The sequence below is a fragment of the Agrobacterium sp. OT33 genome, assembly GCF_017313365.1.
In the GTDB taxonomy this organism is placed as follows: Bacteria; Pseudomonadota; Alphaproteobacteria; order Rhizobiales; family Rhizobiaceae; genus Agrobacterium; species Agrobacterium rhizogenes_A.
The window spans coordinates 57672-114554 of sequence record NZ_JAFLMZ010000013.1 but is presented as its reverse complement, the minus strand read 5'-3'; the positions used below and the strand labels follow the sequence as shown (position 1 = coordinate 114554).

General features: G+C 59.2%; 55 protein-coding genes and 1 pseudogene (1 of these 56 cut by a window edge). 38 read left to right on the top strand and 18 right to left on the bottom strand.

From position 1 onward, the window contains the following. Positions 1–1992, top strand: the 3' portion of a protein-coding gene (locus tag JZX88_RS25160) for an acyl-[ACP]--phospholipid O-acyltransferase (RefSeq protein WP_206915103.1). The gene continues 1404 nt to the left of window position 1, outside the view; the window shows 1992 of its 3396 coding nt (coding positions 1405–3396); its start codon lies off the left edge, out of view; it ends in the stop codon at positions 1990–1992. Positions 1993–2566: 574 nt separating this feature from the next. Next, positions 2567–2704, top strand: a complete 138-nt coding sequence (locus tag JZX88_RS25155; protein WP_162883115.1) for a hypothetical protein — start codon at positions 2567–2569, stop codon at positions 2702–2704. Between the two features lie 19 nt (positions 2705–2723). Here JZX88_RS25155 and JZX88_RS25150 read toward each other — a convergent pair whose 3' ends face one another. The 7 genes and pseudogenes from JZX88_RS25150 to JZX88_RS25120 form a co-directional block, all read right to left on the bottom strand. Further along, positions 2724–2972, bottom strand: a complete 249-nt coding sequence (locus JZX88_RS25150) for a hypothetical protein (RefSeq protein WP_206915102.1) — start codon at positions 2970–2972, stop codon at positions 2724–2726. A 13-nt stretch (positions 2973–2985) separates the two neighbouring features. Beyond that, positions 2986–3282 (bottom strand): annotated as a pseudogene (locus JZX88_RS25145) (acetyl-CoA C-acetyltransferase); the annotation flags it as partial. A 27-nt stretch (positions 3283–3309) separates the two neighbouring features. After that, positions 3310–3996: a hypothetical protein gene (locus JZX88_RS25140; protein ID WP_206915100.1), complete on the bottom strand. Its 687-nt coding sequence runs from the start codon at positions 3994–3996 to the stop codon at positions 3310–3312. A 14-nt stretch (positions 3997–4010) separates the two neighbouring features. Then, complete coding sequence (locus tag JZX88_RS25135) at positions 4011–5162, bottom strand: MFS transporter (RefSeq protein WP_206915099.1); 1152 nt, start codon at positions 5160–5162, stop codon at positions 4011–4013. Between the two features lie 92 nt (positions 5163–5254). Further along, positions 5255–5641: a MerR family transcriptional regulator gene (locus tag JZX88_RS25130; RefSeq protein ID WP_201101289.1), complete on the bottom strand. Its 387-nt coding sequence runs from the start codon at positions 5639–5641 to the stop codon at positions 5255–5257. A gap of 81 nt (positions 5642–5722) precedes the next feature. Next, positions 5723–5959: a hypothetical protein gene (locus tag JZX88_RS25125; RefSeq protein ID WP_206915098.1), complete on the bottom strand. Its 237-nt coding sequence runs from the start codon at positions 5957–5959 to the stop codon at positions 5723–5725. A gap of 60 nt (positions 5960–6019) precedes the next feature. After that, entirely contained in the window at positions 6020–7192 is a 1173-nt protein-coding gene (locus JZX88_RS25120; protein WP_246753552.1) for an esterase, read from the bottom strand. 208 nt (positions 7193–7400) lie between these two features. Between JZX88_RS25120 and JZX88_RS25115 the strand changes: the two genes are divergently transcribed. Further along, a complete protein-coding gene (locus JZX88_RS25115) occupies positions 7401–7940 on the top strand; it encodes a GNAT family N-acetyltransferase (RefSeq protein WP_206915112.1) in 540 nt (179 codons plus the stop codon). 227 nt (positions 7941–8167) lie between these two features. Continuing rightward, on the top strand, positions 8168–8671 hold the full coding sequence (locus JZX88_RS25110; protein WP_206915097.1) for a GNAT family N-acetyltransferase: 504 nt from the start codon (positions 8168–8170) through the stop codon (positions 8669–8671). A 122-nt stretch (positions 8672–8793) separates the two neighbouring features. On the opposite strand, the gene JZX88_RS25105 is transcribed toward JZX88_RS25110, so the two are convergent. Beyond that, positions 8794–9783 (bottom strand): zinc-dependent alcohol dehydrogenase family protein, encoded by a 990-nt coding sequence (locus JZX88_RS25105; protein ID WP_206915111.1) that lies wholly within the window; start codon positions 9781–9783, stop codon positions 8794–8796. A 142-nt stretch (positions 9784–9925) separates the two neighbouring features. Between JZX88_RS25105 and JZX88_RS25100 the strand changes: the two genes are divergently transcribed. Further along, the gene (locus JZX88_RS25100; RefSeq protein ID WP_065116647.1) at positions 9926–10318 is read left to right on the top strand and encodes a helix-turn-helix domain-containing protein; all 393 of its coding nucleotides are present in this window, start codon (positions 9926–9928) and stop codon (positions 10316–10318) included. A 143-nt stretch (positions 10319–10461) separates the two neighbouring features. Here the strand turns inward: JZX88_RS25100 and JZX88_RS25095 are convergent, their stop codons facing one another. Then, the gene (locus JZX88_RS25095; RefSeq protein ID WP_065116646.1) at positions 10462–10920 is read right to left on the bottom strand and encodes an Lrp/AsnC family transcriptional regulator; all 459 of its coding nucleotides are present in this window, start codon (positions 10918–10920) and stop codon (positions 10462–10464) included. A 123-nt stretch (positions 10921–11043) separates the two neighbouring features. On the opposite strand from JZX88_RS25095, the gene JZX88_RS25090 reads away from it, so the two are divergent. Next, positions 11044–12327: a cystathionine gamma-synthase family protein gene (locus JZX88_RS25090; protein WP_206915096.1), complete on the top strand. Its 1284-nt coding sequence runs from the start codon at positions 11044–11046 to the stop codon at positions 12325–12327. 116 nt (positions 12328–12443) lie between these two features. Here the strand turns inward: JZX88_RS25090 and JZX88_RS25085 are convergent, their stop codons facing one another. From JZX88_RS25085 to JZX88_RS25070, 4 genes are all read right to left on the bottom strand, one after another. Further along, positions 12444–13172 carry an ABC transporter ATP-binding protein gene (locus JZX88_RS25085; RefSeq protein WP_206915095.1) on the bottom strand — a complete coding sequence of 243 codons (729 nt, stop codon included), beginning with the start codon at positions 13170–13172 and terminating at the stop codon, positions 12444–12446. Beyond that, entirely contained in the window at positions 13169–14038 is an 870-nt protein-coding gene (locus JZX88_RS25080; protein ID WP_174032491.1) for an ABC transporter permease, read from the bottom strand. Before JZX88_RS25080 ends, JZX88_RS25085 begins: the two co-directional genes overlap by 4 nt. After that, positions 14035–15030, bottom strand: coding sequence for an aliphatic sulfonate ABC transporter substrate-binding protein (locus JZX88_RS25075; RefSeq protein ID WP_206915094.1), 996 nt, complete (start codon positions 15028–15030; stop codon positions 14035–14037). The genes JZX88_RS25080 and JZX88_RS25075 overlap by 4 nt, the downstream gene beginning before the upstream one ends. Positions 15031–15183: 153 nt before the next feature. After that, complete coding sequence (locus JZX88_RS25070) at positions 15184–16509, bottom strand: LLM class flavin-dependent oxidoreductase (protein ID WP_206915093.1); 1326 nt, start codon at positions 16507–16509, stop codon at positions 15184–15186. Between the two features lie 379 nt (positions 16510–16888). Here JZX88_RS25070 and JZX88_RS25065 point away from each other — a divergent pair, with 379 nt between their 5' ends. The 19 genes from JZX88_RS25065 (at position 16889) to JZX88_RS24975 (ending at position 37429) form a co-directional block, all read left to right on the top strand. Beyond that, the gene (locus tag JZX88_RS25065) at positions 16889–18388 is read left to right on the top strand and encodes a SidA/IucD/PvdA family monooxygenase (protein WP_206915092.1); all 1500 of its coding nucleotides are present in this window, start codon (positions 16889–16891) and stop codon (positions 18386–18388) included. Next, on the top strand, positions 18381–19025 hold the full coding sequence (locus JZX88_RS25060; RefSeq protein ID WP_206915091.1) for a 2-hydroxychromene-2-carboxylate isomerase: 645 nt from the start codon (positions 18381–18383) through the stop codon (positions 19023–19025). Before JZX88_RS25065 ends, JZX88_RS25060 begins: the two co-directional genes overlap by 8 nt. After that, complete coding sequence (locus JZX88_RS25055; protein WP_174032502.1) at positions 19022–20023, top strand: dipeptidase; 1002 nt, start codon at positions 19022–19024, stop codon at positions 20021–20023. The genes JZX88_RS25060 and JZX88_RS25055 overlap by 4 nt, the downstream gene beginning before the upstream one ends. A 30-nt stretch (positions 20024–20053) precedes the next feature. Continuing rightward, the gene (locus JZX88_RS25050) at positions 20054–21127 is read left to right on the top strand and encodes an ABC transporter substrate-binding protein (RefSeq protein ID WP_206915090.1); all 1074 of its coding nucleotides are present in this window, start codon (positions 20054–20056) and stop codon (positions 21125–21127) included. A gap of 20 nt (positions 21128–21147) precedes the next feature. Then, positions 21148–22203, top strand: a complete 1056-nt coding sequence (locus JZX88_RS25045) for an ABC transporter ATP-binding protein (RefSeq protein WP_206915089.1) — start codon at positions 21148–21150, stop codon at positions 22201–22203. After that, positions 22203–23078 carry an ABC transporter permease gene (locus JZX88_RS25040; protein ID WP_206915088.1) on the top strand — a complete coding sequence of 292 codons (876 nt, stop codon included), beginning with the start codon at positions 22203–22205 and terminating at the stop codon, positions 23076–23078. Before JZX88_RS25045 ends, JZX88_RS25040 begins: the two co-directional genes overlap by 1 nt. Positions 23079–23087: 9 nt before the next feature. After that, positions 23088–23876, top strand: a complete 789-nt coding sequence (locus JZX88_RS25035; RefSeq protein WP_206915087.1) for an ABC transporter permease — start codon at positions 23088–23090, stop codon at positions 23874–23876. A 1-nt stretch (position 23877) separates the two neighbouring features. Then, on the top strand, positions 23878–25380 hold the full coding sequence (locus JZX88_RS25030; protein ID WP_206915086.1) for a carboxylesterase/lipase family protein: 1503 nt from the start codon (positions 23878–23880) through the stop codon (positions 25378–25380). Positions 25381–25445: 65 nt separating this feature from the next. Then, on the top strand, positions 25446–26393 hold the full coding sequence (locus JZX88_RS25025; RefSeq protein ID WP_206915085.1) for a LysR family transcriptional regulator: 948 nt from the start codon (positions 25446–25448) through the stop codon (positions 26391–26393). Between the two features lie 672 nt (positions 26394–27065). Next, the gene (locus JZX88_RS25020) at positions 27066–27782 is read left to right on the top strand and encodes a GntR family transcriptional regulator (protein ID WP_110760487.1); all 717 of its coding nucleotides are present in this window, start codon (positions 27066–27068) and stop codon (positions 27780–27782) included. Beyond that, positions 27779–28693, top strand: coding sequence for a dihydrodipicolinate synthase family protein (locus JZX88_RS25015; RefSeq protein ID WP_206915084.1), 915 nt, complete (start codon positions 27779–27781; stop codon positions 28691–28693). The genes JZX88_RS25020 and JZX88_RS25015 overlap by 4 nt, the downstream gene beginning before the upstream one ends. Continuing rightward, on the top strand, positions 28686–30203 hold the full coding sequence (locus JZX88_RS25010) for an aldehyde dehydrogenase (protein ID WP_206915083.1): 1518 nt from the start codon (positions 28686–28688) through the stop codon (positions 30201–30203). Before JZX88_RS25015 ends, JZX88_RS25010 begins: the two co-directional genes overlap by 8 nt. Continuing rightward, entirely contained in the window at positions 30200–31546 is a 1347-nt protein-coding gene (locus tag JZX88_RS25005) for an FAD-binding oxidoreductase (RefSeq protein ID WP_174032518.1), read from the top strand. The genes JZX88_RS25010 and JZX88_RS25005 overlap by 4 nt, the downstream gene beginning before the upstream one ends. Positions 31547–31624: 78 nt before the next feature. Then, complete coding sequence (locus JZX88_RS25000) at positions 31625–32476, top strand: glycine betaine ABC transporter substrate-binding protein (RefSeq protein WP_065116628.1); 852 nt, start codon at positions 31625–31627, stop codon at positions 32474–32476. An 85-nt stretch (positions 32477–32561) separates the two neighbouring features. Continuing rightward, positions 32562–33653 carry a glycine betaine/L-proline ABC transporter ATP-binding protein gene (locus tag JZX88_RS24995; protein WP_110760484.1) on the top strand — a complete coding sequence of 364 codons (1092 nt, stop codon included), beginning with the start codon at positions 32562–32564 and terminating at the stop codon, positions 33651–33653. Between the two features lie 22 nt (positions 33654–33675). Further along, complete coding sequence (locus JZX88_RS24990; RefSeq protein WP_206915082.1) at positions 33676–34521, top strand: proline/glycine betaine ABC transporter permease; 846 nt, start codon at positions 33676–33678, stop codon at positions 34519–34521. Further along, positions 34521–35378, top strand: coding sequence for a proline/glycine betaine ABC transporter permease (locus JZX88_RS24985; RefSeq protein ID WP_065116626.1), 858 nt, complete (start codon positions 34521–34523; stop codon positions 35376–35378). Before JZX88_RS24990 ends, JZX88_RS24985 begins: the two co-directional genes overlap by 1 nt. 9 nt (positions 35379–35387) lie before the next feature. Beyond that, positions 35388–36386, top strand: a complete 999-nt coding sequence (locus tag JZX88_RS24980; RefSeq protein WP_206915081.1) for a 4-hydroxyproline epimerase — start codon at positions 35388–35390, stop codon at positions 36384–36386. A 32-nt stretch (positions 36387–36418) separates the two neighbouring features. After that, positions 36419–37429 (top strand): GlxA family transcriptional regulator, encoded by a 1011-nt coding sequence (locus JZX88_RS24975; protein WP_206915080.1) that lies wholly within the window; start codon positions 36419–36421, stop codon positions 37427–37429. Between the two features lie 99 nt (positions 37430–37528). On the opposite strand, the gene JZX88_RS24970 is transcribed toward JZX88_RS24975, so the two are convergent. Beyond that, entirely contained in the window at positions 37529–38620 is a 1092-nt protein-coding gene (locus JZX88_RS24970) for an FAD-binding oxidoreductase (protein ID WP_206915079.1), read from the bottom strand. Further along, positions 38610–39863 (bottom strand): SRPBCC family protein, encoded by a 1254-nt coding sequence (locus tag JZX88_RS24965; protein ID WP_206915078.1) that lies wholly within the window; start codon positions 39861–39863, stop codon positions 38610–38612. The genes JZX88_RS24970 and JZX88_RS24965 overlap by 11 nt, the downstream gene beginning before the upstream one ends. 107 nt (positions 39864–39970) lie before the next feature. Between JZX88_RS24965 and JZX88_RS24960 the strand changes: the two genes are divergently transcribed. The 5 genes from JZX88_RS24960 to JZX88_RS24940 all read left to right on the top strand — a co-directional run bounded on the left by JZX88_RS24960 (position 39971) and on the right by JZX88_RS24940 (position 45344). Continuing rightward, a complete protein-coding gene (locus JZX88_RS24960; protein ID WP_206915077.1) occupies positions 39971–40858 on the top strand; it encodes a LysR substrate-binding domain-containing protein in 888 nt (295 codons plus the stop codon). A gap of 274 nt (positions 40859–41132) precedes the next feature. Next, positions 41133–42377 carry a sugar ABC transporter substrate-binding protein gene (locus tag JZX88_RS24955; RefSeq protein ID WP_206915076.1) on the top strand — a complete coding sequence of 415 codons (1245 nt, stop codon included), beginning with the start codon at positions 41133–41135 and terminating at the stop codon, positions 42375–42377. A 40-nt stretch (positions 42378–42417) separates the two neighbouring features. Further along, positions 42418–43341, top strand: coding sequence for a carbohydrate ABC transporter permease (locus JZX88_RS24950; RefSeq protein ID WP_174032536.1), 924 nt, complete (start codon positions 42418–42420; stop codon positions 43339–43341). Next, positions 43338–44168, top strand: a complete 831-nt coding sequence (locus tag JZX88_RS24945) for a carbohydrate ABC transporter permease (protein ID WP_206915075.1) — start codon at positions 43338–43340, stop codon at positions 44166–44168. The genes JZX88_RS24950 and JZX88_RS24945 overlap by 4 nt, the downstream gene beginning before the upstream one ends. Before the next feature lie 15 nt (positions 44169–44183). Beyond that, the gene (locus JZX88_RS24940) at positions 44184–45344 is read left to right on the top strand and encodes an ABC transporter ATP-binding protein (RefSeq protein WP_206915074.1); all 1161 of its coding nucleotides are present in this window, start codon (positions 44184–44186) and stop codon (positions 45342–45344) included. A 45-nt stretch (positions 45345–45389) separates the two neighbouring features. Here JZX88_RS24940 and JZX88_RS24935 read toward each other — a convergent pair whose 3' ends face one another. Continuing rightward, positions 45390–46151 (bottom strand): GntR family transcriptional regulator, encoded by a 762-nt coding sequence (locus tag JZX88_RS24935; RefSeq protein WP_065116617.1) that lies wholly within the window; start codon positions 46149–46151, stop codon positions 45390–45392. 222 nt (positions 46152–46373) lie between these two features. On the opposite strand from JZX88_RS24935, the gene JZX88_RS24930 reads away from it, so the two are divergent. From JZX88_RS24930 to dgoD, 3 genes are read left to right on the top strand one after another with little or no spacing between them, the layout of a single operon-like run. Then, positions 46374–47405, top strand: coding sequence for an L-idonate 5-dehydrogenase (locus tag JZX88_RS24930; RefSeq protein WP_174032542.1), 1032 nt, complete (start codon positions 46374–46376; stop codon positions 47403–47405). A 12-nt stretch (positions 47406–47417) separates the two neighbouring features. Beyond that, entirely contained in the window at positions 47418–48191 is a 774-nt protein-coding gene (locus JZX88_RS24925; RefSeq protein ID WP_206915073.1) for an SDR family NAD(P)-dependent oxidoreductase, read from the top strand. 42 nt (positions 48192–48233) lie between these two features. After that, complete coding sequence (dgoD, locus tag JZX88_RS24920) at positions 48234–49382, top strand: galactonate dehydratase (RefSeq protein WP_206915072.1); 1149 nt, start codon at positions 48234–48236, stop codon at positions 49380–49382. 170 nt (positions 49383–49552) lie between these two features. On the opposite strand, the gene JZX88_RS24915 is transcribed toward dgoD, so the two are convergent. Continuing rightward, entirely contained in the window at positions 49553–50272 is a 720-nt protein-coding gene (locus JZX88_RS24915; RefSeq protein ID WP_065116613.1) for a FadR/GntR family transcriptional regulator, read from the bottom strand. 217 nt (positions 50273–50489) lie between these two features. Here JZX88_RS24915 and JZX88_RS24910 point away from each other — a divergent pair, with 217 nt between their 5' ends. From JZX88_RS24910 to JZX88_RS24890, 5 genes are all read left to right on the top strand, one after another. Continuing rightward, complete coding sequence (locus tag JZX88_RS24910; protein ID WP_110760504.1) at positions 50490–51689, top strand: mandelate racemase/muconate lactonizing enzyme family protein; 1200 nt, start codon at positions 50490–50492, stop codon at positions 51687–51689. Between the two features lie 11 nt (positions 51690–51700). Next, the gene (locus tag JZX88_RS24905) at positions 51701–52468 is read left to right on the top strand and encodes an SDR family oxidoreductase (RefSeq protein ID WP_206915071.1); all 768 of its coding nucleotides are present in this window, start codon (positions 51701–51703) and stop codon (positions 52466–52468) included. 76 nt (positions 52469–52544) lie between these two features. Beyond that, entirely contained in the window at positions 52545–53639 is a 1095-nt protein-coding gene (locus tag JZX88_RS24900) for a DctP family TRAP transporter solute-binding subunit (protein WP_206915070.1), read from the top strand. A gap of 124 nt (positions 53640–53763) precedes the next feature. Then, a complete protein-coding gene (locus JZX88_RS24895) occupies positions 53764–54330 on the top strand; it encodes a TRAP transporter small permease (protein ID WP_206915069.1) in 567 nt (188 codons plus the stop codon). A gap of 2 nt (positions 54331–54332) precedes the next feature. Next, the gene (locus JZX88_RS24890; protein WP_065116609.1) at positions 54333–55613 is read left to right on the top strand and encodes a TRAP transporter large permease; all 1281 of its coding nucleotides are present in this window, start codon (positions 54333–54335) and stop codon (positions 55611–55613) included. A gap of 61 nt (positions 55614–55674) precedes the next feature. Here the strand turns inward: JZX88_RS24890 and JZX88_RS24885 are convergent, their stop codons facing one another. Continuing rightward, a complete protein-coding gene (locus JZX88_RS24885) occupies positions 55675–56439 on the bottom strand; it encodes a hypothetical protein (protein ID WP_371741266.1) in 765 nt (254 codons plus the stop codon). Positions 56440–56883: the final 444 nt, after the last annotated feature.

Sequence of the window (56883 nt, the reverse complement as noted above, 5' to 3'; positions counted from 1 at the left end):
ACCGATGAGGAGCCTGTCTTTGCCGTCGATTACAAGATCGCCCAGGCGTGGTGGGTGCGCCCGTTCCTGAAGATGTGCAAATTCCTGCCGCTCGATCCGACCAAGCCGATGGCGACCCGCTCGCTCATAAAGGTGGCTCAGGACGGTAATGCGATCGGTATTTTCCCGGAAGGTCGCCTGACGGTCACCGGCACGCTTATGAAGGTCTATGATGGTGCCGCCATGGTGGCCGACAAGACCGGCTCAATGATCGTGCCCGTCCGTATCGATGGTCTGGAAAAGAGCTATTTCTCCAGACTTTTCGCCGGGCAGGTGCGTCTGCGCCTGTTTCCCAAGGTCAAGGTGACGATCCTTGAACCGGTGCGGCTCGAAGTTCCTGCCGATCTCAAGGGCCGCAAGCGGCGCGTGGCGGCCGGTGCGGCGCTCTATAGGATCATGTCGTCGCTTATGTTCAGGACCACCAATACCGACCTTACGGTGCTGGAACGCATCATCGAGACGGCACGGGATAGGGGCGGCAGCAAGCTCGCGGTGGAAGACCCGATCGGCGGTTCCTTGTCCTATGGCAAGCTGCTCACCGGCGCCGCCGTTCTGGGCGCCAGGTTCAAGGTGATGTTCCCGAATGAAAAGACGCTTGGCGTGATGCTGCCAAATGCCAACGGCACTGCCGCCACCCTGCTCGGCGTCATGTCCGCGGGCAAGGTTCCGGCCATGCTCAATTTCACCGCCGGTGCCGCCAACATCGTGTCGGCCTGCAAGGCGGCTGAGATCAAGCATGTCCTGTGCTCGCGTGCCTTCGTGACACAGGGTAAGCTTGCACCGATCATTGCCGAGCTCGAAAAAGACGTGACTTTCGTCTGGCTGGACGATCTGCGTCAGACGGTTACGCTCTTCGAAAAATTGAAGGGGCTGTTGCACCGCTACACGCCCTTGGTGAAACAGAAGGCGGATGACACTGCGGTCATCCTCTTCACCTCCGGTTCGGAAGGCGCGCCGAAGGGGGTTGTGCTGACCCACCGCAACATCCTGTCGAATACCGCGCAGGCGGCATCGCGCATCGACTTCCATTCCGGTGACAAGGTTTTCAATATCCTGCCGGTGTTCCACTCCTTCGGGCTGACCGCCGGCACCGTTCTGCCGCTGGTCGCTGGCGTGCCGGTCTATTTTTACCCGTCGCCGCTGCATTACCGTATCGTGCCGGAGTTGATCTACACGTCTAATGCTACCATCATCTTCGGCACCGACACGTTTTTGAACGGGTATGCCCGCACGGCGCATCCCTATGATTTCCGCTCGATCCGCTACATCTTTTCGGGTGCTGAACCGGTCAAGCCGTCGACCCGCGAAAGCTACATGGAAAAGTTCGGCCTGCGCATTCTGGAAGGTTACGGCGTCACCGAAACCGCGCCGGTGATCTCGCTGAACACGCCCATGTTCAATCGCTCCGGTACTGTCGGCAAGATCATGCCGGGTATGGAATGGAAGCTCGAACCGGTTTCCGGCATCGATCAAGGCGGTCGCCTGTTCATTCGCGGTCCCAATGTGATGGCTGGCTATCTCAGGGCCGAAAATCCCGGCGTGATCGAGTCGCTGGAAGAGGGTTGGCACGACACGGGTGATATCGTCACCATTGACGAGGATGGTTTCGTCACCATTCGCGGGCGCGCCAAGCGCTTTGCCAAGATCGGCGGCGAAATGGTTTCGCTCGCAGCAGTGGAAGCCCTGGCGGGCCAGCTTTGGCCGAGCAGCCTTTCGGTTGTCTCTGCCGTGCCGGACGCCAAGAAAGGCGAGCGTCTGATCCTGTTGACCGACGCACCCGATGCCACGCGCGCCGACTTCGCAATCTTTGCCAAGGCCAAGGGTGCAATGGATATGATGGTGCCAGCCGAGGTCAATGTCGGCACCGTGCCGGTCCTGGGTTCCGGCAAGGTGGATTTCGTTGCCGCCAAGAAGATCGCACTGTCTTCACAGCTGTCCCTGGACGCGGCCTGAGTCTCAATCCATGCGGACGGTCATCAACGCTTGCCGTCCGCATGGTCTGCTTGATCTGGATGATCAAAAATGCCAACTGGTGACCACGACAGGCGTATTGTCCAATCAAACTGTGACAGTTTGCGTTCTTAATGCCGTGGGAACGGCCGTTGACACAGCGTTCAAGGCCACCGTCACCTCAATAAGGTGACTTATGCCGTTCCCGGCACCAGCTATCCGAGCAACTGCACAGCCGTCCATTTCGACATGGTTGTGCCGGCACTTACCCATTCGGGTTCCCGGACCTTGCAGATTTCGGTGGAAGGCGCGGACGAGACCCACACACTACCTGCAGCCTTTCTGCTTGTTGTGTGAGGGCGGCACATGTCACGATATTTTCGTTACAGCCCGGGCCGATTGGCCCGTGGCATTGAAAGTGCGCTACCGCTCGTCGTTTACGGCCTTGTCGCTTTATGTCTGGGGACAACACCGGCACGTCTGAAGGTGAACTACTGCACAACCCCGCCGCTGTCGACAACACCAATATTGCCAAGCAGTTTCAGTGCGGTAAAGCAGGCGCAAGGGGCGCATTGCATTGCAGCAGTTCATAGCACCGAACTGGAAAGCCGATCCGGCGAAACCGGGATATCCGGACAGTATCTTCATTCTTGAATTGGCAAGCGTCGGTTTCAGCTTTGGATTGACGGCGCAGATTTGTTTTACTGCCGCATGAACCATTTCCAAAAGCTATTTCAAAAAGGCAACCCGCTCGCTTGGTGGGCAAAACTTACCAAGGGTATCAAATCATCTATTTGTTCTGTGAGGTACTTCAAGATGGCGTCTTCGGTGATAAAATCACGCATAAGATACCTCTTTAATCTCTTATACATGATTGTTTTTGATAAATATTTGGCATTCCACTGACCAAATTTATTTGTTTCACCAACGAACTTGGCGCGGTCCCTTCCTGTCCACCCGCCACCACGATCCGGGATCACCATTCCTGATCTGTTACAGGCCAAGCGTGATGGCACGAAGGCCAGAGCCGCATAGCTGGTTGAGTCCCCAGGCTGCGGTCTCAGCCGGGCAACCCGCGGCCATTGAGGCTTGACGCGCCGGGTTTTGCCCCTGCCCGGCTGTAAGGATCTGGCCAAGGATCACTTCGTCCACCTCCGCGCCTTCGACATGCGCTCGAACCAAGGCTTCTCGGATAGCCACAGCACCCAATTCATGCGCAGCAACGCTCGCAAAGGCCCCGTTGAACGCTCCTACCGGCGTTCGGGCGGCACCTACAACAACGATTGCACCCATCTCCAGTATTCCTTTCTTCTGTATCTTTCAGGAAGGACGAACCTTGTGTCCCTGTTCAGCCAACCAGGAATCATGCAGCCATTTTTCGGTCTTGCGGTGGCCCGGAAATGTCACCCAGACAATATCGCGCTCGAACACCATGACTTTGCGCTCGGCTCCGACGATCACCCACATCCAACGGCCATCGACACTGTTGCGCATCTTCACTTTCATACCGGTGAGAGTGAGGTTCTCGGTGCGCCCGTTACGCGTGGCGCGTAGTGGTTCGTCATGCGGTTCGATCCAGCTGATTTTCATTCCCGGCAGGAGGTCCGGCGCGGAGGATCGCAGGAAATCCATGGCGATCTTCTGGGTATCTTCCCGTGACGGCAAGCGGCCACCGACCAGATTAAGGTCCATGCGAGTGAAACCTTTCAGGCGGCCATCGTCTGCAACGACGACGCTGAAGTGCTCGCCTCCAAGGTCGGCGTTACGGCGGTCAGCCCTTTCGTAGCGGACAAGCTGCGCGCCTTCGCCGTCTACCGTCACGCGTCGTTGTGCGATTTCAGCGTAACCGGCTGGTATGATCTTGGCGACGATGGCATCGGCAGATTCGATTACGGGACTTGCAGCGGTCATGGCATTTCCTTTCTTCGTATCCGCCAGGGAGGTGGCGGTGCTACCGGCAATGAGACCGAGGACGGTGGCGGCTATCGCGGACAGGGTACGAGGCATAACAATCTCCTCTTTCAATGCTGAGCTGCAGTTTGTGGACGGCGGTTTGTGGCGGTGATGCCGATAGCGGCTGTGAGCAGAAGTCCGGCAGGCAGGAGCCAAAGTGGCAACAAGCCGAAACCGACGAGCCATTGCGTGACGGGCGGCGCGAAGCTCGCACCGAGAAACAGACAGAAGCTGTAGATGGCGAGCGCCAGCCCGCGGTTAACGTTCGTGGCACGCCCCGCGACCGTGGCGATCAGTCCCGGCACGGCCAGAGCCACACCGCCCGACAGGACTACCGAAGCAGCAGTCAATGCCACCACTCCGCCAACTGCGGCGACCACAAGGGCTAACGCTGCGATGATCAAGCCCAAACGTGCCGTCAGCATGGGGCCAAAGCGCCGCGTCATCGGAGCAGCCGCAAAAGCCAGAAGCAGGGGCGGTAACCCGATCAGGCGGAGTGTCTGAAGGTCAATACCGGCCTCGCCGCCAAGCGCCTGAGCGCCAGCATGGAACACGACAAAACCGAACAGCACCGTAATCGCCGCCGCCCATCCGGACACAATGAGAGGATCGCGCAGCAACTGTATCAATCGGGATTCCGAGTTCCTCGTTTGCGCTGTTTGGGCATTGCCACCACTCCTTGCGGCAAAGAGCAATCCAACGGCGCCGATCAGGTAGAAAGGACTTAGTTCAAACATGATTATTGGCAGACCACCGCCCGATCGCGCGGCGAAGAACTGCGCAAGGGGTGCCGCGCCGAGGAAGGCGAAACTCATCAGCGAGACGCCCAGGGGCTGATGTTGCGGCGGCAGCTCTTCGGCTACCAACGACAATGCGGCTGGTGGAAATGTTGAGGCGGCAAAGCCCTGAATTGCGCGAGCGCTCAACAACATGGCGAAATTCGGCGCCAACCCTACCAGAAATGTTGCCACGGCCGTTGCAATGAGACCTGCCAGAATAACCCTCTTGCGCCCATAGCGATCGGACAGCGATCCAAAGATCAGAAAACCGGCCGCATAAGCGAATCCGAAGGCCGAACCGGACAGGACAGCGTTCGCTGGCGTGATACCGAACCGGCCTGCGATATCGGCCACAAGCGGTATCGTCACATAGAGCTGGCCAACGACCAGAAAACCGCATGACATCAGGAGTATGAGAAGGCTGGCGTGTCGGACTGTCATAACTTGAACTCCGATTTGGGGCTGTCTACCATAAAAATAAACTTAACATCAGGTGTAGATTTAAGCGCTAGCTATTCTAGCCATTGACTTGATTAGGTACGGGCCTGCGCTATCAACATCTTCATTCGCTCGATATTCGCTTCAAGATCGGTTTTGAACGAGCTGAGTTCTACGAGTTGAGCGTTTGTTTTCGTCAGTTGCCCTTCGAGAATTTCCAGAACTTTTGTCTTTCCACGAATACCGGTCCCGTCTGAGAAATACAGATCGATGACACTGGCGATCTCATCGAGACTGAGGCCGAGGCTTTTCAGAACTGCGATTTTTTCCAGACGCTTGACCGCCGTCTCATCGTAATAGCGATAGCCGGCTCCTTCCCGCTCGGTGGGGGCCAAAAGTCCTATCCGTTCGTAATAGTGGATTGTACGGTGGCTGACATGCGCGCGTGCCGCCAGTTCGCCAATCTGCATCTTATAGGGCAATGTCCGGTCCTTCGTGCGTTATATCTACACCTGACGGAAGCTTTAACTCTTTTGCCTGTTTCGCTCAATGGCTCAAATCGATTATTCGGGCCGTGGCTGTTCCAGCAGCCGGTTGGCAACATATCCTATGGAGAGAATACTGATGATCAACAGGGTCATGTGAACCTGATGAATTGCTCCCTGTTTGATCCAGTATCCGAACCAGAAGCCGCCGACCATGAACGCGAGCCACAACGCCATAAAGCCACTCAAGGCCCTTACCGCAGTCTCTCTTGCTGCCTGAACCGTGACGATACCCCAAAGCAGCGCGGTTGCCACCCCAGGTATCGCCCAGGCTCGCCAGAGAAGGCCGCTTCCTAAACCAATCGATGCACGAAATTACTCCTTGAACACCTTCTCCAGAAAGGCCGCGAGCGAAGGGCGCCAGACGTCCATTTCGTGCTTGAGATCTTTATATTCGACGTAATCATGCTCGATCTTTTTCTCGTCCAGTATCGTCTTGAGACCGGCGATATCCTTGCCCGTGACCTCGTCCCCTGTCCCGACGGTAACGGTGAAGTTGCGCAGCATGGTATTGATCTTTTCCGGATCGTTGAGTGTGGCTTCCACAGCTTCGTTCGGCACGGTCGTGGTGGAAACGCCGCTGAAAGTGGCGATCCAGCCGAATGTACCGAGGTGGGTTAAGCCAGAGACAAGTGCCTGATATCCGCCTTGAGAGAGACCAACGACGGCCCGTCCGTCCGCATCATCACGCGCCCGATAGTGCTGCTTCATATAGGGGATGAGGTCCTCCATCAGCTCCCGGTCAACCGCCGCGGCATTGATGGGGTAAAAGTTCTTGCGGCGGTCGGCTCCGGGGAAGTTTTCGGGGATCGCTTCGGGAATATCGGCCTCGGTATCGGGAATGACGACAATCATCGGCTCGATTTTCTTTTCCGCCAGCAGGTTGTCGAGAATCTGCGGTGCACGTCCCTGGCTGACCCAGGAAGCGACCGTGTCTCCAAAACCGTGGTAGAGATAAAGCACCGGCAAGGGTTTGGAGGTCTCACCATAACCGGGTGGTGTGTAGATATAAGTTTGGCGCTGGGATTTCAGCGCCTTGGACGGGATCGTCACGAGGCGAAGTTCACCATGGGGAACGTCGCGGATGTCGAGGATGCTGCCGGGCACAAGGATGAGACTCGTATTCACCTGGCGTTGCGGTTTGGGTGAATTGGTGCCGGTGTCGATGCTGCGGAAGCCATCCACATTAAAGTAATATTCGTAGAGATTGGGTTTCAGTGCCTCGCTCTTCACTGCCCACAAACCGTCCTCGGTCTTCTTCATCTCCAGTGGACTGCGTTGTCCGAGAACCACCGAGACAGCCTTTGCGGTCGGTGCAAAAAGGCGGAAGGTGATTGACCCATCTTTTTCGACGGCAGTGACGAATTGGTTCAAAGGACGATCACCCGGTGGTGCCGCAGGTAAATCCAAAGCCATGGCGGGTCCGCTTACGATGAAACTGGCTATAATGATACAAGGCAGGGATAAACGCATGAAAACCTCCTCCAATCAAATGGTCCGGGCGAAGACTGGCAGAGGTATCCGCCCCAATCAACTGTCTGGTGGGTTAAGCCATATGAGCGGCCTTGCCGCCGAGGGAGAATACCGTGCGGCTTCCGCCGAGCCACTTGTGTGAGGCGCGGAAGAAGAGTGTCGGTTGAGCAATCTGGTCAGCGTCACGTTGATCCGTGGGCTGTGGAACAGAAAATACCGCGAAATGAAGGAGTGTAGCTTGTCAATTATTGCAAGGACGGAACGGCTGCATTTACGCAGGATCGAAGAAGCCGATCTGGTCTCGCTCGGGAGGATTTATGCCGATCCGATATGCATGCAGTTTTATCCGGGCACCAAGTCAGCCTCGGAAACCGATGCATGGTTTCACAAGCTCGCATTCGATAGCTACAATCGGCATGGCTTCGGCCTTTGGGCCGCCGTCGATGCAGCCTCCGGGGAGGTCATCGGGGATTGTGGAATTACCCTACAGGAAACCCCTGCGGGTCTCGAGCCCGAAATAGGATATCACTTGTGGCGCGATTTTTGGGGAAAGGGTCTGGCGACCGAGGCGGCACTTGCCTGCCGGGACCACGCATTTCACAGCCTCGGTTTGCGCAGAGTGGTTAGCATCACAAGCCCCGAAAACATACCCTCGCAAAAAGTCGCGCAGCGAGTGCATGAAAGAAGGGAAGTCTATCAGAAACGGCTTGGGAAAAGTGAAATCCTTGTCGATCGTTATTTGTATATCAGCGAGAAACGGTGATCGGGCCAGGCTTTTGACGATCACCGGAAGTTCTGTCTAGGCCGGCTGCCGCCTGCAATGACCTGATGATTGAGCGTATGCACCGACAGGGGCATCGCGATTCCACATAAGCAGACATCTGGAACCGGCCCTAAGCGGTATGAGCCAACGGGAAATCAGTTGACGTAGACTTTGCACTTACGATGTTCTTCCGATCATTGAGTCGGAAGATGTTGGAGGCTGCAATCATGCTGGAAACTGAACGATTGATCCTACGTCGATCACGCAAGGCCGACATTCCCGAGCTATTTGAATTTCTTGGAGACCCTGTTGCAATGCAGCATACCCATCGCGATAAATCGCTTCGGGAGTGCCAGCGACGGGTAATGGTCCATGAGTGGCGAAGACGCCGTGATGGCTGTGCGCCATGGGCGGTGGTGCACCGTGAAGACGGCCGCATCATAGGGTGGGGCGGCCTGTATGAAGACCCTTTTGATCCAGGCTGGGGTTTTGAAATAGGGTATTACTTCCGGCCAGAGGTTTGGGGAAAGGGTTATGCTTCCGAGCTTGTTCGCGCAGCATTGGCTTTTTCAGATCATCAGCTCAAGCTGCCGCAAGTCTGGGCGATGGCGCATCCAGATAATGACGGCTCGAAAAGAGTTTTGGAGAAGGCCGGTTTCGTGCTGGACCGCCATCTTCCTGATCGAAACCGTTTGTTATTTCGCAGGTTACGCCCGACCGAATTATTATGACTGCAGTCGGTACAAAAAGATAGAAATGGGTTGCTCCGGTGGGACTACAGGCGACCGAAACGGCTCCCGCCAATTCGGAAAAATCAGCGGGAGCCGAGCCAGGGTTCAGTGATTTCCTGAAGTTAAAGAGAAACGACAATCTTGCCGATCTGCTCATTGCTTTCCAGAAAACGGGTTGCCTCCCGGATATCATCGAACGCGAAAGTGCGAGAGATTAGCGGGTCGAGAGCACCGGATAGCAGTCCATCGTTGATGAAGGCCTTCGCGCGGGCAAGGGTCGCGTTGTCGGAGACAATCTCGGTATAGAGATAGCCTTTCAGCGTCAGGCTTTTGCCAAGAACAGCAAATTGCGGGAACGAACCTTCGTCGGCGCTGAGTGCACCGTATTCAAGCAATATGCCACCAACCGCCATGCAATCGGCAAGCTGGGCGATTGCCGGACCGCCGATTGGATCGAACACAACGCGCGCACCTTTGCCATTGGTGATAGCGGCTACGCGCGCGCTGAGGTCTTCTTCTGCCGTCGCAACGACGTGATGCGCGCCCGCGTCAAGCAGGGCTTTCGACTTGGCGCTCGTGCGCGTTGTTGCGATCACGGTGGCGCCGACACTGCGGGCAATTTGAAATGTGGCAATGCCGACACTGCTCGATGCCGCCGAGATGATCACAAATTCGCCGGCAGATAGTCTTGCCTGTTCAATCAGCGCGCCCCACGCCGTCACATATTGCATCCAGGATGCGGCTGCCTGTTCGAATGAGAGATTCTCCGGATGCTTCACGACGTGACGAGCCGGTACATTGATGAGTTCGCCGTAGGTGCCCCATCGCGCCATATCGAGGGTAGGGATTACGCTCACGACATCGCCTTCCGCAAAGTCCGTAACTCCACATCCGATGGCCGCGATGGTGCCGGCGGCTTCGTAACCGAGCTTCGAGGGAAATTCTGCCTCCTGCAGATATGCATGGCGGCGAAACATCACCTCTGCACGGTTAAGGCCGATGGCTTTGACCGCGATCTGCACCTCGTCATCAGCCGGAACGGAAACTTCGATGTCGTCTATCTGGAGAACGTCGGGCTCGCCATATTCATGGAAACGTACAACTCTCGTCATGCTGCATACTCCTTGCATCTTTGCCTTCACGCCTTTGGAAGCGGCGTGCGTGGTCAGGTGCAATTGGCAACTGGATACGAAAATGAAAATAGGGTAATCCGCAGCATATAGTGTCTAAAAGTATACTGTCGGTGAGGCCGGGATGAACAAGGACAGGGACTACGATGAGGTGCCAGGCTGCACTATGTACGCGGCCCTTAACCTCATTAGCGGTAAATGGAAGGGGATGATCCTTTATCACCTGCTAAAGGGGACCTTGCGCTTTAATGCACTCAAGAGAGAACTTGGCGACTGCTCACAGCGTTTGCTGATCAAACAGCTCAGGGAGCTTGAGGATGACGGCCTCGTGGAGCGGAAGGTATTCGCCGTCATTCCGCCCAAGGTGGAGTATTCAATTACCGAGGAAGGCAGGACATTGGCGCCGATACTGCTTGGTTTGCGGGACTGGGGGCATGGATGGCTTACCCGTCGCAATCTGGTGGCGCGTGACGATCATCTGGAATTTGTGCCGTCGAAAACGTCACTTCCGGCATGATCGCCATCGGTGCGATAGCCGGCTATCGGCACCAGACAATCGATAATGGGTCGCGGCGCGCGTTTATGGTGCATTGCCGTCATAGCGGCCCTGGAGCAAGAGCGCCGGATGGAAAAAGCGGATTGCCACAATCGCTGCGACGCTCAGATGCGTCGTGCCTTTATCGTGTTCATGACGAAGCTTGTCTCGATGGTGTCGACGCATTTCAGCTTTGCGATCTTGTCCTTGATGAAGCGCTCGTAGTCCTCCAGCCCGCCACACATGACCTTGAGCATGTAATCCTTCGAGCCGGTGACCAGGTGGCATTCGAGAACCTCGTCCCAGTTGAGAACGGCCGCCTCGAACATCCGGATTTCGTCATCGTGCTGGCGGCTGAGGCGGACGGACGCAAGGGCGGTCATGGTCCATCCCTCGATTGCCGGATCGATGATTGCGGAATACCCTTTGATCGCCCCCATCTCCTCCAGCCGCCTAAGCCGCCGCAGACACGCAGATGCCGATAGCCCGACCCGCTCGGCCAGTTCGTTGTTTGTGACCCGCGCATCGGCAGACAATTCCCGGAGTATCCGTTTGTCGATCTGGTCCGCAATTTTCTGCGACATAATTGAGAATTCTCCGCAATATATTGCGCCATCAGATATGTCGGCGCCTTAAAATGCAAGGTATTTTGGCCTGATTGCATGTAACCTGCAGACAGTTCAACGCCAGCTGAGGGATCATCGGAAATGACCGCGCCGCATCCGTCCAAAACCCATATCGGCAACCACGCTCTCCATCCCGAGACCCAGATGCTCAATTACGGATATGATCCGGAACTGTCGGAGGGCGCCGTAAAGCCGCCTGTGTTTCTGACGTCGACTTTCGTCTTCAAGTCGGCCGAAGACGGGCGCGACTTCTTCGATTACGTCTCCGGGCGCAAGGAGCCGCCGGAGGGCAGGGGCGCGGGCCTCGTCTATTCGCGTTTCAACCATCCGAACAGCGAGATCGTTGAGGATCGCCTTGCCGTCTATGAACGTACGGAGAGCTGTGCGCTCTTCTCCTCCGGCATGTCCGCCATTTCAACGACGCTTTTCGCCTTCGCCCGGCCCGGCGACACCGTGCTTCATTCCCAGCCCCTATATGGTGGCACGGAGACGTTGCTGGCGAAGACCTTCCATAATTTCGGCGTGTCGGCAGTGGGTTTCGCCGACGGTGTCAGCGAGGCCTCGGTGATGGCTGCGGCAGAGGAGGCGATGGCGAAGGGCAGGGTGTCTGTCATCCTTATCGAAACCCCCGCCAATCCGACAAACAGCATTGTCGACATCGCGATGATGGGCCGTGTCGCCGATGTGATCGGTCAAAAGCAGGGGCACAGGCCGATCATCGCCTGCGACAACACGCTTCTCGGCCCGGTGTTCCAGCGGCCCATCGAGCATGGCGCCGATATTTCGCTCTATTCGCTGACGAAATATGTTGGCGGGCACTCCGACCTCATTGCCGGGGCTGCGCTCGGCCGGAAGGATGTCATGAAGCAGGTGAAGGCGTTGCGCGGAGCGATCGGCACGCAGCTTGATCCGCATTCATGCTGGATGCTTGGCCGCTCCCTTGAGACGCTGCAGATCCGGATGGAGCGGGCGGACAACAACGCCAGGGTCGTGGCTGAATTCCTGAAGGCGCACCCGAAGGTCGAAAGAATCCATTACCTGCCGTTCAGCGATCCGGCCTCTGCCGCCGGCAAGGTATTTGCCGCTCAATGTTCCGGTGCGGGATCGACCTTCTCGTTCGACATCATCGGCGGCCAGGCCGCATCCTTCAAATTCCTCAATGCCCTGACCATATTCAAGCTCGCGGTAAGCCTTGGCGGTACGGAGTCTCTTGCTTCTCATCCGGCAACCATGACGCATTCGGGAGTTCCCGCCGATGTTCGCCAGCGTATCGGTGTGCTGGATTCCACAATCCGGCTGTCAATCGGTATCGAACATCCCGACGATCTTGTCGCTGATCTGGCCCTCTCGTTGGACAAGTCATGACGGGGAGGGAGAGGTAGCCCCGAGTGGATGCAAAAACGCGAAATGCCGCGGCAGATTCTCTGCCGCCGCTCAGCCTCGCCTGCCAGACGCCGACTGTCCTGGCGAGGCCGTAGCCTTCAGATGACGTGGGCATTGTGCAGGGCGGTCAGTACCTCGTTCTTGAGGCTGGCGAGTTGCGGTGATCTTCGGTCACGCGGGCGCGGCACGTCCACCTCTATCCGCTGCTGGATACGACCATCATGGGCGCCCATCATGTATATCCGGTCACCGAGATAGAGCGCTTCATCGATATCGTGGGTGACGAGCAGGAAGGAAATTCCGCGCTGTTCGACGATTTTCAGCACGAGGTCCTGCAATTTCATTCGCGTGAAGGCGTCCACGGCACTGAAGGGTTCATCCAGCAACAATATGCGCGGTCGGGTATAGAGCGCTCTCGCGATAGCCACACGTTGCGCCATACCACCTGAAAGGGCTTTTGGCAGCGCGCTGGCGTGGCCGCTCAGGCCTACATCGTTGATCAGGCCCTCCACCCGCCGGGCATCATATTTCTTGCCGGCGGCGTAACCTATGTTTTCGGCAACCGTCAGCCAGGGCATCAGGCGGGGCTCCTGAAACACGAAGGCGATGGGCGGTGAGGCCTCATCTTCCTTTGCCTGCTGAACCTTGACCGTGCCTGAAAAGCGCCGATCGAGGCCGGCGGCAATGCGCAGCAAGGTACTTTTCCCACAACCGCTGGGACCAAGAAGAACTGCCGCTTCGCCATCACCGAGCGTCAGCTGGATGTCCTGAAGGATGACCGTGTCGCCGAAAGCTTTTTCGCGCACATCGACATTAAGCAGGCTCATCGCAGACCTCCTCCTTCGTGAAGCGCATAGGTGTCACGCCAGCGCAGGCAGCGCTCCTCGACGATCTTGAAGAGGCTGTCGGAAATCTTGCCCAGCACCGCAAGGCAGATGATGGCGATCATGACGAGATCGGGCCGCGAAAGCTCCCGCCCGTCGGAGAGCATGTAGCCGATACCTTCCGAGGCGGCCAGAAGTTCGGCCGCGACGACGCTCAGCCAGGCGAGCGACAGCCCATAACGCAGGCCGGTGAAGAGATGCGGCAACGAGGCGGGAATGAAAATCCGCCACACCAGAACGGGCAGCGGCTGGCGATACATCTCGCCGACCTCCACCAGCTTGCGGTCCACATTTCTGATGCCGGAGAAGAGGTTGAGATAGACCGGGAAAAACGCGCTTTTGGCGATCAGCACGATTTTCGAGGTCTCACCGATGCCGAACCAGATCATCAGCAGCGGCACCCATGCAAGGCTTGGAACCGCCCGCAGCGCCTGAAATGTCGGCTCGAGATAACGCTCGGCGGCAACCACCAATCCGACGAGCGAACCGACGACGATGGCGAGCAGGGAGCCGATGACGAAGCCGACGAAGACGCGGGCGGTACTGGCTGCAACATTCGTCCACAGCGGACCTTCCGCAAGCCGCAGGAAGGTGTCGTAAAGTTCGGAAGGCGGCGGCAGCACATAGGGACTGACCCAGCCGAGGCGAACGAAAAGCTCAAGCAGCAGCAGCGACCCGACGGGCACGATCGCGCCGCGCAGGTCGAAGCGGCCAAGGAAATTCCCCACCCTTTGCGCAAGCGGCAATCGGGAAGGGAACTGTCCTGCAGTCTGTTTCACGCGCCGGAATTCGCGCGGGTGGGAATTCATGCGCCAAGTGCCTTTTTCGCCGGCGCCGGATCGATCAATGATGACAGGACATTGTCGACATCGACGCCCGGACGCAGAACATCGTCGCCGAGCAGCGGCGTGACGATGCGGATCGAGTTCAGCAGCTCTTCGCCCGGCACGGGGTCCTTCCAGTCGCGCTTTTCGATCGTCAGCTTGGTGATCTTGGGATCGTTACCGGTAACCTGCGTAACGAAATCGATGAATTCGCCGTTGTTTTCACGAATCCATTTCTGCGTCTGCACCCAGACGCCGAGAAGTCTGTCGACCGCTTTCGGGTACTTTGCCAGAAACGCCTCGGAGACGCTGAATACGCTACCGTCGCGCCAGCTGCGCTCGTCGAAAATCGCCCGGTCGCCGGCAAGCTCGGCCTGGGATGTGTGCGGATCGATGCCGACCCAGGCATCCACCTGACCCTGCTGAAGCGCGTTGAAACCTTCCGGATGCTGCAGGTTCACGACCTTGAGGTCGTTGACGGACAGCTTGTTCTGGTCAAGCGCGCGCACGAGGGTGAAATAGGGCGCGGTGCCCTTGGTGACCGCAATGGTCTTGCCCTTGAGATCGGCGACGGTTTTGATGGGCGAATCCGGGCGCACCTGAATGATGGAGGAACCGCCCCAGCTCGCCACATAGATCACCTTCAGCGGCACGCCGTTGGCGCGCGCGAGAAAGGCGGAAAGGGCAGCCGAGCCGGCAAAATCCGTCGAGCCGACCTTCAGGAATTCGAGCGAATTGTTGCTGCCGCGGGATTGCACCCAGGTAATCTTCGTGCCGACATCCTTGAAAGCCTCCTCAAGCCAGCCCTTGTTCTTTATCAGCAGCGTATGGGAGGAGTAAAATCCCCAGTCTAGCTTCAGCTCGGCAGGAAATTCCGGGGAATTCTGGGCCAGCGCTTTGCCCGTGGCAAGCGGTGCGGCAAGAGCGCCGGCAATGCCGAATTTGAGGATCTGGCGGCGGGAATGTTCAGCCTTCATATTAATTCACCTAATTTATGTATTTTGTGTATTTAAAGGGTATGGGCGGGTGTTTTTAAGGTCAATCCGCCCTTCTGGAACCTCATGCCAAACTTCGCGAGCCGCGTGGAAAATCTCCCTACCGGGAGCGCAATCGGCGCGACGGCGCGTTATTCAGGTGAAAAATCGATTGGCCGGTCGCTGCAGGCCAAGATGGTCGCGCAATGTCGGCCCCTCATAGTCCTTGCGGAACAGCCCGCGTCTTTGCAGCTCCGGCACCACCTGCGTCGTGAAGTCGTCCAGGCCGGCGGGCAGGAAAGGGAAGGTGACGTTGAAACCGTCCGAACCCTCTTCATGGAGCCATTGCTCCATTTCGTCAGCGATGGTTTTTGGCGTGCCGACGAAGGCAAGACCCGCATAACCGCCCAGCCGCTGGGCAAGCTGGCGCACCGTCAGGCCCTCGTTTCGGGCAAGTTCGATCACCCTTTCACGGCTGGATTTGCTGGCATTGGTCTCGGGAATATCAGGCAGGGGACTATCGGGATCGAAGCCGGAAACATCGTGGCCGAGCGCAATCGAGAGTGAGGCGATCGCGCTGTCATAATGGACAAGGCTGTCGAGTTTGGCGCGTTTGGCCTTCGCCTCTTCCACGCTGTCGCCGACGAGAACGAAAGCGCCCGGCAGGATGACAATTCCGTCGCGCGAACGGCCCGCCGCGACAGTCCTGTCCTTGACGTCCTTATAAAAAGCCTTGCCCGCCGCAAGCGTGGGTGTTGCGGCAAAAACCACCTCTGCCGTCTCGGCGGCAAGCTGGCGTCCCGGTTCGGACGCTCCGGCCTGCACGATGACGGGCCAACCCTGCACCGGGCGCGCGATGTTGAGCGGTCCGCGCACGGAAAATTCAGGTCCCTTGTGATCCAGCACATGCATCTTTTCGGGATCGAAGAACAGCCCGCTATCGACATCCCGGATAAAGGCGTCGTCGGAAAAGGAGTCCCAGAGGCCGGTGACGACATCGTAAAATTCCCGCGCGCGGCCATAGCGCTCGGCATGGTCAGGCTGTTGCTCGCGGCCGAAATTCCGGGCGGCGTCAGGATTTGACGTGGTGACGATGTTCCAGCCGGCGCGGCCGTTGCTGAGGTGATCGAGCGAGGCGAAACGCCGGGCGACGTGATAGGGTTCGTCGAATGTGGTGGAGGCGGTGGCGACCAGCCCGATGCGGGAGGTGACGGCGGCGAGCGCCGAAAGCAGGGTGAAGGGCTCGAAAGAGGTGACGGTATGGCTGCGGCGCAGCGCCTCCGTGGGCATGTTCAACACCGCCAGATGATCGGCCATGAAGAAGGCATCGAACTTCGCGGCTTCCAGCTGCTGTGCGAAACGCGCCAGATGGGCGAAATTGAAATTCGCATCCGGAAAGGCGCCCGGATAACGCCATGCGCCCGTATGGAGACTGATGGGCCGCATGAAGGCGCCGAGATGCAGTTTGCGGTCATTTGCCATTGGGCTCTACTTTCCCGTTGATGGTTTGGTCCGTGCGACGCGTTGCTGGTGAATTCGCAGACGCAGGCAGGCCTTCGCTTGTCGCGACGATATCCCTGCCGGGGGATTGGTGCGGCAAAGACTATTCCGATTATGATTCCCGAACCGAAAGATTTTTGCTGAAATTCTGAATTTGGTGGTGATTGCGTCACCCGTGCCGGTTTTGTTTCAGTCCCATTGAGCGGGAGAATCGGGAGGCCGAACTTCACTTCTCGCTGCCTGCGCCAAAATTTGCCGAAAATTGCCAATGATTAGAAGAATTTTGCTTTCCGGATCTCCGCTTCTGTGTTTCTTATAATGCTTAAATAGAATTTTTAACGCGTATTAATTCAGAAATAACATGATTGAAGATCGCAAAACCGATGCAATGTCCGTGGATGCGGGCGGCTTGCCGGCGCTGGAGGCGAGGCTTGCGCAGGAGCTCGCCCTGCTTGAGCGACCGGCAAAGCCGTGGGTGCCGCGCACCCATCTCAACGGTGTCGAAGTGCTGGATGTCGCCGTCATCGGTGCGGGGCTTTGTGGGCTGACCGCGCTTGCCGCTCTTTCATTTGCCGGGATCGACAATATCCGCGCTTTCGACAGGGCGCCCAGCGGGCGGGAAGGCCCGTGGGTAACCAGTGCGCGTATGGAGACATTGCGCACCCGCAAGGAGCTGGCCGGGCCGGCGCTCGGCGTACCCTCCCTGACATTCCGCGCATGGTTCGAGGCACAGTTCGGCGCGCGCGCCTATGAGGAGATGGTGCTCATACCGCGTGAGGCCTGGATGGCTTACATGGTCTGGTACCGCAATGTGCTGGCGCTGCCGGTGAGCAACGATACGGAACTTGCCGGTCTTGTTCTGCGCGAGGATGGCCTGCTCTCTCTCGATTTTCTGGGGCCGGAAGGTCCAGCAAGGGTTCTGGCGCGTCGGGTGATCCTGGCGACGGGGCTCGATGGTCTCGGTGCGCCGCGCCTGCCGGATGTGGCGAAAACGGTTCCCGCCCGTTTCGTGCGCCATAGCGGCGATGTGTTCGATGTGAGCGCATTGCGTGGCAAGCGTGTCGCGGTGGTCGGTGCCGGGGCTTCTGCGATGGACAATGCAGCCGCGGCACTGGAGGCGGGGGCCGCCCGCGTCGATCTTTTCATTCGCAGGCCTGATATCCCCCGGGTCGAAAAATTCGGCGGTATCGCCAGCCTCGGCATGACTCACGGCTATATCGGCCTGCCCGATGCCGACCGCTGGGCCTTCATGGTCGAGGCGGAGCGCACACAGATCCCGCCGCCGCGCCACAGCGTCCTTCGTGTCTCGCGTCATGACAATGCGTTTTTCCACCTGGGCAGTCCCGTTCTCAGTCTTACGGAAGTGGGCGATGCGATGGAAATCGAGACCCCGAAGGGGCACTATCCAGCCGATCTCATCATTTTCGCTACCGGCTTCGATGTCGATTTCGCCAGGCGGCCGGAATTTGCGGCCCTGAGCGACCGTGTCCTGCTCTGGCGTGACGCCTACCAGCCGCCCGCCGGTGAGGAGAATGACGCGCTGGGGTCCTATCCTTATCTCGGGCCGGCCTTCGAATTTCTGCCGAAACCGAATCTTCCAGCTGCCGTGGCGGAGCCGATTTCCCGCATTCATTGCTTCGCTTATCCGGCTGTTCCCTCCCACGGAAAAATCACAAGCGGCATTCCGGCCGTCAGCCAGGGGGCGGAGCGTCTGGCGCAGGGCATCGCCCGGTCTCTCTTCGTCGAAGACCGCGCCCGTCATTTCGAGACTTTCATGAACCACGACGCCGCTGAAATCACCGGCGAGGAATGGCGCGATGCGGACGCGCAGGACAGGATCAAGGAGCATGCCAATGGCTGAAGCGGCGCTGAAACTGGAGATATTTTACGGGATTTCCTCGCCATGGGCCTATTTCGGTGCGCCACGGGCTGTGGACGTCGCCCGCACGCATGGTGCCGAAATCGTTCTGCGGCCCATCCGCATCATCGAGGCCAATGGCGGCATTCCGCTACGCAGCCGCCCGGACGCCCGGCAGAGTTATCATGCCGTGGAACTGGACCGGTGGCGGCGTTATCTCGATATGCCGCTCAACCTGACGCCGAAATTTTACCCCTGCGCCACCATCGAACGGGCCGCGCAGCTCGTCATCGCCGCGCAGAAGGCCGGGCTCGATGCGATCGGCCTGTCCTTCGCCATCCAGCGCGCCTTGTGGAGCGAAGATCGTGACATTGCCGATCCCGAGACGCTCCGCGCCATCGCGCAGGCCGTCCTCGGCTCGGAAGGCGCTGCCCTTGTGCGCGATCCGCAGCCGGAAGACATCGTGGCGGAATGGCAGGGAAATCTGGCAGAGGCCGAACGTCTCGGGATTTTCGGAACGCCGACCTATGTGGTGAACGGCGAACTCTTCTGGGGGCAGGACCGTCTGGAATTCGCAAGCCGCGCCCTTGGGGCGCTCAAGCAGCAGCTTTCACAATCCGCAGTGAGGACATCCGCATGACCGATGCCGCAAAACTCCATAATCAGGCCATCGTCATCGACGGTCTGCAAACCTGCCAGTGGAGCAGGTCGATATTCGAGGACATGCGTGCCGGCGGCCTTACCGCCGTCAATGTCTCCAGCGTGATCTGGGAAAACTTCCGCGAGGGCATCGGTTATGTCAGCGAATGGAAACGTTTCCTGCGGGAAAACGACGACCTGATCCGTCCGGTGCGGAGGGTGGCCGATATTCATGCGGCGAAGGCCGAGAACAGGACCGGCATCATTATCGGCTGGCAGAACACCTCGCCACTGGAAGACAAGCTCGATTACGTCGAAATCTTCAAGGATCTCGGCGTCGGCATCATGCAGCTGACCTACAATACCCAGAACTATTCCGGCGCCGGATATCTGGAAGAAAACGACAGCGGCCTGACCGGCTTCGGCCGCGAGGTGCTGGCGGAGATGAACCGCGTCGGCGTGCTCTGCGATTTGAGCCATGTCGGCGACAGAACGACGGCGGATGTCATCGCCCGCTCGAAAGCGCCGGTCTGTATCTCGCATGTGCTGCCGCGGGCGCTGCGCGATGTGAAGCGCAACAAGCCGGATGAACTGTTCAAGGCCTGCGCGGAAAAGGGCGGCATCATCGGCATCAGCCTTTTTGCGCCGGGACTTGCTGCCGGAAACGATGCGACGGTGGAAGATTATCTCGACGCCATGGCCTATGTCATCGATCTCGTCGGTGAGGACCACGTCGGCATCGGCACGGATTTTTCGCAGGAGCGGCCGCGTCCCGGCCCCTGGCAGCTCTGGGCCAACCGCGACAAGGGCACGGCCCGCACGCTGACGGAATTCGCGACGGTCAAGATTTCCAAGCCGAAGGGCATCGAGCGCATCGGCGAGGTGCCCAATATCACCGCCCGCATGCTGGCGCGCGGCTGGAGCGAAACGCTCGTTCTCAAGCTTCTCGGCCAGAACTGGCTGCGCGTGCTGGATGCCGCCTGGCGGCCCGCAAACTGACAATATCAAAAACAAACGGAGGCAACTGAAATGAAAAATGCTCATCAGCGCCGCAAGGCCGCTCTCGTCGTCGGCATCGTTGCCGCCGGGATCGCATCGCTCTCGGGCACCGTCTTCGCGCAGGATGCGACGAAGGGCACCGTCAACATCGTCGGCTTCTCCGGCGTCTTTGCCGATAACTACCAGAAATTCATCATCGACGCCTTCAAGGCCAAACATCCGGGCATCGAGGTGAATTATCAGCAGAGCAAGAATTCGGCCGAAACGCTGGCGCTTCTCACCCTTCAGCGCGCCGAGCCCAAGGTCGATGTCGCCCTGATCGACGTTTCGGTGGCGATCAAGGCGAACAAGGAAGAGCTGTTCACCAAGCTTGATCCCGCCAGGGTGCCGAACCTTGCCGAACAGCCGGAATGGGCGCGCATCGACGGCGACCGCGCCATCGCGTTTTCACAGGACAATCTCGCCATCCTCTATAATACCGAGGCGGTGAAGGAGCCGCCGACCAGCTGGGCCGATCTCGCCGATCCGAAATACAAGGGCAAGATCGCCGCCAAGCTTTCCGATACGCGTGGTGTCATTCTCCTGCCGATCCTCACCAAGCTGAAGGGCGGCGACTACAAGGCCTCCATCGATCCGGGCATCGATTTCCTGAAGGAGATTGCCCCGAGCGTCTCGACCTTCGAACCCGCGCCGGATTGTTATGCGGTGGTGCAGAGCGGCGAAGTCGATCTTTCCATCTGCTGGAACGGCCGCGCGCAATATCTGCACGACACGCAGGGCGGCAAGATCGGGATCGCCCTGCCGAAGGAAGGCTCCATCGGCCAGACGAACACGATCGGTCTGGTCGAAGGTTCCGCCAACAAGGAGGTCGCTGAACTCTTCGTCAATTACGCGCTGAGCGCCGAGGCGCAGGTGACATTCGCCGAAAAGAGCTTCTATGGTCCGGTCAACGGCAAGGTTGCGCTCAGCGAACCCGTTGCCGCCCGCATCTATGGCAGCAAGGAAGCCCAGGCCGCGCAGTCTTCACTCGACTGGAGCTTCGTGGCGGACAAATATTCGGCGTGGATACAGCGGATCAACCGCGAGGTCATCGCGGCGAATTGAGACAGGAAGCAGAGGACGCCATGGCCGATCATCATGTCGAGATCGACAATCTCGTGAAGACCTATCCGGGCGCCCTCAAGCCCTCCGTGGATCACGTCAGCCTTTCCCTGCCGCGCGGGGAAATGCTGGCGCTGCTGGGGCCTTCCGGCTGCGGCAAGACGACGATCCTGCGCATGATCGCCGGCCTCATTCCCGTAACCTCGGGTGAAATCCGGCTGGATGGCCGCGATATTTCCGCAACCCCGGTGCACAGGCGCAATATGGGCATGGTCTTTCAGGCCTATGCCCTGTTCCCGCATATGAATGTCGCCGAAAATATCGCCTTCGGGCTGGAAATGCGCGGCGTTCCAAAGTCGGAGCGCAAGGAGCGGGTGGCGAAGGCGCTCGATCTGGTCAAGCTTTCCGGCTTCGGCGAAAGGCGCGTCTCCCAGCTTTCCGGTGGCCAGCAGCAGCGGGCGGCGATTGCCCGCTCGCTTGTCATCGAACCCGCTCTGCTGCTGTTCGATGAGCCGCTTTCCAATCTCGATGCCAAGCTGCGCGATGAAATGCGCGATGAAATCCGCGATATCCAGAACCGCACCGGTGTCACCAGCATTTTCGTCACCCATGATCAGGATGAGGCCCTTTCGATGGCCGACCGTCTCGCCGTCATGTCCGAAGGCCGGCTGGAGCAGATCGGCACGCCGCGCGAGATTTTCGACCGGCCGAAAACCGATTTCGTCGCTTCCTTCATCGGCGCCGGCTCGTTCCTTACGGGCACCGTGGTTGCGCCGGGCCGTGCGGAGATTCCCGGTCTCGGCTTCCTGCATTTCTCGGGCGCTGTCCCGGTCGGCCAGAAAGCGCGGTTTCTGGTTCGTCCGCATCGCTTTCTCCTTGGCGATGGCGTCAATGCTTTCTCCGGCATTGTCGAGCACGTCACCTATCGCGGGCAGATGCTGACGCTCGGCGTGCGCGCCGGCGATCATCGCCTTCAGGCCGACCTGCCCACCCATGCCGCCACTCTGCCGGCAAAGGGCGAGCGCGTGACGCTTTCCGTTGCGCCCGAGGATGTGACGCTGATCGGGGAGGCGGCCTGATGGCGGCGGCAAGCCATGCTTCCGGCGGCGGCACGTCGTATCGCGGCGTTTTGCTTCTCCTGCTTCTGCCCGGCCTCATCGCACTGCTGACGACGTTTCTGTTGCCGCTTATCTGGCTGGTGCGCGCGTCCTTCGCATCCTCGTCCATGGCCGCCCTTCGCGGCGGCGACTGGACGCTCGAATCCTACAGAACCGTGCTGTTCGACCCGTTTTACTGGAAGATCGCCTGGAACACGCTTTATCTCGGGGTGAATGTCGCCATTTTCGCGGTCGTTCTTTCCTATCCCATCGCGCTTTTCCTCGCCCGCACCCAAAGCCGCTGGCGCGGGGTGCTGACAGCGCTTGCCGTCGCGCCGCTTCTCACCTCCTCGGTGGTGCGTACCTATGGCTGGATGGTCATTCTGGGGGATCGGGGCGTCATCAACACGGCGCTGCAATCCTCCGGGCTGACGGACGGTGTCATACGGCTCACCAATAATTATTTCGGCGCGACCGTCGCGCTGATCGAAATCCTGATGCCTTATGCGATCCTTGCGATGCTGAGCGGTTTCGGCCGGCTGAACACGCAGCTGGAGGAAGCCGCCGCCATGCTGGGTGCGAACCGCCTGCGCGTGTTCACCCGCATCGTGCTGCCGCTTTCGCTGCCCGGCGTTCTCACCGCAGCGCTTCTCGTTTTCGTGTTGGCAATTTCCTCCTTCGTCACGCCGCGCCTGATGGGCGGCGGCCGCGTCTTCGTCATCGGTACGGAGGTTTATAACGAAGCGACGGTGACGCTGAACTGGCCGCTGGCGGCTGCACTTTCGGTGCTGCTGCTCGTGCTGTTCGGCAGCGTGATCGTGATTTATCAGCGCGCCATGCGCGCGCTTGAGACGTGAGGCCGGGCCATGGACACAAAATTCGGACGCCTCGCCCACGCGCTTCTGCTGACACTGCTTTACCTGTTTCTTCTGGCGCCGATCATCGTCGTCCTGATCATTTCCTTCGATACGCGGCAATATCTGGCGTTTCCGCCGGAGAGCCTGTCCTTCGGCTCCTATGCCAAGGTTTTCGCCAATGCCAAATTCATCTCCGCCTTCTGGCGCAGCCTCGGCATCGGCCTGCTTGTCGGTTTCGTCTCGATCTTTGCGGGGCTGCTTCTGTCGCTGGCGCTCTCGCGGCACGAATTCCGCGGCAAGGGCGCGATCAATTTCCTCATCCTCGCACCCTTCCTCGTGCCGCATATCGTGCTCGCCGTCGGCGTGATGCTGGTGCTTGGACCGCTTGGCCTGCTGGACAGCTATACCGGCATTTTCCTCGCGCATCTCGGCATCACCACGCCCTATACGGTGCGCACCATCACCATGAGCCTGATGGCGGTGGATCGCCGTGTCGAGGAGGCGGCGCGCGTTCACGGCGCATCGCCCGCCATGGTGCTGTGGCGCATCACCCTGCCGCTGGTCCGGCCCGGCCTCATCGCCGGTGCCGTTATCGCCTTCCTGATTTCTTTCGACGAAGCGACGATCTCGCTTTTCATCGTCTCGGTCAAATCCTCGACGCTGCCGACGGAAATCTACCATTATCTGGAATATTCCACCGATCCGCAGATTGCCGCTCTCTCCGTCATCCTCATCCTGATTTCGGTTGTGGTGGTGGTGGCGGTCGAGCGGCTGATCGGGTTGCGCAAGGTGCTGTGACATGACGATGGTGAAAGTGGCAGCCGGTATATTGCGGGGCAGTCTGGAAAACGGAATTCACGCCTTTCTCGGTGTGCCCTATGCCGCGCCCGTCACGTCCGAACGCCGCTTCGAAGCGCCGCAGCCTGTGCCGCCATGGCAGGGCGCACGGGACGCGACCCGGCTTGGCCCCGTCTGTCCGCAAATTCCCACCTACGGCCCGGTGGGCACTGCCGCGACCTCGAAACTGGCCTTCGGCGAGGATTTCCTCACCGTCAATATCCGCACGCCCGATCCGGCGGGCAGGGCGCCGGTGCTGTTCTGGATCCATGGCGGCGGTTATGCGGTCGGTTCGGCCAATGAACCGGTGCTGCAGAGCGGCGCTTTCGCGGCCAGCGGCATTGTCGAGGTCACGGTCAATTACCGCCTGGGTGCGCTCGGTTTCCTTCATGTCGAAGGCAAGCCCGACAATCGCGGTCTGCTCGATCTTGTCGCAGCACTCGAATGGGTGCGCGACAATATTGCCGCCTTCGGAGGTGATCCTGATCGGGTGACGCTGGCGGGGCGCTCGGCTGGCGGCTTCGCGGTCGCGACGCTGATGGCCATGCCGCAAGCCCAGGGGCTTTTCCATCGGGCCATGCCGCAAAGCGGGGCAAGTACGGGGGTCGCCTGCATGGAGGATGCCGGGAAGCTGAGGCAGCGGTTTCTGGCGGTTGCCAATACCGGCGATGCCGCGCTTGAGGCCCTGCCCATGCACCGGCTGCTCGAAATCCAGCGCGATCTCTGCAACCAGTCCTATGAACAGCACGATTTTGCCCGAGACGGGGCGGCATCGATGCTCGGTGTGCCTTTTGTTCCGGTCATCGATGGCGTGAGCTTGCCGGAACATCCTGAAACCGCCGCGCAAATGGGGCGCACCGCCGCCGTGCCGATGATGATCGGCTGTACGACGGGGGAATATGTCACCCACGCGACAGCGCAGCCGGAGATGGATTTCGTGCTCTGTGCGGAGCTTCTGCATGAACGCGTGCTGCCCTGCGGTTTTAGCGGTTCCGGCATTGTCGAACGTTATCGCCGCATCCTGCCGAACCATAGTCCTCGCGGCATATGGCGGGCAGTGGCCGGCGATCTGGTCTTCCAGCTTCCAGCCATTCGTTTTGCCAAGCTGCATGCCCGTTTCAATCCTGTCTATAAATATCTCTACGGCTCGCTGGGTGCCGATGAACTGGGCGCGCCACACGGGGCGGAGGTTGGCCCGGTCTGGTATCGCGATGGCTTCGACTGCCGCGAGTTGCCTCAGCGTCAGCGGGTGGCGGACGCGGGTTTTGCAACAGCGATCCACGATCTGTGGGCCTCATTTATAAAGGATGAGCGGCCCGCCGCTCCGAATGGTGAGTGGCCGCTTTATCGTGCCGAAAAACCAATGCTTCTGCGAGCGGGTCCGGTGGGGTTTGGCGTTACTATCGACCCCTTTGACGGGCGTGAGGCGCTTTGGCTGGAGACCGGCGAACCGGCTGGCCATTGAGATCGCGGGCCGGTATAGCGCGTTGATGATACGGAAGAAGCACATGTCTCGGGGCGGAGTGGAAAATGGTATCTGACTATCTCGATACACGGCAGCTCGAAGCTTTCGTGGCCGTGGTTTCGATCGGTAGCATAACGGGAGCGGCAAAGGCGCTGGGCAAGTCTCAACCCGTCGTGACGCGTCTCATTCAGGACCTTGAAAGCGAAATCGGGTTTGCGCTGCTGCATCGCAATGGCCCCCGCATCAACCCCACCGAAAAGGGCGTGGCTTTTTTTGCCCAGGCGGAACTGTTCCTCGGGGGCCTTAGAACAATCAGCGAAAGCGCGAGGCGCATTCAGGCCGCGCGTCGCACAGCCATCGAGGTGGCAGCCATCCCGGCGATTGCATCCAGCCTTTTGCCAAGGGCGCTGGCCGCCTTGCCGGTTGACCGGTTTCCCGATCATGTGCATCTGCAAAGCATCTCCTCGGAAAATGTCGTTCAGGCCGTTATGGCGGGCACGGCGGATCTGGGCGCGGTCAGCCTTCCGCTCGATAATCCCGGCATCGATATCCACTGGCTGGGCGAAGTACCGTGTGTGGCCGTGGTGGCGCAGGATCATCCCCTGGCGCAAAAGGCGATGATTTCCGCGGAAGACCTTGCCGGGAACCGGCTTATCGCTTCAGCAAACCCCTTCCGCCTCCGCATGCGGATTAACAATGCACTCTCCAGTTTCGGCGTAGACCTTTCGTCCGTGATCGACAGCAACGCCACCTATGTTTCCCTCTCGCTGGCGCGCATGGGGATCGGTGTCGCAATAGTCGAATCGATCACCCTCTGGGGTCTGCCGGTGGAGGGTGTCCGCGTTCTGCCTCTCTCATTCCACATACCGTTCCAGTGGGGCCTCGTAACGGCGGCCGGCCGGCCGGTCATCTTCGAGGTGGAGCAACTGGTGGCCACAGCCAGACGAATGGCGGCAGATATTCCGCATGCGGTGGTGTACGACAAAATCTCACAGGTCCAATTGTTCGACTGAATTTTCTTGGATAATTGACGCGGCCGGTCGCGTGTGATGCCGAAGGAGCGTTGCTCCCAGATTCGGCGTTGATCAGAATATTTCCAAGACCGTATCTCGTACTGCGAGATCACCGGCAATGTCGCCTCGCCGATGTTGCTGGTCGCGACCCTCCCTTCCGCTCCGATCTGAATGGCAATGGTCAATTCCGGGCATGAGTCTCCCGACGTTGCGTTGAAACGCAGCCTTGCAAGACTACCTTCCCCAAAGTCGGGTCACTTTGGAACATGCATCTTTTGAATCCATGAAATGGATGGGAATTACAAATTGACTGCCAATGAGGCAGGCCATGAACGTGTTGGGCGTATGCGGCAGTGTAAAACAACTGTCTCGCACGGCACGCGTGGGTCTCGGATATCATGGCTTCGATCGAGAGGCGTGCAGACGTCGCCGTGGATACGATAGATCTGGCTGTAGCGGCACGATATCCCTTTGAGTACTGGCTGGAGAGGCCGTCACCGCATCTCTTTTTGATTGTTTTCAACGAGGTCCAGCCTCGGTCTTCGCTACGCCACTTTCAAAATGTATTTTTAAATTGCACCTAATGTGTACTTTAAGTACACAATCGCTTGACGTTCCGTTTTCCCCGTGCAATCTTCGCTTCATCAACATCAGGAAGCTCGGAGTTACGCGATGGCGAAGACCGTTAAGAGCAGTCTCTATGAGGATCTGAAGCGGCAGATTCTGACGATGGAGCTCGATCCGGACGCGGATCTCGATGAAGTGTCCCTGAGCGAACATTACGGCCTGTCCCGGACGCCGGTGCGTGACATTTTTCGTCGGCTGGCAGGCGAGGGATATATCGATATTCGTGAGAACCGGGGTGCGCGTGTCATCCCGATGAACCACACGACGCTTCGCAACTTCTTCCAGGTCGCGCCGATGATTTATGCCGCGATCGGGCGGTTGGCGGTGCAGAATTTCAAGCCGGTCCAGCTTGCCGACCTGAAGGAGACCCAGGAGCGGTTCCGCAAAGCCAGCGGCGACGAGGATGCGCTGGGCATGGTTCTGCAGAACAATCGCTTCCACGAGATTTTCGGCGAAATGTCTGCCAACGCCTATCTTCAGCCGAGCCTTGGCCGTCTTCTCATCGATCACGCGCGCATCGGTCACACATTCTTTCGGCCCCGGAACCAGGACATGAAACGGCGCCTGCAATTGGCGGTCGAACATCATGACAGTTTCATCGAGGCACTCAGCGCTCACGACGAGGATGCAGTCGTCGACCTCGTTTTCGAACATTGGGAGCTGTCGCGCGAGAACATGGAAATGTTCATCGCGCCGCAGGGGATCAAGGCCGATGCGGTTCTCGGTGGTCCGACCATGCAATCACTGGAGAAGTCATCGTGAAGTTTGAGGGGATTTACACGCCGGCGATAACGCCGCTCGACGAAAGTGGGCAGATCGACCGGAAAGCATTTGCCGCGGTTCTGGAATCGCTGATCGAAGCGGGCGTTCACGGCATCATTGTCGGCGGTTCCACCGGTGAATATTATGCCCAGACAAGTCAGGAGCGCTTCGAGCTTGCGGCCCACGCCAAGCAGGTCATCGGCGACCGGCTGCCTCTGATCATCGGGACCGGCGCGACGCGGACGGAAGATTCCGTTGAATATGCCAAGGCGGCCAAAGAGATCGGCGCCGATGCAATTCTGGTTTCGACCCCACCCTACGCGCTGCCGACCGAGCGCGAGAATGCGGTTCACGCACTTGCCGTCGACCGCGCCGCCAATCTGCCGATCATGCTTTACAATTATCCGGCACGCATGGGCGTGATGATGGGTGAGGAATATTTCTCGCGCGTCGGCAAGTCCCGGAATGTCGTCGCCATCAAGGAAAGCTCCGGCGAGATGGCGAACCTTCATCTGCTTGCCCGGAAGTTTCCGCATATCGCCCTGTCCTGCGGCTGGGACGATCAGGCGCTGGAATTCTTCGCGTGGGGCGCCAGAAGCTGGGTCTGCGCCGGCTCGAATTTCCTGCCGAAAGAACACGTCGCGCTCTATGAAGCCTGCGTCATCGAAAAGAATTTCGACAAGGGGCGCGCGATCATGACCGCAATGCTGCCGCTCATGGATTTCCTTGAATGTGGCAAATTCGTTCAGTCGATCAAGCATGGTTGCGAGATCATTGGCCTCAAGTCGGGGCCGGTTCGCGCCCCGCTGCGTCTGCTCAATTCCGAAGAAAAACGAACCCTAGAAACGGTTGTCGCCACGCTGAAGCGCACCGTCGGCCAGATCACGTCGGGAGCCAATCGTCATGCATGAACCGTTGACCGCCGCCGAATACAAGGCGATTGCCGCCGATCTCCAGTTTCCGACGGGCGCTTTTATCGATGGCGCATTCCGTCCGGCCAGTTCCGGCAAGACATTCAAGACCAAGAACCCGGCAAACGGCGAAACGCTTGCAAAGATTGCCGCATGCGACAGCACGGATGTCGATCTCGCGGTTCTCAAGGCACGCGATGCATTCGATGACGGTCGCTGGCGTCTGCAACATCCGGGCGAGCGCAAGACCGTGCTCCTCAGGCTCGCAAAGCTTATCGAAGAGAACCGCCACGAGCTGGCGGTCATGGAAAGTCTCGATAGCGGCAAGCCGGTGCGCGAGTGCCAGACGGTCGATATTCCCGACACCATTCATACGTTGCGCTGGCACGCCGAGCTGATCGACAAGCTCTACGACAACACTGCCCCTGTCGGCTCCAATGCGCTGACCATGATCATGCGTGAGCCGATCGGCGTCGTTGGATGTGTATTGCCATGGAACTTCCCGCTGCTGATGCTGGCCTGGAAGATCGGCCCGGCGCTGGCCGCCGGTTGTTCCGTCGTCGTCAAGCCGGCGGAGGACACGACTCTCACCACGCTTCGGGTTGCGGAACTCGCGCATGAGGCCGGAATTCCGGCCGGTGTTTTCAATGTCGTCACCGGCAGTGGCAAGGATGTGGGCGAACCTCTCGGCCTGCATATGGATGTCGACATGGTCGCTTTCACGGGCTCGACGCCGACTGGCCGTCGTTTCTTGCGTTATGCGGCCGATTCCAACCTCAAGAAGGTCGTTCTCGAATGTGGGGGCAAGAACCCGGCAGTCGTTCTCGATGATGCCGAGGACCTTGATCTGGTTGCCGAGCAGGTCGTCAACGGCGCCTTCTGGAACATGGGCGAAAATTGCTCGGCCACCTCGCGCCTGATCGTCCATTCGAAGGTCAAGGACGATCTTCTGAACAGGATCGGCGCTTATCTGCGGGAATGGAAAACGGGTGATCCGCTTGATCCGGAAAACCGCATCGGCGCGCTGGTCAACAAGGCGCATTTCGACAAGGTGACCTCGTTCCTTGAGGACGCCAGGGCGGAGAAACTGTCGGTCGTCCATGGCGGCGATACACAGAATGGCGCCTTTGTGGAGCCGACCGTTGTTGATGGCGTTACGCCGAAAAGCCGGCTGTTCCAGGAGGAAATTTTCGGGCCGATCCTGTCTGTGACGACGTTCAACACGCTGGCCGAGGCTGTCGCGCTCGCCAACGACACCAATTACGGACTGACGGCCTCGGTCTATACCGGCAGTCTGCGACACGCCATCAGGCTGTCGCGTGAAATCCGTGCCGGCGTCGTCACCGTCAACTGCTTCGGCGAAGGTGACGCCAGCACGCCATTTGGTGGCTACAAGGAATCCGGTTTCGGTGGTCGCGACAAGTCGATCTTCGCCCATGACAATTACTGCGAGCTGAAAACGATCTGGATCGATGTTTCCGAGCGCTCCGTGGACGAGACGGTCAGATGACAACAGGAACCGTGAGACGTCTTCCAGTCGAAAACGGCGTCTCCGGTTGGGAGGCGATCAGCCAGCGCCCTTTCCCGCTTAAAAAGCTTGAAAGCGCCGTATCGGCCGATTGGCTGGTGATCGGCGCGGGTTTCGCCGGCCTTTCGGCGGCCCGGCGTCTGCAGGCGCTTCGCCCCGGTGAAAAAATCGTGCTGGTGGATGCGGGTGAAATCGGCAAGGGCACGTCAGGCCGTAATTCCGGTTTCATGATCGATGTTCCGCATAATCTTTCCGCAAGCGAATATTCCAGCGGCGGAGCCGAAGCGACGCGGGTGGAGATGGCGCAGAACCGCTTTGCCATCGCTTTCGCGAAAGACGCGGCGCAGGACTATGGAATGTCGCGCGAGACTTTCGATCCGGCGGGCAAGACCAATGCGGCGGCCACCCGGCGCGGCATGAAGCTGAACGAGAATTTTGGCCAGTCGCTGAAGGCGGCCGGTGAGAAACACCTGTTTCTCGACGCACAGGAAATGCGGGAACTTACCGGGTCAAGCTATTATCTCGGCGGGCTCTATACGCCGGGAACAGTGCTGATCCAGCCCGCCGATTATGTGCGCCAGTTCGCCGCCGGCCTGGCGGACAAGATCGAGATTTTCGAACGGTCGCCGGTCACATCGCTCACACGGAAGGATGGACGTTGGACTGCTTCGTCTCCTGCCGGATCGGTCAGTGCCACAAAGGTTATTCTCGGCGTCAACGGACATATCGACGATTTCGGCCATTTCGGCGGCCGGCTGATGCATATCTTCGCCTATGCCTCGATGACGGCCGGTTTCCCCGCTGGTGCGTCCGGCTCTTCGGTTTCCGGCCGGGATCGCTGGGCGCTGCTTCCCGCAGACGCGATGGGAGCAACCATTCGCAAGATTACCACCAATGGCGTTTCGCGGATCGTCATCCGCACCAAGTACACCTACGAGACGAAGGTTGCCGTTGGCGAGCACCGGATGGCCAGGATGAAAGAGGAACATCGCCGTTCGCTCGATGCCCGTTTCCCGGAACTGGCGCAGATCGGTTTTGAGCATAGCTGGGCCGGGCGTCTCTGCCTCAGCCGCAACCATGCGCCCGCCTTCGGCGAGGTGGAGGAGGGGCTGTTCTCCGCCTGCTGCGAGAACGGTCTGGGGACGGTAAAAAGCACTCTGGCCGGCATCATGGCCGCCGATCTTGCGACCGGGACGACATCCCCGGAACTCAGCCGATACATGGATCACCCGCAGCCTTCGCGAATACCGCCCGAGCCATTTGCATGGCTGGGCATCAACGGCGTGATCCGATTGCAGGAATTGCGTGCAGGCCGCGAGGGGTGAACCTTCGCCGCGCAATAAGAGGCACGCGCCGGGCGCGGCTTCAATAAAGATGGGAACAAGAAACCAGGAGTAAGAGCGATGAAGACGATGTGGAAGGCGCTTTGCGCCGCCGCCATGATTGGAATGAGCATGCTTCCCGCCCGTGCGGAAGAAAAGACCATCAACATGGGCACGTTGTCCTGGGAGGATCTGACACCTATTACCGGTATCACCAAAAAGGTCCTTGAAGATTCCGGTTATACCGTCAAGGTCACCGAATTCTCCGAATGGGGCATCGCTTACGCCGCTCTTGCAAAGGGCGACATTCAGGTTCTGGCCTCGCAGACCGACTATGTGGCCCAGGATTACTGGAACAAGAACAAAAACCGCCTCGAGAAGATCTCGCCGGTTTCGCACGGTCTTTATCAGGGCATCGCGGTTCCGAAATACGTGCCGATCGACAGCCTCGAACAGCTCAATGAGAACAGCGACAAGTTCAGCGGCAAGATCATCGGTATCGAGCCGGGCTCCGGCCTGATGAAGGATGCGTCGAACGCCGTCAAGGATTACGGCATCAAGCTGCAATTGGTGGAAGGCAGCACCGCGGCCATGACGGCGGCACTGAAGTCGGCCTATGACCGCAAGGAATGGATCGCGGTGACGGTCTGGGAACCGTCATGGATGGTCCAGAAATATGAAGTGAAATATCTCAAGGATCCGAAGGGCGTCTTCCCGCCGCCGCAGGGTTATTACTGGATCGGCCAGAAGGGTTTCTCCGCCGATAATCCGCATGCCCGCGAAGTCATGGCCAGCGTCTACGTGCCGATCGCCGATATCACCGCGATCAATGGTGCGGTCAAGGACGGCAAGACGATGGACCAGGCCGTGCAGGACTGGATCGGCGCCCATGCCGACCTGATCAAGCGTTGGGAAAATATCAAGAAGAACTGATCGCGCGATGGCCGCCCGGCACCGGTCGGGCGGCTTTTGTCAAAGCAACCAGAGAAGCCAGCGTAATTGGCTCAAGGGAACCGCCATGAAAATCGACGCTGCTCAATCGAGCGAAATCCTGATCGACTGCCAGTCCCTCTGGAAGGTCTTCGGCGACAAGACGGGCGCCGCGATGCGATCGATTGCCGAACGCGGGCTTGGCAAGAAGGAGGTGCTGCAGCAATTCAACTGCGTTGTCGGTGTGAACAATGCCAGCCTGCAGGTTCGGCGCGGCGAAATCTTCTGCATCATGGGGCTTTCCGGCAGCGGAAAGTCGACGCTGATCCGCATGCTGAACAAGCTCATCACGCCCAGCGCCGGCAAAGTGCTGGTCAAGGGACGGGACGTCGCCGCCCTGTCGCCGCCCGATCTGCGTGAAATGCGGGCGAAGAACATCGGTATGGTGTTTCAGAACGTAGCACTCCTGCCGCATCGAACGGTTCTTGAAAACGCTGCCTTCGGCCTTGAAGTTCAAGGCATATCAAAGACCGAGCGCAACAGCACGGCAAAGCAGGCTCTGGAGAAGGTTGGTCTGGCCGACTGGCTTGAGCGATACCCGGCTGAACTGTCGGGCGGAATGCAACAGCGTGTCGGTCTCGCGCGCGCTTTGGCTTCCGATCCCGAAATCATTCTCATGGACGAGCCGTTCAGCGCGCTTGACCCGCTGATCAGGCGGCAGCTGCAGGACGAATTCCGCCAACTGACAAAGCAGCTCGGCAAGTCCGCCGTATTCATCACCCATGATCTCGATGAGGCGATCCGCATCGGCGACCGCATCGCGATCATGAAAGACGGCGCGATCATTCAGACCGGGACTGCCGAAGACATCATTCTCAATCCGGCGGATGATTATGTTGCGGAATTCGTGGCCGGTATTTCCCGTCTGCATCTGATCAAGGCGCATTCGGTCATGCACAGTGTCAGCGACTACAGGAAGGACCAGCCGAATTCGGACCTTTCGACGCTGGTGCGTACGACGCCGGACGCTGACATCGATGAGCTGATCTCGCTGACGATGCAGTCGGAACGCGATGCGATCGCCGTAGTCGATAACGAGCAGGTCGTCGGCATCGTCACCCCCCGCAGTCTCCTCATGGGCGTCAAGGGTTCCTCCAACAACGACCGCGCGGCGGCCTGATTTCTAGCTGGAGCTTCGTGAAATGGACACTTCAGGCTTCACAGACGCCTTCGATGAATGGACGGATGCAACGCTGGAATGGGTGAGCGAGAATGGCGAATCCCTTTTCGATTATGTCCGGCTGGTTCTCGAAGGTCTCTATAATGGTATTCTCTGGCTGCTGGAGCTGCCGCCTTTTTATCTGGTGGCGGTCCTCGTGGCGCTGGTGGGCTGGCGGCTTGTCAATCGCTGGTTCGCGGTTCTGAGCGGCCTCGCTCTCGTTCTCTGTTACGCCATGGGTCTCTGGCCGGAAACCATGAGCACGCTGGCGCTGGTGCTGACCGCCACCGTGCTGGCGCTGGCCATCGGTATTCCGATCGGCATTGCGGCGGGTTTCGTCACCGCGCTCGACAGGTTCATGGAGCCGGGGCTGGACCTGATCCAGACATTGCCGCCCTATATCTATCTGCTGCCGGCCATTGCGCTTCTCGGATACGGCCCCGCCACGGCGCTGATCGCCACCGTTGTTGTCGCCATTCCCCCTGCGATCCGCCTGACCTCGCTTGGCATCAGAATGACACCCAACGAGTTTCTCGAGTTGGGCGAGGCAATCGGCATGACGCCGCGCAAGATGTTCTTCAAGATCCGCCTGCCGTTTGCGCTCCCGAGCATCATGGCCGGTGTCAACCAGAGCCTGATGATGGCCTTCGGCATGGTGGTGATCGCGGGCATCGTCGGTTCCGGCGGGCTCGGCGAGACGATCTATGGATCGATCCGCACGCTCGATATCGCGACATCGATCAACGGTGCGATTGCAATCGTCGTCCTGACGATGGTGCTTGATCGCATTACCCAGAGTGCCGCCCGTATCGGGGCAGGGAGGAAGTGATGGCTGATACAACCCTGCAGTTTTCACCCGGTGCCTTCCTGGCTCCAGCCGTCGACTGGCTCAACACCAACCTGCATCCGCTTTTTGCGGCAATTGGCTATGTGGTGGAAGCCGTCCTTTCGGCCCTTGAGGCGACGCTGCTTTCGGTGCCACCTTATGCGTTGATCGTGATTGTTTTTATCGCCGCGTTTTTTGCTGTCAGCATCAGGGCGGCGATCCTTGCCGGCCTGTGTCTCGGTTTCTGCCTGCTCGTAGGTCTGTGGACCGCGTCGATGCAGACGGTGGCGCTGGTGACTGTCGCCGTCCTGATCTCGGTCACGATCGCATTTCCGATCGGCGTCCTGTGCTCCCGGCACAAGACGCTGGAAGCAATCGTCCGCCCGGTTCTCGACGTCATGCAGACGGTGCCGCCCTGGGTCTATCTGATCCCGGCGGTCATGATCTTCAGCCTCGGGCGCGTGCCGGCGATCATTGCGACGATTGTTTACGGTATTCCGCCCATGCTGCGATTGACGACATTGGCTTTCAACCAGGTACCGCGGGAATTCCTGGAGCTTGGGAGCGCCATCGGCGCACATCCCCGCTCGGTGCTGTGGAAGATCGAAATTCCGCTCGCCAGACAGACGCTTCTGGTTGGCCTCAACCAATGCATCCTTCTGTCTCTGGCCATGGTGGTGCTTGCCGGTCTTGTCGGAGCGGGAGGGCTCGGCGCGGAAGTCACACGTGGTCTGACGCGAATGGAAATGGGTCTTGGCCTGCGTGCCGGCCTTGCGATTGTTGCCGTCGCACTTCTCCTCGATCGGCTGAGCCGCGGTCTGCTTGATCGTAACACGGTCGCGAGACCCGCACTGGATTGAGGAAAGCCCGTGAGACATTCGTTCTTTTGCATCGATGCCCACACCTGCGGAAATCCCGTCCGCCTCGTCGCAGCCGGTGGACCGATGCTGCCGCATCTTCCAATGGGCGAGCGGCGGGAAATCTTCATTCGCGAGCATGACTGGGTCCGTCGGGCGCTGATGTTCGAGCCGAGGGGGCATGACATCATGTCGGGCGCCATCATCTATCCGGCGCATCGCGCCGATTGTGATTTCGCCGTCCTTTTCATTGAGGTCAGCGGCTGCCTGCCGATGTGCGGTGCCGGAACGATCGGGGTCGTCACCGCCGCCATTGAAGAAGGTCTGGTGAAACCTCGCACGCCGGGTGTCGTTGCAATCGAGACGCCCGCCGGCAGGGTGGATGTCACCTACACGATGAAGGATGGTTTCGTTGATGCGGTCCGGCTCCATAATGTCGCGAGCTACCTTCACCAAAGCGACATCGAGGTCGATGTCCCCGGTATCGGCCGGCTTGTCGTCGATATCGCTTATGGCGGCAACTTCTACGCCGTCATCGAGCCCCAGAAACACTGGGAAGGCTTCGAAGGAATGACCGCATCGCACATTATCGAATACAGCCAGAAGCTTCGTCATGCTCTCAAGAGTGTTTGCGATCCCGTCCACCCCGATGACGAGCGCATCAGGGGCGTGCATCACGCCATCTGGTGTGATGTGCCTGTCGATAGCGGTGCCGATGGCCGGTCGGCGGTGTTTTATGGCGACAAGGCGATCGACAGATCTCCGGGTGGCACCGGCACATCCGCACGCATGGCGCAGCTCCATGGAAAAGGACGCCTGCCGGTCGCTTCAACCTATAGAAACGAGAGCCTCATCGGCACGATCTTCGAAGGACGTGTCGAAAGCGCCGCAAACATCGGTCCCTTTGAAGGGATAATCCCAAGCATTGGCGCCTGGGCGCGCGTCATCGGACACAATACGATCTATGTCGATGATCGCGACCCGCTTGCCCACGGGTTTCAGATTTCGTGAGTGGGTGAGGCAACGGCGAGGAGAACGAGGCGATGCGTCCGGAACAGCACAAAGAGGGTGAGGCAACGGACCAGACAAACCGGCTCAAGGTTGGCTTCGTGCTGGCGCGCTCATTCACGCTGTCTGCCTTTGCAATGTTCGTCGATACCCTGCGCCTTGCGAGCGACGAGCAGGATCGCTCGGGACGGGTGAAGGCGGACTGGCAGGTGCTGGGCAGTACCCGCCATCTCATCGTCTCAAGCTGCGGCGTGCAGGTCGCCCCGACATCGGATTTTGTCGATCCCACCCGGTTCGATTATATCGCCGTCATCGGCGGATTGCTGAACAGGGAAGATCCCGTCGATCATGAGACGATAGGGTTTTTAAAGCTTGCCGATGCGAGGAAGGTTCCCTTGCTCGGTATCTGCACCGGCACATTCATTCTGGCTGAAGCGGGGTTGATGAAGAACCACGACGTCTGCGTGAGCTGGCTTCATGCCAAGGCGTTCAGGGAGCGGTTTCCGGGGCTGTCAGTCCGGCCGGACAGGATTTTCAATCTCGACAGACGCCGGGGTTCCTGCGCCGGAGGCAGCAGTGCCGCCGATATGGCGGCAGCCCTCGTCCGGCGCCACATCAGCCCCGATGCGGAGCGAAACGCCCTTGAAGTGTTGCAGATCGAGAAGGCGCGCTCCCATCTGGAAATCCAGCCAAGAAGACCGCTTTACGAGGAGTACAGTGACACGCGTCTCAGGGCGGTCATGATCATGATGGAGCAGCATCTGGACGGCGATATGCCGATTGCTCAGCTTGCGGCATTCGTGGGGGTGACGCGCAGGCAGCTGGAGCGGATCTTCGAGAAGGAGGCGGGCATTTCGCCGGCGCGGGCCTATGTGCGGGTGCGCCTTGAGCGTGCCAAGGTGCTTCTCACGCAGACGAAATTGCCACTGACCGATATTGCGCTCGATCTCGGCTTTCACACGGCCTCGCAATTCACACGCTCATTCAAGAAGGAATTCGGGCAGACCCCGTCACACCTGCGTTCCACTTTTCTGGGCGCGCGCTGATTCCGTGCGTCGGAAGCGTCGATGATCGATATTACCGGGGGCTTGCAAGAACGGGAGACGGCATCCTTGTGTGTGATGCCGTTCAACCCATGCCGGTGTTTAGCGGTCGATGACAAGATCGCTAAGCGGCCGCGAGCAGCAAGGCAAAAACATTCCGGCGTCGATCTCGCGTTGCCTTATCCCGCCATTGTGGTTCATGTCGACGGTGCCGGACACCAGCTTTGATTTGCATGTGCCGCAGACGCCGTTGGAGCAGGACGAGGGCAGGCGAACCCCGGACTTTTTTGCCGATGACAAAACGGTCTGGTCGCTTCGCACTTCAATATTCCGGCCCTGTTTCTGAAATTCAACCTGCCATAACCGGCTCGCCGCGGCCTCCTCTGCTGAAAGCCCCGTTTCATCGATCACCGCCGCGTCGAAGCTCTCCTCGATATAGTTTTGCGCTGGAACCCCGAGCGCCGATGAAATCGAACGGGCTGCCGCCATGAAAGGCGCCGGGCCGCAGCACATGACGGTTCGATCAGCAATATCGGGTACGGCAAGCTTCATGAATTCGGCTGTGATGCGGCCGGTCAGGCCCGGCCATGACGGCTCTCCAAGCACTGTTTCAGGAAGAAATTGCAGACGCAGCCCCTTCATTCGAGCGGCAAGACAGTTCAGTTCATCGCGGAATATCAGATCGAGCGGCGTCCGCGCCGCGTGCATGAAGACGACATCTGCGGGTTCACAGCGATCCGCAAGGTCGCGAAGGATCGACATCACCGGGGTTATTCCCGAACCGCCGGAGAGAAGAAGCAGTTTGGAAGAGACGGCACGCGGGCGGATGAAGTGCCCAAGCGGGCCTTGCGCGCTGACCGTCATGCCCCTGGCCAGATTGTCGTGAAGCCAGTTCGATACCCGACCGTTCGCCACGCGCTTGACCGTGACGCTGAAAGCATTCGACCGGTGGGGGGATGACGAGATGCTGTAGCAGCGCGCTTCGGCATCGTTCCCCATCGGAAAATCGAAGAGAAAATACTGGCCGCCTTCGAAATCGAACCGCTTGCCATGCGGGGATGCGAAGGTGAAACTCTTTACATCATGGGTTTCCTGATGAACGTCGATGCAGACGAGCGTGTCGTCATGCTCCGGGTCCCACACGCCGCGATCTGCAACCGCACCGCTTTTCCTTGTTGCGAGATCAATATCCATTGGCGCGCATCCGGTCGATGTACCACGTCGCGAACTTGTCGAGATTGGTTTCGGAAAAACGGGAATAGGGGCCGGGCCGGTAGGCGGGATCGAGGGCGCCGGCATGGGAGCGGGCAACCAGATCCGCATCCTGATCGGTGGTCGCGATCCACACATCGGTCAGCTTGTCGAAATCATAGTCGACACCTTCAACGGCGTCCTTGTGAACCAGCCATTTCGTGCGCACGAGGGTTTTTCCGGCCGAGAGCGGAATGACGATTGCAACAACCGCATGGTCACCCATGAAGTGATTCCAGGAATTGTGTCCCCAGAGATGTGTGTCGCCCAGATCCTTTCGGGTCATGTGGCCGAGAAGTCTGGCGGAAGCGGCCGTCGCATCATGGGTCTGGGATTCGCCGGCGCCGGAAATGATCAGACGCTGCGTTCTGAAGTTGGTTGCGCAATCCGTAAGCTGTTCGACGGCCGAGGAGGGAAAGCCATCCGTTTCCCATGCCCTTGTCCGCTCGTCATAAAGCCGGAAATGTTCCTCGGCCTGTTCCCGGTCTTCGGGGCTCAATGTCTCAGGGTCGAACCCGAAGTCGAGATCGACGAAGGAAACGCAGAGTTCCGGATGGTTTGCCGAGCAATGATAGCACTCGCGGTTGTTTTCCATCGTCAGCTTCCAGTTGCCATCCTCGATGACGTCGGTCTGATGCGCGATCTTCGCATTGCGGATGTCATAGGGGGCGAGACGTTCTGCCATTGTTCGTTCGAGGAGGTCGATATCTTCTGGCGGATTGTCGGAAAGACAGACGTAAATCAGGCCGCCGATCGATTTGAAGTTCACCTGCCGCAGGCTGTGACAATTCTTGTCGAAGTCCTTACCCATATGCGGCGCATAGCTGAGCTCGCCGGTCAGTTCATAGGTCCATGTGTGGTAGGGGCAGACGAGCTTCGAGATGATCGTGCTGCCGGCATCCAGCAGACGCGCGCCGCGATGGCGACAGACATTGTGCAGCACGCGGATTTCGCCTTCGTCGTCCCGCAGGAGGATGAGGCTGGTCCTGCCGATGTCGACCACCGTGGCGTCGCCGGCTTCCGGAACGTCGCAGTCGAGACCCACACAGATCCAGTGCTTGTGAAAGAATACCTCGATGTCGGCTTCGAACACATCGTCGCGCGTATAGAGACCGGCTGGCAGGGAGTGCCCGTTAGTGCGGGCATCGAGCAATGACGAAATGGATGATGCGAGCTTGTTTAGCATGATATCCCCTGATGCTTGTTTGCATGGAGATTGCGCTTGCATCCCTTGTTTCTCAACGGCATTAATTCTCAAGCTTATATAATGAAATGTAATGCAAAGAGGGTGTCATGCAGTTTCGCAAACGCCTGCCGTCGCTTACGGCGCTGATCATGCTCGAGGCGGTTTTGCGTCGGAGAAGCTTCACCGCTGCCGCCGGGGAGCTTGGCGTCACCCAGGCGGCAGTCAGCAGACAGATCGCCCTGCTGGAGGATGAGCTGGGCGTGCCGATGTTCATCCGCAAGCACCGGGCGATTGAGCCCACCGCCGCCTGCGAGGCTCTGGGAGCGTCATTGGCGCAAAGCTTCGTCAACATCGCGGAGACGGTCGATGCCATCAAGGGATCGGCGAAAGACGTTGTCACCATCGGCGCGACGGTCGCGTTTTCGTCCTTCTGGCTGCTTCCGCGCCTTGCCGATTTCCGTGCGCAGAACCCCGGAATTCAGATCCGGGTCGTTTCACAGGATACACGCATCAACCTCGATGACGGCGATATCGATATAGCCATCCGGTACGGCGTTCCTCCGTTCAGTGACGGAACGGTCATCGCGTCGCGCGACGATGTGCTTATGCTGGTATGTTCACCCGGTTATCTGGAAAAGCGCGGGGCAGGGCCTCTGGCGGCTGCCGATGAACTGATAGAAACGGATGTTGAAGACAGGTCCTGGCTTTCATGGAGCCACTGGCTTTCCAGCCTCGATCTCCGCTTCGAGATAAAGCCGACCCTGCGCTTCAATCACTATACCGAAACCATCTTTGCCGCGCGCGAAGGGCAGGGGCTGGCGCTGGGGTGGGGACTTCTTGTGAAGACCTTTCTGGATGACGGGACACTGGTGCCTTTTGATGACACCAGAATGCCTTCCGGCGCGCGCTACAACATTGTCTTGCCAACCAAATCGCGAAGGACAATGGCGACCGATCGCGCGGCGGCCTGGCTTACCGCGGCGCTGCATGGCTGAGTGGAATCGTCTCCATCTGGGCGGTGGCTACTTTACCTTTGAAGTATAGAACCCTTGCCGGCATGACAGTTTGACTTACGGAAGCGCGCCGAGCCGGCGGCTAAATATCTGAGATCATGGGCAATGTGGCGGTGTGGTTTTCTCCGGTCACAATCGGCCAGTAATGGCATTGACTTTCGTGAAATATCACAACATTCTAGTTTGCGGATGAGGAGGCATGTCCGGCGATGGAGGAAACGTCCGCCGGATATGCGTATAAGGATGGAGGATCCAAATGGCTTATCTGCATTCAAGACGCGGAGTTGTTCGCGGCGTTCTGGCATCGGCGTTGCTGGTCTCGGCCCTGTCGGGCACGGCCTTCGCGCAGCAGACGAAAGAGAAAATCACATTTGCTGCGGCGATGTTCTCCGAGGCGGGGCGCGGCGACCGCGCCAAGGCGTGGGTTCAGAAATTCAACGAAAGTCAGGACAAGATCGAGGTCGAGCCGATTGCGATCCCGTTCTCCAGCTTCGCCAACACGGTCTTCACGCAGATGGGCGGCGGCGGTGGCCCGGATCTGGTCCGCTTCGACCAGATCGACTATTTCGCAGCCGTACCATCGGGGCGCGTCCTTTCCCTCGATGGCCTTGTCTATCCATCGCAATATAAATTCATCGGTCCGGACAAATATCTGGCTGTGAATGGCAAGCGTTATGGCGTGATCTTCGATTCCACCGGTTACGGGCTTCTCTACAACAAGGATATCGTCAAGGGCGCGCCGCCGACGACATTCGAGGATTTCCTCAAGGTCGCCAAGGAAACGACGGGTGATGGCAAATATGGTTATGCCTATCGCGCCACGATGGCTGAGCGGGCCGGTTTCTGGCAGGATGTCTGCAATTTCGTCTACGGATTTGGTGGCCGCTGGAGCGACGCTTCCGGCAATCTGACGGTAAACAGCCCGGAGGTTATCAAGGGTATCGAGGCCTATAAGGCGGTCTACGATCTCGATGTCACTCCGAAAGGCGCCGATGCCGCCACCTACCGGCGCATGTTCTGGGAAGGCAAGATTGCCATGAATGTCGACAATGGCGGCGTTGCGGCGATCTTCCACCAGAATTCCCCGAACCTTCCCTTTGCGGCGGCACCTTCTCCTTTCCCGACGCCCGCCCAGGGCCTGATCATGACCATGCTGTCGATCAACGCCAATACCAAGCACAAGGATGCGGCCGTCACCTTCCTGAAATGGGCGCTGGAACCGGAAAATCAGCAGGGCCTGCAAAAGGCCATGGGAACCATCGTTGGTACGGTGACTGAATATTCCGCCGAGGATTTGGCGGCGCAGCCCTGGCTCACCGTTTATGACAAACAGGTCGAAACCGCGGTTCCGCAACTGGTCATGGGGCTTGAGACGAAGACGCCGGAAATCCAGCAGATCGTGCTTGAGAGCGTGCTGAAGGTTCTTCAGGGCGGGGAAAATCCCAAGGACGCCATGGATGCCGCGCAGCGGCTGATCGAGCGACGGGTGCTGCGCCGCTGATACGGCGCAGACTTTGCCTGCAATTTCCAGATAGCGAGTAATGTCGATGCGATCATCCGGCTCACGAAGCGGGATCGAGGGCAGCCGGTGGACACCTTATTGGTTCGCCGCGCCTGTCGCCCTTTATCTTCTGCTGTTTCAAATCTACCCCTTGTTGCAGGAGCTGAAGCTTAGTTTCACATCGACTTCGCTGCTGTCTCCCGACGACCAGCTCTTTGTCGGTTTCGAAAACTATCTCTACATCTTCGAAACCAGCGATTTCGCGCAGGTTCTCTGGGTCACGCTGATCTATACGATCCTCTGCGTCGTGCTGGCGATCGGTTTCGGTCTCGGTACGGCGCTGCTTCTCAACAACCCCTTTACCGGACGCGGTATTGCCCGCGCTCTGGTAACGGTGCCCTGGGCGGCGCCGCCGGTTGCCGTTGCGCTGATCTTCACCTGGATGCTCAACTCGCAATATGGCGTGTTCAATTATGCGCTGAGAGTGCTGGGCCTGCCGTTTTCCAACGAAAACTGGCTGGACAATCCCTCGCTTGCCCTGCCTGCCATCATGATCACGACCATCTGGCAGATATTTCCGTTTTCTTCGGTCGTCATCTTGGCAGCCCTGCAGGGCGTTCCATCGGAAGTGCGCGAAGCCGCGATCATTGACGGAGCCGACCGGTTCAACGTCTTCAAGACGGCTGTGTGGCCAACCATCCAGCCGACCGTGCTGCTGCTCGCTCTCTTCGTCACCATCTGGTCGCTGCGCCGTTTCGACCTGATCTGGCTGATGACGCAGGGAGGCCCGATCGGGGCGACCAATACGCTGGTGATCGAGCTCTACCGCCAGGGCTTCGTCTATCGCGAGCTTGGCAGTGCCGCCTCCATCGGCATGGTGGGCCTCGCCATCGCGCTTGTCGTGACAATGATCTACTTCAAGATATCGCAGCGTGCCGAACGTGCGCAGGGGAGACGCGCATGAAAACCTCTCCCTGGCAGCATAGCCTGCGCATGATCAGCGTTCTCGCCCTTCTCGGCGTTGCTGTCTTCCCGATCTATTGGATGCTCGTGACATCGCTCACCACGTCTTCGGGGCTATTTGCTGCAACCCCGCAGTTCCTGCCGTCGTTTTCGGAACTGAATGTTTATCAGGACGTGTTCAAGACCATACCGGTTGCGACATGGCTGAAAAACAGCGTGATCGTTGCTTCCGGCACGACGGTGCTGAGCATTGTTCTGGCGATCCTGCCCGCCTATGCGCTCTCCCGTTTCCGGTTCGCCGGGCTTGCGCTTCTCGGCTTCGTGCTGTTTGCGACCCAGATGCTGCCCGAAGCCATGCTGGTCGTGCCGCTTTACGCCATCTTCGGCGACCTCGGGTTGCTCAATACTTTGACCGGCCTGATCCTCGCCAACACCGCCTTTACGGTGCCGGTCATCGCCTGGATTCTCAAAGGGGCCATTGACGCGGTGCCGATCGAGGTGGAGGAGGCCGCCCGCATGGAAGGATGCTCCAAGCTCGACGTGGTGCTTCTGATCGTGGTGCCGCTGATCGGGCCGACACTTGCCGCCGCCTCGGTCATCGCATTCTTCAATGGCTGGAACGAATATGTTTTCGCCCAGACGCTTATCAGCAGCGAAAGTCTCCGCACCGCCTCGGTGGGGCTTGCCGGTTTCGTCGGCGAGTTGTCGACGCCGGTCCATTCCGTCATGGCCGTCGGCTTCATCTACACGCTTCCTGCTGTCCTGTTTTACCTTCTTGTCCAGCGTTATGTCGTGGCCGGTATGACGGCCGGCAGCGTCAAGGGCTGATAAAGGATTTTTGAAATGGCATCCATTACCCTGAAAAGCGTCAGCAAGAGTTTCGGCGCGAAGGACGTTATCCGCAATATCGATATCGCCGTTTCGGACGGCGAGTTTCTGGTGCTGCTCGGCCCTTCGGGCTGCGGAAAATCGACGCTTCTGCGCATGCTGGCCGGTCTTGAAAGCATTTCCGGCGGAGAAATATTGATCGGCAGCCGCCGCGTCGACAATCTGCCGCCAAGCGACCGCGACATGGCCTTCGTTTTCCAGTCCTATGCGCTCTATCCGCATCTGACCGTGCGCAGGAACATGACGTTTCCCCTGGTGATGAAACAGTTCCGCTGGTGGCATCACCTGCCGATCATCGGAGGCCTTGTCAGGCGGCGGATCGAGAATTCGCCGCAGGTGAAGGAAATGGTACAGCGCAATGCGAAGATACTGGGCCTGACCGAGATGCTGGACCGGTTTCCGCGCACCCTGTCGGGCGGGCAGCGGCAGCGTGTCGCGCTGGGCCGGGCGATGGTGCGGCAGCCTGAAGTCTTCCTGATGGATGAGCCGCTTTCCAATCTGGACGCCAAGCTCAGGACGTCGATGCGGGCGGAAATTTCCAAGCTGCATGCCGATATCGGCGGTACATTCGTTTACGTGACCCACGACCAGGTCGAGGCCATGACGATGGGAAGCAAGATCGCGCTGATGCGCGACGGCGTGGTTCAGCAATTCGGTTCGTCCCGCGAAATCTATAGCGATCCTGCCAATACCTATGTCGCGCGCTTCATCGGCACGCCGCCGATGAACCTTATCGAAGCCGATGCGGCAAGCGGTGTCGTCAGCGTCGGTGGCATTTCGCTGGCATTGCCGCAGGGCCTGTCGGCAGCGGTCAGGGAAAACGGCAAGGTTCTGTTCGGCATCCGCCCGAATGCGATCAGGCTGACGCCTGAACGTCAACCCGGCAGCGTCGACGGAACGGTGACGCTGGTCGAGCATATCGGGGCCGAATCCGTCATCGCGGTGACGCTCAGCAATGCCCGCACGGCGCATCGCGAGGAAGGTGAGCTGGATGCCGTCATGGTCACCGAACAGGGCTACACCGGGCTTAAAGTCGGTGATCCGGTTTCGCTGGCGTTCAACCTTGATGAAGCCGTTCTGTTTTCGGCTGAAACCGGTCTGCGGCTGCGCCCATAATCTTAGCACCGGAGCCGGATCATGAAGGACGCAAGGGGCGATACCTCACAGCGAGATCAGCGATTCCAGGCTGGAGTCGAGGATGGACGGGTCGATGTCCCTCTCCAGGGCATCGAACATCCGGTCGACATAGTCGATCAGCTGGTCGGACGCCTCGACGGCGAGAGCGACATTCCGCTTGGCGATTGCCTCAAGTATGCCGATATGGCTCTGGATGCTTCCGGCAAGGCTTTCCGCGCCGCCGATATTGCGGTGGTGGATAAGGCCGATACGCCGGAACAGGGTGTGGAGCGGCCGCAGCGTATGCTCGAGGAAGGGCTCTCCCGCCGCCAGCAGGATCAGCCTGTCGATACGACGGTCGAAAATATTGAAATCGCCGATCGCCATGGTGTCACGCTGGTCTTTCAGAATGCGGGTGATGTGCAGCATCTGCGAGCGGTGTGTGGACGTCGAATGTTCCGCCGCCAGCGACACGACAAAACGCTCGAGGTCGCGCCGCAAACGCAGAAGCATTCGCTCGCGGGCAAGATCGATGGGCGCAATCTGCAGGCCATGACGGGGTTGAATGATCACGAGCGTATCTGCGGCCAGCCGGCTGACCGCCTGATGCACGGGTGTGCGGCTCAATCCGGTTTCTCTCTGCAAATCCTGAATGGAAAGAAAGCGGCCCGGCTTGAGCTCACAGGTAATGATCAGGTGCTCGATGCGCTCATAGGCAAGTTCCGTCAGGTTGACGCTGTTGCGTCTCTTTTTCTCCTGCGGATTGCCGTCCTCATCTTTCGTCCCGTTCTTGTCTTCACCGGTCATGCTTCATTCCTCGAGATTCTGCCTGAGGTTACCGTTCCGTCTCGTCAGTTGCAAAATGCAATGACAGGAAATTTCTCAATATTTCAGATTTCCAGAGTTTTCAAAGGAAGTGCCGGGGCGGCAGGGGAGCTTTTCGCCAGTAAGCGGCACCATCAAACCAGAAAATGTCTCGCTTGAAGGCTGCTCAGGCTCCGTCACGGCGAAATCAGGAAGGAAAATTCGATGTTAGGCGTTATCATTCACGCGCAGAAGGATCTGCGGATCGAGCCCGTGGCAAGCGTCGCCCCGGCTGCCGGTCAGGTTAGAATAGCGGTCAAGGCCGGGGGCATTTGCGGTTCCGATCTCCATTATTATCTGCATGGAGGCTCCGGCAGCATCCGCGTGCGCGAACCGATGGCACTCGGTCACGAGATGGCGGGCATCATCGAGGAATGCGGCGCCGGCGTTTCGCATCTGGTGCCGGGCATGCGGGTATCGGTCAATCCGAGTTCACCGTGCTACGAGTGTGAATATTGCCGTGAAGGCGCCCATAACCAGTGCATGAACATGCAGTTCATGGGCAGCGCCATGCGCCTGCCGCATGCGCAGGGTGGTTTTCGCCAGAGCATTACCGTCAGTGCTGCCCAGGCTATTCCGATCGCCGACACCGTTACCATGGCGGAAGCGGCCATGGCCGAGCCGCTTGCGGTCGTTCTGCATGCCATGAAACAGGCGGGGCCGCTTCTGGGCAAGCGTGTGCTGGTGACGGGCTGCGGTCCGATCGGGGCTTTGTGTGTGCTGGTCGCGCGCAATGCAGGCGCTGCGGAGGTCATCGCGACGGATGTGGGCGAATTCCCGCTGCAGGTTGCCAGCAGACTCGGTGCCACCGAGGTTCTCAACATGAAGACGACACCGGAAGCGCTTGTGCCCTACGCCACGGGCAAGGGTACGATCGACATATTGTTCGAGGCATCGGGCAATCAGGCTGCACTCAATGGCGCGCTTGCGGCCATTCGTGCCGGCGGCATCATCATCCAGCTCGGACTTGGCGGTGATGTGACCCTGCCGATCAATGCGATCGTCACCAAGGAATTGCAGTTGCGCGGCACCTTCCGGTTCGACGGTGAATTCCGGCAGGCCGTCGACCTGATGAACTCCGGCCGCATCGATCTGAAGCCACTCGTAACCCACACATTGCCTTTTCAGGAGGCTGATGAGGCCTTCATGCTGGCCACCGACCGGTCGCGGGCGATGAAGGTACAATTGTCGTTCTGAAAGGCGTCAGGCATGAATTCTGTATCAACCATGTCCCTCTCGGGAAAAGTAGCCCTCGTTACCGGCGGCAATGGCGGTATCGGGCTGTCAATGGCCGTTGGTCTGGCAAAGGCCGGCGCAAGGGTGGTGATTGCCGGGCGCAACCCGCGCAAGGGCGAGGATGCCGTCCGGCTTCTTGATGCAACAGGAGGTTCAGGCCGGTTTCTGGAACTGGATATCAGTGATGACAACGCCAGCAGAAAGGCCATCGGAGATCTGGTGCAGGCAGAAGGCCGGCTCGACATCCTCGTCAACAATGCCGGCATCAATGTCCGCCGCGCGCCGGAAATCTTTGATCTCTCCGACTGGAACCGCATCATTCAAACCAATCTGACTGCGGCATTCGTCTGCTCAAAGGCGGCTTACCCGGCGATGAAGGCAGCCGGTGAGGGTAAGATCATCAATATCGGCTCCATGACATCCATATTCGGCGCTTCTTTCGCACCCGCCTATGGGGCGAGCAAAGGCGGTATCGTCCAGCTGACCCGGTCGCTCGCCGTTGCCTGGGCGCCGGACAACATTCAGGTCAACGCCGTTCTGCCGGGATGGATCGACACGGATCTGGGCGCTTCGGCCAGGCAGGAGGTGGAGGGGCTGAACCAGAAAGTACTTGCCCGCACGCCTGCCGGGCGCTGGGGACGCGGGGAGGATTTCGAGGGCATTGCCGCCTTTCTTGCCGGTCCCGGCTCCGGCTTCATCACCGGTGCCGCCATCCCAGTCGATGGCGGATATTCAATATCCGGCTAAATAATGGCTCGAACCGCCGGCGCAGGTGCGGAGGAGAACACCATGAAGATCACAAAACTCACCACCTATATCGTTCCACCACGCTGGCTGTTCCTCAAGATCGAGACGGATGAGGGCATTACCGGCTGGGGCGAGCCCGTGGTCGAAGGCAGGGCACTGACGGTTCAGGCTGCCGTGCATGAGCTGGAGGATTATCTCATCGGCAAGGATCCGTTCATGATCGAGGATCACTGGACGGTCATGTATCGCGGTGGCTTTTATCGGGGCGGCGCGGTCCATATGAGTGCCATTGCCGGGATCGATCAGGCGCTCTGGGATATCAAGGGCAAGGCGCTCGGCCAGCCGGTCCATTCGCTGCTTGGCGGCCAGTGCCGCGACAGGATCAAGGTCTATTCATGGATCGGCGGTGATCGCCCGAGTGACGTCGCGAAGAATGCGCGGGACGTCGTTGCCGCGGGATTCAAGGCGATCAAGCTGAATGGCGCCGAAGAGCTGCAGATCGTCGACGGCAACGACAAAATCGACGCCATCGTCGCGACGATAGGCGCCGTGCGCGATGCGGTGGGGCCGCATATCGGAATAGGCGCCGATTTCCATGGCCGGGTTCACAGGCCAATGGCCAAGGTGCTGGCACGGGAACTCGAGCAGTTCAAGCTGATGTTCATCGAAGAGCCGGTGCTTTCGGAAAATCTCGAGGCGCTGAAGGAAATCGCCAATCATTGCTCGGCACCGATCGCGCTCGGCGAACGGCTTTATTCACGCTGGGATTTTAAGTCCGTTCTCTCCGGCGGCTATGTCGATATCATCCAGCCTGATCTTTCGCATGCGGGCGGAATTACCGAATGCCGCAAGATTGCGACGATGGCGGAGGCCTATGACGTCGCCCTTGCGCCACATTGCCCGCTTGGGCCGATTGCTCTGGCCGCCTGCCTGCAAATCGATGCTGTCAGCCACAACGCGTTTATCCAGGAACAGAGCCTTGGCATTCACTACAATCAGGGCAGCGACCTTCTGGACTACATCACCAACAAGGATGTCTTCCGTTACGAGAACGGGTTTGTCGAAATACCGCAGGGTCCCGGCCTGGGTATTGAGGTTGATGAGGCGCATGTGATCGAAATGGCGAGGCAAGGCCATCGCTGGCGTAATCCGCTATGGCGCCATCAGGATGGTAGTGTCGCCGAATGGTAACGCCTGTTTTGACCAAGCAGACGCGACCCGTGGCGGTGCGGCGCGCATCGCCGCAACTACCGCATCGGCGTCCGTGTCTCTCACGGCCGGGAAGGAAGCGATCCCGAAACGGAGCCATGCTGGGCAAACGTCCGGGTGCGGCGGCAGGCGATGTTCACCTCATGGCTTCGTCAGTTGACGCCCGCCCGAAGCAGGACGCCGACGGCCGAGTCGAAATGCTCGGTCATGGCAGCCTCCGCCATCTCCATATTCTGCAGGCTGATCGCTTCAGCGATCCTCTGGTGGCAGCGGATGTTTTCCGTGCGGTTCTCCAGAGTGGCGCGGCTGCGCCAGCCGATATGCCAGGTCTGCTGCGTTACGACGCGGAAAGAGCCGACGATGATTCCATAAAGGGAGTTGCCGGAAGCCTGGGCAATCAGTTCGTGGAAACGAATGTCGAGTTCCATCACCGCCTCCGGTGTTTCGAGCGCGTTGAACATGTCTTCCACGATCTGGAGAAGCTCCCGCGCCTGCGCGTCCGTCCGGCGCAGCGACGCAAGGCTTGCCGTGCGCAACTCAAGCGTGCGCCGAACGTCGAGAACCTGCTGAACGCTGAGCTGCTTCGTTGTCACGGTATGATCGAGAATCATGCTGAGCGGTATCGCATCCGGCGCGGCAACACGCGCCCGGCGACCGGAGCTGACTTCCAGGATTCCAAGCGCGGCAAGGGCACGAAAGGCCTCCCGTGCCACGGACCGGGAAACGTCGAGCTTGGCGGCCATGGCTGTTTCGCTTGGCATGGGGCTGCCCGGCCGAAGCTGGTTTTCGCGCATATAGGCGCGCACGTCGACTATGGCTCGCTCAACGAGACCTATATCTTCTTCGAAAACTTGTCCTACAGCTTTTGTCATTTCGGAATACTACTTTCATAATTTCGGTTGACAGCATTATAAGAGACTGGCAGAAATTCTGCCATAAAAATCGGGCGGAGAGAATCGTCAGTCAGACCTTGATGGAGAAACAGGGCCGCATGCTCTCGCATGCGATCGATGGATTTCCTTTGTCTCTGTGGTTCTCCCGCTGAAATGGCGACCTGGCGAAAGCCGGGCGGATTGAACGGAAGCGATGATGAAGATAACTGCGATCAAGACTTTTCGTGCAGAGGAGTTCTCCAATGTTCTCTGGGTGCATGTGGAGACGGATCAGGGCGTTACCGGCCTCGGCGAAACCTTTTACGGTGCGGCGGCCGTTGAGGCCCACATCCACGATACGCTGGCAAGCCGGCTCGTGGGCCGCAATCCGCTTCATATAGAGGCTCTTCACCGGGAAATGCTCAACCTGCCCATGGCACATGCTTCGACGGGGGCGGAACATCGGGCCGCCTCCGCAATCGACATCGCGCTATGGGATCTGTTCGGCAAGGTGTGCGGGCAGCCCGTTCACCAGATGCTGGGCGGGCTCTGCGTGGAGAAGATGCGCGTCTACAATACCTGCGCCGGAAGCCGCTATGTGCGGACGAAGAAGATCAAGCCGGTCGACACCTGGAACCTGGGGGAAGAGGCGGGTCCTTACGAGGATCTCGACGGTTTCATGAACCGGGCGGGCGAACTGGCGGAAGACCTTCTGTCGAACGGGATCACGGCCATGAAGATCTGGCCGTTCGATCCTCCGGCGATGGAAAACCGCGGCCTGTTCATCACGGCGGAACAGATGAAGACGGCGATCAAGCCGTTCGAGCTGATCCGCAAGGCCGTCGGCGACAAGATGGATATCATGGTCGAGTTCCACTCGCTGTGGAACCTGCCGGTTGCCAAGCAGATCGCCCGGGCGCTCGAACCCTTCAAGCCCACATGGTACGAAGATCCGATACGGATGAATTCGCCGCAGGCGCTTGCCGAATACGCGCATTCCACCGATGTGTGGACCTGCGCCTCCGAAACGCTCGGGACACGTTTTGCCTACAAGGACTATCTCGACCGCGACGCCGCCCATGTCGTCATGGCCGACCTGTGCTGGACGGGCGGTTTGACCGAGGGCCGCAAGATCGCGGCCATGGCGGAAACCTATCACCGGCCTTTTGCCCCGCATGACTGCATCGGCCCGGTCGGGTTCGCTGCGGCCATCCATATGAGCTTTTCGCAACCCAACACCCTCATCCAGGAAAGCGTGCGTGCCTTTTACAAGGGCTGGTATCGCGAACTGGTGACGGAGGTTCCGCGTATCGAGGGCGGCTTCGTTTACCCAATGGAAGGCCCCGGTCTCGGCACTGAACTGCAACCGTCCTTCTTCGAACGCTCGGATCTGTCCGTGCGCGTCTCTGAACTCTGAGGGGAATCGTCATGAGCGTCTCACTATTTGATCTGAGCGGCAAGACGGCGCTGGTCACCGGTTCGTCCCGTGGTTTGGGGCGGGCCTTTGCCGAGGGGCTGGCGAATGCCGGCGCCCGGGTTATCCTCAATGGCGTCGACGCCAAGCGACTGGAAGAGGCGGCCACGGCGATGCGCTCGGCCGGCCGCGACGTGCTGACGGCGGCGTTTGACGTGACCGACGAAGCCGCTGTCATCGCAGCCTTCGAGCGGCTCGACCGGGACGGTATCCGGGTGGATATCCTCGTCAACAATGCCGGCATCCAGTTTCGCAAGCCGATGCTTGAGCTGGAGACCGCCGACTGGCGCCGGGTGATCGATACCAATCTGACCTCGGCCTTCCTTGTTGGCCGGGAGGCGGCGAGGCGGATGGCGGAGCGCGGTTCCGGCAAGATCATCAATATCGGATCGCTGACCTCCGAACTCGCCCGGGCAACGGTCGCGCCTTACACCGTGGCGAAAGGCGGCATCAAGATGCTGACCAAGGCCATGGCGGCCGAGTGGGCCGAAAAGGGCATTCAGGCCAATGCGATCGGCCCCGGCTACATGATCACGGATATGAACGAGGCCTTGCTCACCAACCCGGAATTTGACGCCTGGGTCAAGGCGCGCACGCCGGCGCGACGCTGGGGCCGGCCCGAAGAACTGGCGGGAACCGTCATCTATTTTGCGTCCGCAGCATCCGACTACGTCAATGGCCAGATCGTCTATGCCGATGGCGGCATGATTTCCGTGTTGTAGGCGAGCGCCCGCAATTCGTTTCGTCGCGCTTGGGGAGAGCGTGACGGGTTCCAGTAAAACCAAGGGGAGGAGCAACATGAAACTCGTATCGATGAAGCGCGCATTCGGCGCGGGAAAACAATATCTGGCATCGTGCTTCGGCACGGGTGTCACGCAGGATATGGCGCGGCGCGGCTTCGGTGTCGGCCTGTGTGCGGCGATTGCCTTTGCCGCCATGCCGGCGACGCCGATCCTGGCCCAGGACGTCAAGGTGGCAAAGCTCGGCCATGGCTTCGCCGACACCCATCCACGCTCGGCGGCGATGAAATATTTCGCCGAGGAAGTGGCGAAGGCAACCGGCGGCAGCGTCAAAGTCGATGTCTTCGGCAATTCCGCAATCGGCTCCGAAGAAAAGATGCTGATGGCGCTCCAGTCGGGAACCATCGACTTCTACATGGGTGCACTCGCGCCAATCGCCACCCATGAGAAGGAACTTCAGATCTTTGACATTCCTTTCCTCTTCGCGACCGATGCCGAGGCGGCGGACGTGCTTGACGGCTCACAGGGAAAACGCCTGCTCGACAACCTTGCCGACATGAAAATCCACGGCCTTGTCTGGGCCGGCGGCGCGTTCCGCAATCTATCGAACAGCAAGCATCCGGTGGCATCGCTCGCCGATATGAAGGGGCTGAAGGTTCGGGTCATGCAAAGCCCCATGGCGCTCGCAAGCTTCAAGGCGCTTGGCATGAACGCCGTGCCAATGGCGTTCACCGAGGTCTACACGGCGCTGGAAACAAGGGCGCTCGATGGCTATGAGCATCCTTTCGTGGACATGTATGCGAACAAGATGTTCGAGGTGCAGAAATATCTGACAGTCACCAATCACGTCTATACGCCGGTGGCGCTACTTTCTTCCGCGAAGTTCCATGATTCGCTGACGCCGGAACAGCAGAGTGCCGTTCAGGCCGCAGCGGAGAAAACACGCACCTTCCAGCGCGAGGCCGAATTGCGCGATGCCGGCGAAGCCCTGAAGAAACTCGAGGCCGAGGGCATGGCGGCGACGGTAATGCCGCCAGCGGAACTCGATGCGATCCGCATGGCGATTGAGCCGGTCGTTACCAAGGCGAGGGACGTGATCGGCGTCGAGTTCGTCGATCAGTTTTATGCCGAGATCGCCAAACACAGAAAATAAAACCGTTATCGCCAGCGGGCCGGCTGAGTGCCGGCTCGCCACCATGGTGCTGCGGAGGGGACTGTGAAATCTGCGAGGGGTGCCGCACATCGAATGCGGCGGCCATCTCGCCGGGGAGATGAAAATGCGCGCATTTCTGGATGCAGGCGTCGGCGGTTTTTACCGCGCGATTGAGATCATCCTTGTACTCTGCATGGCCACGATGCTTGTGATGGTCTTCGGCAATGTCGTTCTGCGTCTGTTTTTTAACACCGGGATCGACATTTCGGAGGAGCTTCCACGATTTGCCTTTGTGTGGATGACCTTCCTCGGGGGGATCATCGGCCTGCACAGACGCAGCCATCTGGGTGTCGATATCGTCGTGCAGACGTTGCCGGTCCTTGGACGAAAGCTGTGCTGGGCAATCAGCCAGGTGGTGATGCTCATCTGCGCCGCCTTCATCTTTTACGGCACCTGGCTTCAGCACGACATCCTGAAAATCACGGAATCTCCGGTCGCGGAGATTAGCATGTTGTGGGTCTATGGCGTCAGCTACGTCACCGGCGCGGCGATCGCCCTGATCTGCCTGTCGAACCTCGTGCGGCTGGCCATGGGAGACATTGCCGATGACGAACTGATCGACGTGCATGAGGAGGGCCTCGATGAGGGGCTTCAGGCGGCACGCGCAACCGACGAGCAGAAGGGGCGCTGATCATGATCGTTTTTGTCTTCATAGGCTCGCTTCTTGGCCTGATGGCGCTCGGCATGCCGGTTGCGTTCGCGCTGATCGGATGCGGTCTTGTGATGATGCTCTATATGGGCATCACCGATCCGCAGATCGTCATCCAGAACATGTGGGACGGCGCCAACAGCTTTCCCCTGCTTGCCGTTCCCTTCTTCATGCTGGCCGGTGAACTGATGAATGCCGGCGGTATGACCCGGCGCATCATTACCATGGCCATGGCGTGGATCGGACATATTCGCGGCGGCCTCGGTTATGTCGCGGTTCTGGCCGCCATCGTCATGGCGTCGCTTTCCGGCTCGGCGGTTGCCGATGCGGCGGCACTTGCATCCGTACTCATCCCGCTGATGCGCAATGCCGGCTACGATATCAATCGTTCCTGCGGGCTGATCTCCTGCGGCGGCATCATCGCACCGGTGCTTCCGCCTTCGGTCGGCATGATCATCTTTGGTGTCGCTGGCGGCGTATCCATCACCAAACTCTTTCTGGCCGGCATCGTGCCCGGAATCCTGATGGGCCTTGCCATCATGCTGGCCTGGCGCTGGAGCATCGGGCGCGATAATCCCGGTGTCGAACCCAGACGGAACCTTGCCGAGCGGCTGAGCGAGACACGCAAGGCGCTGTGGGCGCTCGTCATGCCCGTCGTCGTCATCGGCGGACTGAAGATCGGCGCCTTTACGCCGACCGAAGCGGCGGTGATAGCGGCGGTCTATTCCCTGTTTGTCGGCGTCTTTGTCTATCGTGAAATCAAGCTTTCCGACCTGTTCGGGCTGATGTATCGCGCGGCCGAAACCACCGCCGTCGTCATGTTCCTCGTCGCCGCTGCCGGCGTTTCCGCTTGGCTCATCACGACCGCGAACATCCCGCAGCAATTGGCCGACATGGTCCAGCCGTTCATGGATAACAAGATTATCCTGATGGCGATCCTCATGGTGATCGTCCTCATCGTCGGCACGGCGATGGACTTCACACCGACGGTTCTGATCTTGACCCCGGTGCTGATGCCAATCGTCAAGCAGGCAGGAATAGACCCGGTCTATTTCGGCGTATTGTTCATCATGAACAACGCAATCGGGCTGGTAACACCGCCGGTCGGCACCGTGCTCAATGTCGTCTGCGGGGTGGCACGCGTTCCGATGACCGGTGTCATCAAGGGTGTGGTGCCCTTCATGGTCGCTCAGATCGCGGTCCTTGTGTTGCTCGTGATCTTTCCCCAGATCGTCCTGTGGCCGTTGGCGATGATGTCGAGGTGATCCCGTGCCCTGCCTTTCGTCTCAAGCCGGGCAGCCGGGGGCGGGGTGCGCCGCCCGGCGGCTAGTCGCCCAAGGCGCAAAGGCCGTTGCATTCCTGGGGTGTGAAGGCGGATTTCAATGTCTGTGCCCTGTCATGCTCGGGTTGGGACAATCCGGGCAGGGCTGCCTCGATCTGGGCTGTAACGGCTTTCCTGTCCGCTGGCGATATGGCAGCCGCAAGAGGAATGGCGCTGCCATTGAGTGCGTCCAGCAAAAGCAGGCGGTTCTCGGGGCGCAAGCCCGGTGAACGCAGCATGAGCATCAATCCCGTGACCTGTTCCGTGATCCCGAGCCTCATCTGGCGCAAGCCGGCGCGGCGCGCCTCGTTCATCTGATCGGCGGGCAGCTTGCTGACGAAGTCGGTGGCGGCCTCCAGCTCTGCCGCATATACATTGAGCAGATAGGCCCCGGCGCGCGCGATTTCATCCTGATATTTGAATGTGTTCGCGGCGGTATCGGGAACCGTGCCGTTCTGTGGGGCAAATAGCACGTAAGTTTTGAAAACGGCGCCGGCCCTGTCGCCGATTGTCAGAAGTGCGGGAACATCGGCCGCTTGATAAGGCGGCGCACCAAGTGTCGCCTCGACGTTCCACAACCGGTCGAGCACCCTGGCATGGGTAGGATTGGACAAGCGTGGTAAATCCCCCTGCGCGCGGGTGTCTCGTGCAAGCGCGTCAAGAGCCTGGAATGCGGATGCCGCCTCGTTTTGATGAGTGGATGAAACATCTGCCCGGGCCGATGAAAGCGGCAGACCAAGCGAAAACGCGAATAAAACCGCTGGAAGCACATGTTTCAAAATGGTCATTCTCCCCATAACGTCAGGCCTGCGGGCAGACACTGTTTCTACGTCGCCAATGGTCACTCCGGTACGCGCGTGACGGGCCATGGGAACGCGGTGCTTATCGTCACCATAGCCTAGAGCATGGACTGGCGGGAATTCCAGTGCGTAAGTTCCTCTGAAATATTTGGTATGAGGATGGTGTGCCCGCTGAAAGGGCCTTTCCGGCGTCGATGCCGCTGCCTTTGCAACGGGAAAGCTCCTTTACTTTTCAGGCCCGCTGGACTGTCATGGGAAGAAGGAAGCTTTAGATCGCAGGGAACAATGTTTCATATTTTTGAGGAGATTGTCGGAAATCTCTTTGGGGCAAGACAGCCCCGGACTGCAGATGAGAAGCGTATCCATAGGAAAGTCAGAATTTTCGTATGGATATTTCTGGCTCTTCTGGTGATC

Excerpts from the sequence above, each read along its gene's own strand:
- JZX88_RS25150 (WP_206915102.1), bottom strand. The coding sequence starts at position 2,972 with ATGGTGATCCCGGATCGTGGTGGCGGGTGGACAGGAAGGGACCGCGCC.
- JZX88_RS25140 (WP_206915100.1), bottom strand. The coding sequence starts at position 3,996 with ATGCCTCGTACCCTGTCCGCGATAGCCGCCACCGTCCTCGGTCTCATT.
- JZX88_RS25135 (WP_206915099.1), bottom strand. The coding sequence starts at position 5,162 with ATGACAGTCCGACACGCCAGCCTTCTCATACTCCTGATGTCATGCGGT.
- JZX88_RS25115 (WP_206915112.1), top strand. The coding sequence starts at position 7,401 with ATGAAGGAGTGTAGCTTGTCAATTATTGCAAGGACGGAACGGCTGCAT.
- JZX88_RS25110 (WP_206915097.1), top strand. The coding sequence starts at position 8,168 with ATGCTGGAAACTGAACGATTGATCCTACGTCGATCACGCAAGGCCGAC.
- JZX88_RS25105 (WP_206915111.1), bottom strand. The coding sequence starts at position 9,783 with ATGACGAGAGTTGTACGTTTCCATGAATATGGCGAGCCCGACGTTCTC.
- JZX88_RS25100 (WP_065116647.1), top strand. The coding sequence starts at position 9,926 with ATGAACAAGGACAGGGACTACGATGAGGTGCCAGGCTGCACTATGTAC.
- JZX88_RS25095 (WP_065116646.1), bottom strand. The coding sequence starts at position 10,920 with ATGTCGCAGAAAATTGCGGACCAGATCGACAAACGGATACTCCGGGAA.
- JZX88_RS25090 (WP_206915096.1), top strand. The coding sequence starts at position 11,044 with ATGACCGCGCCGCATCCGTCCAAAACCCATATCGGCAACCACGCTCTC.
- JZX88_RS25085 (WP_206915095.1), bottom strand. The coding sequence starts at position 13,172 with ATGAGCCTGCTTAATGTCGATGTGCGCGAAAAAGCTTTCGGCGACACG.
- JZX88_RS25080 (WP_174032491.1), bottom strand. The coding sequence starts at position 14,038 with ATGAATTCCCACCCGCGCGAATTCCGGCGCGTGAAACAGACTGCAGGA.
- JZX88_RS25075 (WP_206915094.1), bottom strand. The coding sequence starts at position 15,030 with ATGAAGGCTGAACATTCCCGCCGCCAGATCCTCAAATTCGGCATTGCC.
- JZX88_RS25070 (WP_206915093.1), bottom strand. The coding sequence starts at position 16,509 with ATGGCAAATGACCGCAAACTGCATCTCGGCGCCTTCATGCGGCCCATC.
- JZX88_RS25065 (WP_206915092.1), top strand. The coding sequence starts at position 16,889 with ATGATTGAAGATCGCAAAACCGATGCAATGTCCGTGGATGCGGGCGGC.
- JZX88_RS25060 (WP_206915091.1), top strand. The coding sequence starts at position 18,381 with ATGGCTGAAGCGGCGCTGAAACTGGAGATATTTTACGGGATTTCCTCG.
- JZX88_RS25055 (WP_174032502.1), top strand. The coding sequence starts at position 19,022 with ATGACCGATGCCGCAAAACTCCATAATCAGGCCATCGTCATCGACGGT.
- JZX88_RS25050 (WP_206915090.1), top strand. The coding sequence starts at position 20,054 with ATGAAAAATGCTCATCAGCGCCGCAAGGCCGCTCTCGTCGTCGGCATC.
- JZX88_RS25045 (WP_206915089.1), top strand. The coding sequence starts at position 21,148 with ATGGCCGATCATCATGTCGAGATCGACAATCTCGTGAAGACCTATCCG.
- JZX88_RS25040 (WP_206915088.1), top strand. The coding sequence starts at position 22,203 with ATGGCGGCGGCAAGCCATGCTTCCGGCGGCGGCACGTCGTATCGCGGC.
- JZX88_RS25035 (WP_206915087.1), top strand. The coding sequence starts at position 23,088 with ATGGACACAAAATTCGGACGCCTCGCCCACGCGCTTCTGCTGACACTG.
- JZX88_RS25030 (WP_206915086.1), top strand. The coding sequence starts at position 23,878 with ATGACGATGGTGAAAGTGGCAGCCGGTATATTGCGGGGCAGTCTGGAA.
- JZX88_RS25025 (WP_206915085.1), top strand. The coding sequence starts at position 25,446 with ATGGTATCTGACTATCTCGATACACGGCAGCTCGAAGCTTTCGTGGCC.
- JZX88_RS25020 (WP_110760487.1), top strand. The coding sequence starts at position 27,066 with ATGGCGAAGACCGTTAAGAGCAGTCTCTATGAGGATCTGAAGCGGCAG.
- JZX88_RS25010 (WP_206915083.1), top strand. The coding sequence starts at position 28,686 with ATGCATGAACCGTTGACCGCCGCCGAATACAAGGCGATTGCCGCCGAT.
- JZX88_RS25005 (WP_174032518.1), top strand. The coding sequence starts at position 30,200 with ATGACAACAGGAACCGTGAGACGTCTTCCAGTCGAAAACGGCGTCTCC.
- JZX88_RS25000 (WP_065116628.1), top strand. The coding sequence starts at position 31,625 with ATGAAGACGATGTGGAAGGCGCTTTGCGCCGCCGCCATGATTGGAATG.
- JZX88_RS24995 (WP_110760484.1), top strand. The coding sequence starts at position 32,562 with ATGAAAATCGACGCTGCTCAATCGAGCGAAATCCTGATCGACTGCCAG.
- JZX88_RS24990 (WP_206915082.1), top strand. The coding sequence starts at position 33,676 with ATGGACACTTCAGGCTTCACAGACGCCTTCGATGAATGGACGGATGCA.
- JZX88_RS24985 (WP_065116626.1), top strand. The coding sequence starts at position 34,521 with ATGGCTGATACAACCCTGCAGTTTTCACCCGGTGCCTTCCTGGCTCCA.
- JZX88_RS24975 (WP_206915080.1), top strand. The coding sequence starts at position 36,419 with ATGCGTCCGGAACAGCACAAAGAGGGTGAGGCAACGGACCAGACAAAC.
- JZX88_RS24970 (WP_206915079.1), bottom strand. The coding sequence starts at position 38,620 with ATGGATATTGATCTCGCAACAAGGAAAAGCGGTGCGGTTGCAGATCGC.
- JZX88_RS24965 (WP_206915078.1), bottom strand. The coding sequence starts at position 39,863 with ATGCTAAACAAGCTCGCATCATCCATTTCGTCATTGCTCGATGCCCGC.
- JZX88_RS24960 (WP_206915077.1), top strand. The coding sequence starts at position 39,971 with ATGCAGTTTCGCAAACGCCTGCCGTCGCTTACGGCGCTGATCATGCTC.
- JZX88_RS24955 (WP_206915076.1), top strand. The coding sequence starts at position 41,133 with ATGGCTTATCTGCATTCAAGACGCGGAGTTGTTCGCGGCGTTCTGGCA.
- JZX88_RS24950 (WP_174032536.1), top strand. The coding sequence starts at position 42,418 with ATGTCGATGCGATCATCCGGCTCACGAAGCGGGATCGAGGGCAGCCGG.
- JZX88_RS24945 (WP_206915075.1), top strand. The coding sequence starts at position 43,338 with ATGAAAACCTCTCCCTGGCAGCATAGCCTGCGCATGATCAGCGTTCTC.
- JZX88_RS24940 (WP_206915074.1), top strand. The coding sequence starts at position 44,184 with ATGGCATCCATTACCCTGAAAAGCGTCAGCAAGAGTTTCGGCGCGAAG.
- JZX88_RS24935 (WP_065116617.1), bottom strand. The coding sequence starts at position 46,151 with ATGACCGGTGAAGACAAGAACGGGACGAAAGATGAGGACGGCAATCCG.
- JZX88_RS24930 (WP_174032542.1), top strand. The coding sequence starts at position 46,374 with ATGTTAGGCGTTATCATTCACGCGCAGAAGGATCTGCGGATCGAGCCC.
- JZX88_RS24925 (WP_206915073.1), top strand. The coding sequence starts at position 47,418 with ATGAATTCTGTATCAACCATGTCCCTCTCGGGAAAAGTAGCCCTCGTT.
- dgoD (WP_206915072.1), top strand. The coding sequence starts at position 48,234 with ATGAAGATCACAAAACTCACCACCTATATCGTTCCACCACGCTGGCTG.
- JZX88_RS24915 (WP_065116613.1), bottom strand. The coding sequence starts at position 50,272 with ATGACAAAAGCTGTAGGACAAGTTTTCGAAGAAGATATAGGTCTCGTT.
- JZX88_RS24910 (WP_110760504.1), top strand. The coding sequence starts at position 50,490 with ATGAAGATAACTGCGATCAAGACTTTTCGTGCAGAGGAGTTCTCCAAT.
- JZX88_RS24905 (WP_206915071.1), top strand. The coding sequence starts at position 51,701 with ATGAGCGTCTCACTATTTGATCTGAGCGGCAAGACGGCGCTGGTCACC.
- JZX88_RS24900 (WP_206915070.1), top strand. The coding sequence starts at position 52,545 with ATGAAACTCGTATCGATGAAGCGCGCATTCGGCGCGGGAAAACAATAT.
- JZX88_RS24895 (WP_206915069.1), top strand. The coding sequence starts at position 53,764 with ATGCGCGCATTTCTGGATGCAGGCGTCGGCGGTTTTTACCGCGCGATT.
- JZX88_RS24890 (WP_065116609.1), top strand. The coding sequence starts at position 54,333 with ATGATCGTTTTTGTCTTCATAGGCTCGCTTCTTGGCCTGATGGCGCTC.